This window comes from Thalassolituus sp. UBA675, assembly GCF_002297765.1.
In the GTDB taxonomy this organism is placed as follows: domain Bacteria; phylum Pseudomonadota; class Gammaproteobacteria; order Pseudomonadales; family Oceanobacteraceae; genus Thalassolituus.
Genome location: NZ_DBNJ01000032.1, coordinates 1 through 57671, shown reverse-complemented (window position 1 = coordinate 57671; position 57671 = coordinate 1). Strand labels below are relative to the sequence as shown.

Annotated in this window: 55 protein-coding genes and 1 other RNA gene (1 of these 56 running past the window's edge); 21 read left to right on the top strand and 35 right to left on the bottom strand. The window is 52.0% G+C overall.

What is annotated here, in order from left to right:
• Positions 1–2072 carry the 5' portion of a DNA helicase II gene (gene uvrD / locus B3007_RS14460; RefSeq protein ID WP_297531543.1) on the bottom strand. 118 nt of this gene lie to the left of the window's left edge, so the window shows 2072 of its 2190 coding nt (coding positions 1–2072); its start codon is at positions 2070–2072; its stop codon lies off the left edge, out of view.
• 133 nt (positions 2073–2205) lie between these two features.
• Here uvrD and B3007_RS14455 point away from each other — a divergent pair, with 133 nt between their 5' ends.
• On the top strand, positions 2206–3063 hold the full coding sequence (locus B3007_RS14455; protein WP_301376929.1) for an SIS domain-containing protein: 858 nt from the start codon (positions 2206–2208) through the stop codon (positions 3061–3063).
• A gap of 196 nt (positions 3064–3259) precedes the next feature.
• On the top strand, positions 3260–3436 hold the full coding sequence (locus B3007_RS14450) for a PA3496 family putative envelope integrity protein (protein WP_175607853.1): 177 nt from the start codon (positions 3260–3262) through the stop codon (positions 3434–3436).
• A 393-nt stretch (positions 3437–3829) separates the two neighbouring features.
• Here B3007_RS14450 and B3007_RS14445 read toward each other — a convergent pair whose 3' ends face one another.
• From B3007_RS14445 to B3007_RS14435, 3 genes are all read right to left on the bottom strand, one after another.
• Positions 3830–5107 carry an ammonium transporter gene (locus tag B3007_RS14445; RefSeq protein WP_068442790.1) on the bottom strand — a complete coding sequence of 426 codons (1278 nt, stop codon included), beginning with the start codon at positions 5105–5107 and terminating at the stop codon, positions 3830–3832.
• A gap of 45 nt (positions 5108–5152) precedes the next feature.
• Entirely contained in the window at positions 5153–5491 is a 339-nt protein-coding gene (gene glnK / locus B3007_RS14440; RefSeq protein ID WP_068442786.1) for a P-II family nitrogen regulator, read from the bottom strand.
• 71 nt (positions 5492–5562) lie between these two features.
• Entirely contained in the window at positions 5563–6300 is a 738-nt protein-coding gene (locus tag B3007_RS14435) for a TorF family putative porin (RefSeq protein WP_301376931.1), read from the bottom strand.
• Positions 6301–6620: 320 nt separating this feature from the next.
• Here B3007_RS14435 and B3007_RS14430 point away from each other — a divergent pair, with 320 nt between their 5' ends.
• A complete protein-coding gene (locus B3007_RS14430) occupies positions 6621–6851 on the top strand; it encodes an accessory factor UbiK family protein (RefSeq protein WP_068442784.1) in 231 nt (76 codons plus the stop codon).
• A gap of 791 nt (positions 6852–7642) precedes the next feature.
• Here the strand turns inward: B3007_RS14430 and urtE are convergent.
• The 11 genes from urtE to B3007_RS14375 form a co-directional block, all read right to left on the bottom strand.
• Entirely contained in the window at positions 7643–8341 is a 699-nt protein-coding gene (urtE, locus tag B3007_RS14425; RefSeq protein WP_301376934.1) for an urea ABC transporter ATP-binding subunit UrtE, read from the bottom strand.
• Position 8342: 1 nt separating this feature from the next.
• A complete protein-coding gene (gene urtD / locus B3007_RS14420; protein WP_068442781.1) occupies positions 8343–9110 on the bottom strand; it encodes an urea ABC transporter ATP-binding protein UrtD in 768 nt (255 codons plus the stop codon).
• Positions 9107–10243 (bottom strand): urea ABC transporter permease subunit UrtC, encoded by a 1137-nt coding sequence (urtC, locus tag B3007_RS14415; protein ID WP_414716230.1) that lies wholly within the window; start codon positions 10241–10243, stop codon positions 9107–9109. The genes urtD and urtC overlap by 4 nt, the downstream gene beginning before the upstream one ends.
• Before the next feature lie 82 nt (positions 10244–10325).
• Positions 10326–11951, bottom strand: coding sequence for an urea ABC transporter permease subunit UrtB (urtB, locus tag B3007_RS14410; RefSeq protein ID WP_301376936.1), 1626 nt, complete (start codon positions 11949–11951; stop codon positions 10326–10328).
• A gap of 108 nt (positions 11952–12059) precedes the next feature.
• A complete protein-coding gene (gene urtA, locus B3007_RS14405; protein ID WP_414716229.1) occupies positions 12060–13346 on the bottom strand; it encodes an urea ABC transporter substrate-binding protein in 1287 nt (428 codons plus the stop codon).
• A 268-nt stretch (positions 13347–13614) separates the two neighbouring features.
• Positions 13615–14295: a GntR family transcriptional regulator gene (locus tag B3007_RS14400; protein ID WP_297531527.1), complete on the bottom strand. Its 681-nt coding sequence runs from the start codon at positions 14293–14295 to the stop codon at positions 13615–13617.
• A 9-nt stretch (positions 14296–14304) separates the two neighbouring features.
• Complete coding sequence (gene atzF, locus B3007_RS14395; RefSeq protein ID WP_297531525.1) at positions 14305–16140, bottom strand: allophanate hydrolase; 1836 nt, start codon at positions 16138–16140, stop codon at positions 14305–14307.
• Positions 16141–16377: 237 nt separating this feature from the next.
• Positions 16378–16938, bottom strand: a complete 561-nt coding sequence (locus B3007_RS14390) for a GNAT family N-acetyltransferase (protein WP_297531523.1) — start codon at positions 16936–16938, stop codon at positions 16378–16380.
• Between the two features lie 31 nt (positions 16939–16969).
• Positions 16970–17461 (bottom strand): hypothetical protein, encoded by a 492-nt coding sequence (locus B3007_RS14385; protein WP_068442768.1) that lies wholly within the window; start codon positions 17459–17461, stop codon positions 16970–16972.
• Positions 17462–17558: 97 nt separating this feature from the next.
• Positions 17559–19334 carry a GspE/PulE family protein gene (locus B3007_RS14380; RefSeq protein ID WP_301376937.1) on the bottom strand — a complete coding sequence of 592 codons (1776 nt, stop codon included), beginning with the start codon at positions 19332–19334 and terminating at the stop codon, positions 17559–17561.
• Positions 19335–19337: 3 nt separating this feature from the next.
• Positions 19338–20354 carry an inorganic triphosphatase gene (locus B3007_RS14375; RefSeq protein WP_301376939.1) on the bottom strand — a complete coding sequence of 339 codons (1017 nt, stop codon included), beginning with the start codon at positions 20352–20354 and terminating at the stop codon, positions 19338–19340.
• 60 nt (positions 20355–20414) lie between these two features.
• On the opposite strand from B3007_RS14375, the gene argE reads away from it, so the two are divergent.
• Together argE and argA are read left to right on the top strand one after the other, a co-directional pair.
• Positions 20415–21575, top strand: coding sequence for an acetylornithine deacetylase (gene argE / locus B3007_RS14370; RefSeq protein ID WP_273091371.1), 1161 nt, complete (start codon positions 20415–20417; stop codon positions 21573–21575).
• A gap of 180 nt (positions 21576–21755) precedes the next feature.
• Positions 21756–23057 (top strand): amino-acid N-acetyltransferase, encoded by a 1302-nt coding sequence (argA, locus tag B3007_RS14365; RefSeq protein WP_068442756.1) that lies wholly within the window; start codon positions 21756–21758, stop codon positions 23055–23057.
• A gap of 43 nt (positions 23058–23100) precedes the next feature.
• Here the strand turns inward: argA and B3007_RS14360 are convergent, their stop codons facing one another.
• Positions 23101–23823: a hypothetical protein gene (locus tag B3007_RS14360; protein ID WP_301376941.1), complete on the bottom strand. Its 723-nt coding sequence runs from the start codon at positions 23821–23823 to the stop codon at positions 23101–23103.
• A gap of 127 nt (positions 23824–23950) precedes the next feature.
• Positions 23951–24214, bottom strand: a complete 264-nt coding sequence (locus B3007_RS14355; protein ID WP_301376942.1) for a hypothetical protein — start codon at positions 24212–24214, stop codon at positions 23951–23953.
• A gap of 130 nt (positions 24215–24344) precedes the next feature.
• Between B3007_RS14355 and B3007_RS14350 the strand changes: the two genes are divergently transcribed.
• From B3007_RS14350 to B3007_RS14340, 3 genes are all read left to right on the top strand, one after another.
• The gene (locus tag B3007_RS14350) at positions 24345–25211 is read left to right on the top strand and encodes a bile acid:sodium symporter family protein (RefSeq protein WP_301376944.1); all 867 of its coding nucleotides are present in this window, start codon (positions 24345–24347) and stop codon (positions 25209–25211) included.
• 136 nt (positions 25212–25347) lie between these two features.
• A complete protein-coding gene (locus tag B3007_RS14345; protein WP_068442743.1) occupies positions 25348–25863 on the top strand; it encodes a thioesterase family protein in 516 nt (171 codons plus the stop codon).
• 130 nt (positions 25864–25993) lie between these two features.
• Positions 25994–26440 carry a c-type cytochrome gene (locus B3007_RS14340; RefSeq protein ID WP_068442741.1) on the top strand — a complete coding sequence of 149 codons (447 nt, stop codon included), beginning with the start codon at positions 25994–25996 and terminating at the stop codon, positions 26438–26440.
• On the opposite strand, the gene B3007_RS14335 is transcribed toward B3007_RS14340, so the two are convergent.
• The gene (locus tag B3007_RS14335) at positions 26430–27092 is read right to left on the bottom strand and encodes a cytochrome b/b6 domain-containing protein (protein ID WP_068442738.1); all 663 of its coding nucleotides are present in this window, start codon (positions 27090–27092) and stop codon (positions 26430–26432) included. The genes B3007_RS14340 and B3007_RS14335 overlap by 11 nt on opposite strands.
• A gap of 284 nt (positions 27093–27376) precedes the next feature.
• Here B3007_RS14335 and rfbD point away from each other — a divergent pair, with 284 nt between their 5' ends.
• Complete coding sequence (gene rfbD / locus B3007_RS14330; RefSeq protein WP_068442735.1) at positions 27377–28297, top strand: dTDP-4-dehydrorhamnose reductase; 921 nt, start codon at positions 27377–27379, stop codon at positions 28295–28297.
• Here rfbD and B3007_RS14325 read toward each other — a convergent pair.
• From B3007_RS14325 to B3007_RS14305, 5 genes are all read right to left on the bottom strand, one after another.
• Positions 28279–28773 (bottom strand): dihydrofolate reductase, encoded by a 495-nt coding sequence (locus tag B3007_RS14325; RefSeq protein ID WP_068438257.1) that lies wholly within the window; start codon positions 28771–28773, stop codon positions 28279–28281. The two genes, rfbD and B3007_RS14325, sit on opposite strands and share 19 nt — an antisense overlap.
• Positions 28774–28842: 69 nt before the next feature.
• Positions 28843–30513: a putative bifunctional diguanylate cyclase/phosphodiesterase gene (locus tag B3007_RS14320; RefSeq protein ID WP_068442731.1), complete on the bottom strand. Its 1671-nt coding sequence runs from the start codon at positions 30511–30513 to the stop codon at positions 28843–28845.
• Positions 30514–30648: 135 nt separating this feature from the next.
• A complete protein-coding gene (gene thyA / locus B3007_RS14315; protein WP_068442729.1) occupies positions 30649–31443 on the bottom strand; it encodes a thymidylate synthase in 795 nt (264 codons plus the stop codon).
• Positions 31440–32252: a prolipoprotein diacylglyceryl transferase gene (lgt, locus tag B3007_RS14310; RefSeq protein WP_076514244.1), complete on the bottom strand. Its 813-nt coding sequence runs from the start codon at positions 32250–32252 to the stop codon at positions 31440–31442. Before lgt ends, thyA begins: the two co-directional genes overlap by 4 nt.
• Before the next feature lie 24 nt (positions 32253–32276).
• Positions 32277–33062, bottom strand: coding sequence for a sulfite exporter TauE/SafE family protein (locus B3007_RS14305; protein ID WP_068440980.1), 786 nt, complete (start codon positions 33060–33062; stop codon positions 32277–32279).
• A 65-nt stretch (positions 33063–33127) separates the two neighbouring features.
• Between B3007_RS14305 and B3007_RS14300 the strand changes: the two genes are divergently transcribed.
• The 3 genes from B3007_RS14300 (at position 33128) to B3007_RS14290 (ending at position 36436) form a co-directional block, all read left to right on the top strand.
• A complete protein-coding gene (locus B3007_RS14300) occupies positions 33128–33871 on the top strand; it encodes an NRDE family protein (protein WP_068440978.1) in 744 nt (247 codons plus the stop codon).
• Between the two features lie 195 nt (positions 33872–34066).
• Positions 34067–35725 carry a L,D-transpeptidase family protein gene (locus B3007_RS14295; RefSeq protein ID WP_297531498.1) on the top strand — a complete coding sequence of 553 codons (1659 nt, stop codon included), beginning with the start codon at positions 34067–34069 and terminating at the stop codon, positions 35723–35725.
• 150 nt (positions 35726–35875) lie between these two features.
• Positions 35876–36436: a YcbK family protein gene (locus B3007_RS14290; RefSeq protein WP_301376951.1), complete on the top strand. Its 561-nt coding sequence runs from the start codon at positions 35876–35878 to the stop codon at positions 36434–36436.
• 15 nt (positions 36437–36451) lie between these two features.
• On the opposite strand, the gene ptsP is transcribed toward B3007_RS14290, so the two are convergent.
• A complete protein-coding gene (gene ptsP / locus B3007_RS14285; RefSeq protein ID WP_301376953.1) occupies positions 36452–38737 on the bottom strand; it encodes a phosphoenolpyruvate--protein phosphotransferase in 2286 nt (761 codons plus the stop codon).
• A 63-nt stretch (positions 38738–38800) separates the two neighbouring features.
• Positions 38801–39292, bottom strand: coding sequence for an RNA pyrophosphohydrolase (rppH, locus tag B3007_RS14280; protein ID WP_068440986.1), 492 nt, complete (start codon positions 39290–39292; stop codon positions 38801–38803).
• 160 nt (positions 39293–39452) lie between these two features.
• On the opposite strand from rppH, the gene B3007_RS14275 reads away from it, so the two are divergent.
• Positions 39453–40112, top strand: coding sequence for an HAD family hydrolase (locus tag B3007_RS14275; RefSeq protein ID WP_068440967.1), 660 nt, complete (start codon positions 39453–39455; stop codon positions 40110–40112).
• Between the two features lie 13 nt (positions 40113–40125).
• Positions 40126–41304 (top strand): imelysin family protein, encoded by a 1179-nt coding sequence (locus B3007_RS14270; RefSeq protein WP_301376956.1) that lies wholly within the window; start codon positions 40126–40128, stop codon positions 41302–41304.
• Positions 41305–41310: 6 nt separating this feature from the next.
• Here the strand turns inward: B3007_RS14270 and B3007_RS14265 are convergent, their stop codons facing one another.
• The 3 genes from B3007_RS14265 to B3007_RS14255 form a co-directional block, all read right to left on the bottom strand.
• A complete protein-coding gene (locus tag B3007_RS14265; protein WP_068440957.1) occupies positions 41311–42507 on the bottom strand; it encodes a class I SAM-dependent rRNA methyltransferase in 1197 nt (398 codons plus the stop codon).
• Positions 42508–42707: 200 nt separating this feature from the next.
• Positions 42708–43136: a phosphate ABC transporter substrate-binding protein gene (locus tag B3007_RS14260; protein WP_068440954.1), complete on the bottom strand. Its 429-nt coding sequence runs from the start codon at positions 43134–43136 to the stop codon at positions 42708–42710.
• An 11-nt stretch (positions 43137–43147) separates the two neighbouring features.
• Positions 43148–44266: a hypothetical protein gene (locus B3007_RS14255; RefSeq protein WP_076514253.1), complete on the bottom strand. Its 1119-nt coding sequence runs from the start codon at positions 44264–44266 to the stop codon at positions 43148–43150.
• Between the two features lie 401 nt (positions 44267–44667).
• Between B3007_RS14255 and B3007_RS14250 the strand changes: the two genes are divergently transcribed.
• Positions 44668–46287 carry a methyl-accepting chemotaxis protein gene (locus B3007_RS14250; RefSeq protein WP_301376960.1) on the top strand — a complete coding sequence of 540 codons (1620 nt, stop codon included), beginning with the start codon at positions 44668–44670 and terminating at the stop codon, positions 46285–46287.
• Positions 46288–46490: 203 nt separating this feature from the next.
• Complete coding sequence (locus tag B3007_RS14245) at positions 46491–47363, top strand: HDOD domain-containing protein (protein ID WP_068440946.1); 873 nt, start codon at positions 46491–46493, stop codon at positions 47361–47363.
• 15 nt (positions 47364–47378) lie between these two features.
• On the opposite strand, the gene B3007_RS14240 is transcribed toward B3007_RS14245, so the two are convergent.
• From B3007_RS14240 to B3007_RS14225, 4 genes are all read right to left on the bottom strand, one after another.
• Positions 47379–48578: a UbiH/UbiF/VisC/COQ6 family ubiquinone biosynthesis hydroxylase gene (locus tag B3007_RS14240; protein WP_301376962.1), complete on the bottom strand. Its 1200-nt coding sequence runs from the start codon at positions 48576–48578 to the stop codon at positions 47379–47381.
• A 5-nt stretch (positions 48579–48583) separates the two neighbouring features.
• Entirely contained in the window at positions 48584–49813 is a 1230-nt protein-coding gene (gene ubiH / locus B3007_RS14235) for a 2-octaprenyl-6-methoxyphenyl hydroxylase (RefSeq protein WP_301376964.1), read from the bottom strand.
• A 4-nt stretch (positions 49814–49817) separates the two neighbouring features.
• On the bottom strand, positions 49818–51134 hold the full coding sequence (gene pepP, locus B3007_RS14230) for a Xaa-Pro aminopeptidase (RefSeq protein WP_301376966.1): 1317 nt from the start codon (positions 51132–51134) through the stop codon (positions 49818–49820).
• 69 nt (positions 51135–51203) lie between these two features.
• Entirely contained in the window at positions 51204–51767 is a 564-nt protein-coding gene (locus B3007_RS14225; RefSeq protein ID WP_301376968.1) for a UPF0149 family protein, read from the bottom strand.
• A gap of 168 nt (positions 51768–51935) precedes the next feature.
• On the opposite strand from B3007_RS14225, the gene B3007_RS14220 reads away from it, so the two are divergent.
• The 4 genes from B3007_RS14220 to B3007_RS14205 all read left to right on the top strand — a co-directional run bounded on the left by B3007_RS14220 (position 51936) and on the right by B3007_RS14205 (position 53341).
• Positions 51936–52148 carry a TIGR02449 family protein gene (locus tag B3007_RS14220; RefSeq protein ID WP_273089460.1) on the top strand — a complete coding sequence of 71 codons (213 nt, stop codon included), beginning with the start codon at positions 51936–51938 and terminating at the stop codon, positions 52146–52148.
• Positions 52141–52455, top strand: a complete 315-nt coding sequence (locus B3007_RS14215) for a cell division protein ZapA (RefSeq protein ID WP_217693562.1) — start codon at positions 52141–52143, stop codon at positions 52453–52455. The genes B3007_RS14220 and B3007_RS14215 overlap by 8 nt, the downstream gene beginning before the upstream one ends.
• Before the next feature lie 99 nt (positions 52456–52554).
• Positions 52555–52735: non-coding RNA, 6S RNA (gene ssrS, locus B3007_RS14210), on the top strand.
• A gap of 21 nt (positions 52736–52756) precedes the next feature.
• Positions 52757–53341, top strand: a complete 585-nt coding sequence (locus tag B3007_RS14205) for a 5-formyltetrahydrofolate cyclo-ligase (RefSeq protein WP_301376972.1) — start codon at positions 52757–52759, stop codon at positions 53339–53341.
• Between the two features lie 30 nt (positions 53342–53371).
• Here B3007_RS14205 and B3007_RS14200 read toward each other — a convergent pair whose 3' ends face one another.
• Complete coding sequence (locus B3007_RS14200) at positions 53372–53497, bottom strand: hypothetical protein (protein ID WP_273089454.1); 126 nt, start codon at positions 53495–53497, stop codon at positions 53372–53374.
• A 171-nt stretch (positions 53498–53668) separates the two neighbouring features.
• On the opposite strand from B3007_RS14200, the gene B3007_RS14195 reads away from it, so the two are divergent.
• Positions 53669–54124 (top strand): EVE domain-containing protein, encoded by a 456-nt coding sequence (locus B3007_RS14195; protein WP_301376973.1) that lies wholly within the window; start codon positions 53669–53671, stop codon positions 54122–54124.
• A 148-nt stretch (positions 54125–54272) separates the two neighbouring features.
• On the opposite strand, the gene B3007_RS14190 is transcribed toward B3007_RS14195, so the two are convergent.
• Complete coding sequence (locus tag B3007_RS14190) at positions 54273–55265, bottom strand: alpha/beta hydrolase (RefSeq protein ID WP_301181150.1); 993 nt, start codon at positions 55263–55265, stop codon at positions 54273–54275.
• 104 nt (positions 55266–55369) lie between these two features.
• Positions 55370–57568 carry an OsmC domain/YcaO domain-containing protein gene (locus B3007_RS14185; RefSeq protein ID WP_297531474.1) on the bottom strand — a complete coding sequence of 733 codons (2199 nt, stop codon included), beginning with the start codon at positions 57566–57568 and terminating at the stop codon, positions 55370–55372.
• Between the last annotated feature and the right edge of the window lie 103 nt (positions 57569–57671).

Here is a 57671-nt window from a genome sequence, read left to right as displayed (position 1 = left end):
CCAAACATTTCATGAAAGACCCGCTGCCCAAGGCTGTAGGGGTATTGCTCCTGAACAAAGTCGGGCTGTCCGAACGAGGACGGCTTAGAGGTTCGTGCCGACAACGGGCGACTGACGCTATTTTTCAAGCGTACTTCAGACACCAGCTCAGAAGGTATCTCGCGAATAAAACGTGACGGTGTGCTGAAGTTTTCCTGGCCATGCAGGCGGCGACTTTCGGCGTAGGTAATAATGAGCTTTTCCATCGCGCGGGTAATGCCAACATAAGCAAGACGACGCTCTTCTTCGAGGCCTTCCGCTTCGTCCATGGACATTTTGTGAGGGAAGAGACCTTCTTCGACGCCCGCCAGAACGACCTGCGGAAATTCCAGACCCTTGGCCGAGTGAAGGGTCATCAGTTGCACTGCGTCATCGTATTCATCCGCCTGACCTTCACCGGCTTCGAGTGCAGCGCTGTCGAGGAAGCGCGCTAACGCAGATTCGTCTTCCTCTTCATCGTCAATAAAATCGGGTTCAAACTGGCGCGCAGCGGTCACCAGCTCTTCGAGGTTATCGATCCGGGCCTGCCCCTTCTCACCCTTTTCTTTTCTGTGGTGGTCAATCAACCCAGACTGCTGGATAACATTATCGACCAGCTCGTGGAGGGGCAGATCTTCTGCACCAACCGCGAGCTCTTCAATCAGATCAATAAACCCCTGAACGGCCCCAGAGGCACGTTTAGGAAGACTGTTATGCTCCAGAGCTTTATGCAGCGCCTGCCAGAGAGAGCAGCCTTCATCACGAGCAATGGCGCGCAATGATTCAACGGTTTTTTCGCCAATAGAACGTGCAGGAACATTAATCACACGTTCCACGGCGCCGTCATCTTCACGGGTTAACAGTAGGCGCAGATAAGCGAGGGCATTTTTAATTTCCAGACGTTCATAGAAGCGCTGGCCGCCATAAATACGGTAAGGAATACCTGAACGCAGAAATGCTTCTTCCAGCGTGCGCGACTGTGCATTCGAGCGATACAGCACGGCCATATCCGTACGGGCCCGACCTGCTCGTGCCCATTCATCGACCAGATCAGCAATGTAACGTGCTTCATCCTGTTCATTGAATGCGGCATAGAGCGAGATCTGCTCGCCGTCTTCATCATCCGTACGCAGCTCTTTACCGAGGCGTCCACTGTTGTTCGAGATCACCGCATTCGCCGCGGCCAGAATGTTTGCCGTCGAACGGTAGTTCTGCTCGAGCTTGATCATTTCAGCGCCGGGAAAGTCTTCCTGAAATGCGCGGATATTACCGACATTGGCACCGCGCCAGCCGTAAATCGACTGGTCATCATCGCCGACGACCATGACAGAGACGGTATTGCCCGCAAGCAAGCGAATCCATGCGTACTGGATGTTGTTGGTATCCTGGAATTCGTCGACCAGAATATTACGGAAGCGGCTTTGGTAATGCGCCAGCAGCTCCGGGTTTTCTAACCAGAGTTCGTGGGCTCGCAGAAGGATTTCACCAAAGTCGACCAGCCCGTTGCGCTGACAGTGTTCTTCGTAGATGTAGTAGAACTCATGCAACTGACGCGTAAACGGATCGGCAGAGGGAATTACATGCGCAGCACGACGACCTTCGTCTTTCTGGCCATTGATGTACCACTGTATCTGCTTCGGCGGATAGCGGCTGTCGTCGATATTGTGTTCTTTCATCAGGCGTTTGATCAGACGCACCTGATCATCGCTGTCGAGTATCTGAAAATACTGCGGCAGTTTCGCTTCACGCCAATGCTGTTTCAGCAGACGGTGCGCCAGACCATGAAAGGTCCCTACCCACAAGCCATTCGATGGCTCATTAAGTACCTGCTCGATGCGGGTACGCATCTCACGAGCGGCTTTATTGGTGAAGGTGACCGCCATGACAGAGAAAGGCGAGACGTTCTCTACCTTCAATAACCAGGCGATACGGTGCACCAGTACACGGGTCTTACCCGAACCGGCACCTGCGAGTACAAGCTGATGTGGAGAATTAGCGCATACAGCGTTGCGCTGACCGTCATTCAGCTGATCAATAAGAAGCGATATATCCATGGGCACCAAGTCTACCAGAATGTTTCACGCGCCCTGAACACTTACTGTGGGCTTATACGTCGTCATAAGTCCCATGGCTAAGGAGAGTGAATTTCGTATAATCAGACTCTGACACCTGAGCTCTGGAACGTACGTGAAAAATCAGCCCATTCTGAAAGAAATCGCCAGCGCCCGGTCGTCTCTGCGCAAATCAGAAATCAAAGTCGCAGACTTTGTTCTCGCCGAACCAGAGCAAGTGATGCATATGCGCATTGTCGACTTGGCTCAGGAAGCCCAGGTCAGCGAACCAACCATCGTGCGCTTCTGTCGTGCAATTGGTTGTAACGGTTTCCAGGAGTTCAAGGTACGTATTGCTCAGGAAACCGCGGTGGCCAATAACCTTGGGCAGTTCGCGATTGCCGAAGACGACAGCATTGACGATATCTGCACCAAGATTGCCGACACAACGATCCAGAGGCTGTATCAGGTCAAATCTCAGCTACTGCCCACTCAGGTTGCAGACGCAGCCCAGGCCATGAGCAGTGCGATGCGGGTGGAGTTCTACGGATTTGGCGCATCAGGAGCCGTTGCTACCGACGCCCAGCATAAATTTTTCCGCTTGCAAGTCGCCACCGCAGCATACAGTGACCCTCATATGCAGTCTATGTCAGCCGTCACTCTCGGGGATAAAGACGTTGTCGTTGCTATTTCGCAGAGCGGCCGCACTCTGGATCTTATGCATTCGATTAAACTGGCGCAGAAACATGGCGCCGTAGTCGTTAGTCTGGCTCCTCAGAATACTCCGGTCAGTAACGCCGCAGACCTGCCGATTCATATTAATATCGAAGAAGACACCGACCAATTTACGCCGATGACTTCCCGTATTGCTCACCTCATGGTGATTGATATGTTGGCGGTTGCCGTCACGCAACGTCGTGGCCCCGACTTTGCCAACCATCTTAATGCGATCAAACAAAGCATCCGGTCTTTGCGATCTGAAGGGGATCATTAAGGCCCGCCTGAAACAGAACTATTCAAACCGACACTCAGTAATAAACTACCCAACAGTGGAATTAGGACAATAACGCCCAGTTAGTGAGTTTGGCTGAATAAACCGGTTGGCTTATCAGTCAGTTCCTGTAATCTGTCTGTAAACAAAAATAAGCAGAATCGCAACCGGACTTGTGAATCCCAGAGGGAAAAACACTATGGAAACCGCTAAAGATTATACTTCTGAAGAAACCGTATCGTTCGACGAAAACGGTAATGTTGTTGTTAACAAAGAGGCGCACGCTTCTAAGAAATTAATCTCCCGCCGGGCCATTGAGGCACACTTAGAGCGGAAGCGTCTGGAAAAAGACCTCGAAGCTTATTACTTCGACTGATCAGTCCGCAATAGAGAAAGCAGCCAACCGGCTGCTTTTTTTTGCCTGAATATTTTCATCAGCCAAACTCGGCATTTTTACTAGCCAGAGAGCGAACTCAGATTGATTCGCTCCCTGAGATCCAGAGTTCGTTTGTGGGAGCTATTCAGCCAGCTTGCCTGGCTAATGGCGATGGTTTTTGCGGCTACGGTATTCGCTAAATAGCCTTCGGCTGATTCACTCCCACAGTGGTTTACAGGTTGATTCCAACCGCTCCGTTTAAGCATTCTTCTGTCGTTAATTGATCGCCTTTAAATACTCGCTGATCAACCCTGTGCTAAAAATAACAGACATAAAAAAACCGGCCAGTTGGCCGGTTCTTCGTTTTGGCATCCTTGCCAGCTGAGGTTCAACTTACTTAGAAGTGAACTCTGGGTACGCTTCCATACCACACTCAGCAATATCAACACCTTCGTATTCCTGCTCTTCGCTGACGCGCAGACCCATGATGGCCTTGAGTACGCCCCAAACGATCAGAGAAGTTACGAATACCCAGATGAAGATAGTCAGAGTACCAACCAGCTGTCCCATGAAGGTAGCATCAGCGTCAGACAGCAGTACTGCGAAGATACCCCATACACCAACAACACCGTGTACAGAGATCGCACCTACTGGATCGTCGATCTTCAGCTTGTCGAGGGTCAGGATAGACAGAACTACCAGAACACCACCCGCAGCACCGATCAGAGTTGCCAGGAAAGGTGATGGATCAGCAGGCTCAGCAGTGATCGCAACCAGACCAGCCAGAGCACCGTTCAGAGCCATAGTCAGGTCAGCCTTACGGAACAGGATGTAACCAGTAATCAGGGCAGCAATCAGACCGCCTGATGCAGCAGCGTTAGTGTTCAGGAATACGTTAGCAACTTCGTTTGCAACTGCGATACCACCCAGTTTCAGAGTAGAACCACCGTTGAAGCCGAACCAACCCATCCACAGGATGAACATACCCAGAGTCGCCAGCGGCAGGTTTGCACCAGGAATAGCGCGAACTTCACCGTTAGGACCATATTTGCCCTTACGAGCGCCCAGCAGAAGAACACCAGCCAGAGCGGCAGCAGCACCCGCCATGTGAACGATGCCTGAACCTGCATAGTCAGAGTAGCTCAGTTCGTACAGACCGAATACAGAGTCACCATTCCAGGTCCATGAGCCTTCCATAGGATAGATGAAACCAGTCATTACAACAGCGAATGCCAGGAAAGCCCACAGCTTCATACGCTCAGCAACCGCACCAGAAACGATAGACATTGCAGTCGCTACGAAGACAACCTGGAAGAAGAAGTCAGATGCACCAGCGTACTCGCCCATGTCACCGAAACCAGATTCGTTAGAAGCCGCCAGAACACCTGCGATTGCAGCGTCGTCCATGCCAGCAACAGTAGTCACACCAGACAGGAAGTAACCGCCGCCGTACATCAGTTCGTAACCACAGATCAGGTACATGGTGCACGAGATCGAGAACAGGGCAACGTTTTTGGTCAGAATTTCAGTGGTATTTTTAGAGCGGACCAGACCCGCTTCCAGCATGGCGAAACCTGCCGCCATCCACATTACCAGCGCGCCACACACCAGGAAATAAAAGGTGTCCATGGCGAACTGAAGTTCAAAAATATGATTAAGATTCGATTCCATTATAAGCCCCCCGCATCAGGCTCTGTTATGTAGTGGTCGGACGTCTTACAGCGCGTCTGCGCCAGTTTCGCCAGTACGGATACGAATAACCTGCTCGAGGCTGGTGACGAAAATTTTACCGTCGCCGATCTTGCCGGTGTTCGCAGCTTTGGTGATTGCTTCGATAACTTTTTCAGTCAGATCTTCAGCAACCGCTACTTCAATTTTTACTTTAGGCAGGAAGTCCACCACGTATTCAGCGCCACGGTACAGTTCAGTGTGGCCTTTCTGGCGACCGAAGCCTTTTACTTCAGTCACTGTGATGCCCTGAACACCGATCTCAGACAGTGATTCACGAACATCGTCAAGCTTAAACGGCTTAACAACAGCAGTAATGAGTTTCATAGAAAACCCCTTTCAATTTTTAGATAAGGTTACAGATAGCCCGTGCGGGGGCACGGGCTATTGTATGCTTTTTACATGTCGATAGGCAGGCTGTAAGAAACAACAAACTTCAGATCGTCGTCGTAAGAGTCTTCTTCGTCTTCAGCAACAACCTTGCTCGCAGTGAAAGACAGGTTGTCGTTGTATGCGTAGCTCAGGTCCAGGTGAGTGTAGCCAGCGTCTTCGCCTGCATCATCTTCAACCATAGTGATACCAGCCATTGCACTGAAAGCACCCATGCCGTAACCCAGCGTCAGGTAGCTATAGTCGTTAGGGTTGCTTGATACTGGGTAGTAGTAAGAGAAAGACGCACCTTCGTAACCAAGAGATACGATCAGCTCAGACAGATCAAAAGTGTTTCCGCTAGTGTCTTGCTCAGACTCCAGAACATCTGCAATGCCGTTACCATCTTCATCGGTAGTGTCTACGTAAGAGAAGTTACCCGCGCTTGGGTAAACGTAAGTCACAACAGATACGTCGTAGGAGAAACCTTCCATTTCACCACCGTAACCTACATACAGGTCGTATTCGTTTCCAGCTGCGCTATCACCGCTAGAAGTCCACATACCAGCGTAAGCACCACCAGATGAAAGCGTAATGTCACCAGATACGGCAGCATCACCGTTACCCAGGTCCTGGCCACGCCACAGGTACATGCTCGCAACTGCCGCAGATGCAGACACATCTACTTCAGCTTGAGCCAGTTGAGCACCAGTCAGACCTGTAGTCATTACACCAGCGAGAGCGATTGCTTTAGTCAGTTTTTTCATCGTTCTTTTTCCTATTACGGTTTTTTTAGCTGTTGATCTTTCAATTTGGTCGATATGGGCAATTCGCACCGATATCTTTCTGTCACTCGGTTATAGCAGGGTGTGTGCCAACTTTTGATACACCCTTTTAAATCAATAACTTAGTAAAAGTATGCGGACTTTTACAGTCATTGACGCAACCAAAAGAGGGCACGCAGCCAAAACCAGCACCCATTTATTGCACACCCTTCTGACGGTTTGCACTGTTTGGGTGCAGCATTTGAAATTATCCCCTTTGCCCTTTCTGGTACACTGCGCCAAAACCCTTCCGGAGGTAAATTATGAAACCCGATGCGATTAAGAGCCGGCTCGAAGAAATGCTGGAAAAGAGCCCGTTTGCCAGCCTGTCATCTGACCTGAAGCTGGCACTTCAGTCTCAACTGCAGAGCCTGATCACTAACGCCAACCTGGTGACCCGGGAAGAATTCGACGTGCAGGCAGAAGTTCTGCGTCGTACCAGTGCACGACTGGCGGAGCTTGAAGAGCGTGTTGCTAAGTTAGAAGCAGAGTGATCTTCTGATGCTTTGATTAAGCGGCCTGATGGCCGCTTTTTTGTTTTTGGCCGCTGATTCTGCGGGCCGCTGTGGTAGTAGCCGCTGGCGCGGGGTAACTTCTTTAGCTGCCGCTAAGGTCTGATGGCCAGTTGAGTTGCCGCTAGCGCGGGCTGGCTTTTTTGGCTGCCGCCAGGGCTTTAATGCCCTGTTTGGGGATTGCATCCCCGGGCGGGCAGCCCCTCCCCTGCTTCGCGCTTTCTGGGCCGTGTTTCCTTCACAGAACTTGAGAACCCTCGCAACGGGCCAATGCAGCATCCCTGCTGCCAGCCCCTTGCCCGGCATCCATGCCGGGGCCATGCGGGCTTCTCATCATTCTGCTCGGCGGCCCCAGAGGCGCAATTACCAGCCCGCGAAAGTATCTTTCTTAATTAGATAGGTTTAACTGCAACACAGCCTGGTGAGCAATATCCACCACACACTTTTACGGTAGGGCCAATCAGATTTTGAAATACGATATTGAGGGTAAAATTCTGCGCCTCTGGGGCCGCTGAAATTTACGCCAGCTTTGAAGGCAACGAGAGGCAGGATGCCGAACGAGGCTCCATACGGGCATGGGTGCCCGCCGGAGCCGGTTGCCGGAAAAGCCAGTAAATATCAGAACTAAGGCCCAGAAAGTGCGAAGCAGGGGAGGGGCTGCCCGCCCGGGGATGCAATCCCCAAACAGGGCAATAAAACCCTGGCGACAGCCAAAAAAGTCAGACCGCGCTAGCGGCTACAGAATCGGCGGCCACATAAACTAGCGGCTACTGTTAAATAGCCAGAAGCTCCTTCGCTTCCTCGGAGTGTTCAAGCTCTTCACCCGTCCCCTGACTCACTACTCTCCCCCGCTCAAGAATAATAAATTCATCAGCGAGTTCTTTGGCAAAATCGAGGTACTGTTCAACAAGAACAATCGCCATATCACCGCGATCACGAAGCAGTTTAATGACGCGACCAATGTCTTTAATAATCGATGGCTGAATACCCTCGGTTGGTTCATCAAGAATCAACATTTTCGGGCGTAATAACAGTGCTCGAGCAATCGCTAGCTGCTGTTGCTGACCACCCGAGAGGTCACCACCACGACGTTTGAGCATCTGCTGCAACACAGGAAAAAGCGAAAAGACTTCCGGGTCGATAAAACGCTGGGAGCGCGGCACCGCTGAAAACGCGGTCTGAAGATTTTCTTCTACCGTCAGCTGCGGAAAGATGTCCCGACCCTGGGGTACAAACGCAATCCCCTGTTTCGCGCGGTCATAGGGCGCGAGTTTTATAATGCTTTTTCCGTCCCAGGTGATATCACCCGACCCCGGTGCAAGGTGCCCGGCCAGTGATTTCATCAGGGTGGTTTTACCAACACCATTACGTCCCAGAACACAGGTCACTTTGCCCACGTCTGCGTTAAGGCTGACGTTGTAAAGCGCCTGACTAGCACCGTAAGAAACATTTAAATCCGTTACATTCAACATATCAGCGCCCCAGATACACTTCGATAACCTGCTGGTTATTCTTCACATTCGCCAGACTGCCTTCGGCGAGTACCGAGCCCTCGTGCAGTACCGTCACACGACAATCCAGGGCTTCAATAAAGTCCATGTCGTGCTCGACCACCATTAAAGAGTGTTTCTTTGAAAGCTCTTTAAACAGCTCAGCCGTTTTCATCGTTTCTTCGTCGGTCATTCCGGCAGCAGGTTCATCAATCAAGAGCAGTTCAGGCTCCTGACCTAACAACATGCCGATTTCAAGCCACTGTTTCTGGCCATGCGACAAGCTACCCGCGTCTTCGTAGAGGCGATCTTTCAGGTCAATCATGGATAGAATTTCGTCGATTTTATCCTGCTTTGCGCCCGTCAGTTTATGGGTCAGCGCCTGCCAGACTGAGCGACCACCTTTTAACGACATTTCGAGGTTTTCGAATACTGTCAGGCTCTCAATCACGCTTGGTTTCTGAAACTTACGACCAACGCCCATATTCGCTACCTGCGCTTCATCGTAACGCGTCAGGTCGAGCTCATCATTAAACAGAATCGTCCCTTCGTCGGGGCGGGTCTTGCCTGTGATGACATCCATCATGGTAGTTTTACCGGCACCGTTCGGGCCGATAATTGCGCGCATTTCTCCTGGTTCGATAAAGAGCGACAGGGAGTTTAAAGCCTTGAAGCCATCAAAACTGACGCTCACACCATCCATATACAGAACGGTCGGCTGCTCGATATGTTTCGTTTTTGCGAGGCTCATGCATTACCCTCCGCTTCTTTGCTGGTCTTCTGATCGCTACTTTTTCCAGAGCTCGAACCTGTAGTGATTCCACTGTTACCACCACCGCCAGAAGACATAAATTTGTCTTTCATTTGTGCCCACAAACCAACGACACCTTTTGGCAGATACAGAGTCGTCAATACAAACAAACCACCCAGCATAAACAGCCACAGTTCGGCAAAAGCACCGGTAAAATAGGTCTTGGCGTAGTTCACCAGTACGGCCCCGATGACGGCGCCAAACAAGGTTCCACGACCACCGACGGCTACCCAGATAATCATCTCGATTGAATTAATCGGAGCAAACTCACCCGGATTGATAATGCCAACCTGAGGAACATATAAGGCACCCGCTACGCCTGCCAGCATCGCTGAGACGACAAACACAAACAGCTTGTACCATTCAACGCGATAACCTAAGAATCGCGCCCGTGACTCACTGTCTCTGATTGCGACCAGAACTCGTCCGAGCTTAGAGGTCACGATAAAGCGGCTGATTAAATAACCGAGAATCAAAGCAATACCTGAGGCAAAGAAAAGCGCGGCACGCGTCGAATCAGCCTGTAGATCAAAGCCTAAAATATCCTTAAAGTCAGTCAGGCCGTTATTACCACCGAAGCCCATATCGTTACGGAAGAACGCCAACATCAGGGCATACGTCAGCGCCTGGGTAATAATGGAAAGGTAGACCCCGGTAACCCGCGAACGGAATGCCAATGCACCAAAGACGAACGCCAGAATACCCGGTACGGCGAGAACCATCACCATAGCAAACCAGAACTGATCAAAACCGAACCAGTACCATGGCAGCTCTGTCCAGTTCAGGAACACCATAAAATCTGGCAGATCAGGATTAGCATAGACACCACGGTCGCCGATCTGACGCATCAGATACATGCCCATCGCATAACCGCCAAGCGCAAAAAATGCCCCGTGACCCAGGCTTAAAATTCCGCAATATCCCCAGATTAAATCAACGGATACTGCGAGTAGTGCGTAGCAAAGATACTTACCTAACAGAGTCATTGTGTAGGTAGATACGTGCAGGGCCGATCCTTCCGGGAATACCAGGTTGCAGAAAGGTACGATGATGGCAATCGCAAGAATGATCATCATCATGCGACGGCCAGCGACATCGTTCATAATCAACCGGGTAAGTGGACCGCCTTTAATTTCCTGTTTCATTATGCGCTCCTTAACCCATATCCGCAGCACGACCCTTGAGGGCAAACAACCCACGAGGACGCTTCTGGATAAACAGAATAATAAATATCAGTACGAGAATTTTTGCGACGACGGCACCGGCCCACGGCTCCAGCAGTTTATTCACAACACCCAGAGACATAGCACCGACCAAAGTGCCCCACAGGTTGCCTACACCACCGAACACGACAACCATAAATGAGTCGATAATGTACGCCTGACCCATGTTTGGCCCAACGTTAGTCAACTGTGACAGGGCAACACCTGCAATACCGGCGATACCTGAGCCCAGGCCAAACGTCAGTGCATCAACCCAGCCAGTGCGAATCCCCATAGAGCTCGCCATCGGACGATTCATGGTTACTGCACGCATCTGCAATCCGAACAGGGTTCGCTTAAGTATTAATGCCAACAACGCGAGCACCAGGAGGCTGAAAATAATGATGTATAAACGGTTAAAGGTCAGTTCAAGCGCCGGATTAATCATGAAAGTACCCGCCATCCAGTCGGGCGTAGCTACTTCACGGTTTAACGGGCTGAAGATTGAGCGTACCGCCTGCTGCAGCACCAGACTGATACCGAAGGTGGCGAGCAGAGTTTCCAATGGGCGGCCATAGAGATGGCGGATAACACCACGCTCAATAGCGACGCCCACCAGACCGCTCACCAGAAATGCTGCAGGCACAGCAACGGCCAGTGACATGCCAATATGGTCTGGCATCAACTGTTGAACAACGTAGGTTGTGTAGGCGCCCAGCATGATCATTTCGCCATGAGCCATATTGATCACGCCCATCACACCAAATGTAATCGCCAGACCAATGGCCGCAAGGAGCAGCACAGCACCGAGAGCCAGGCCAAAATAGAGATTTTCAGCAACGCTGTTCAGTGACAGCAGGCTTTCGATTTTCTTGAGTGCTTCGTCTGCCGCCTGAATTTCCTCGGTTCTGGAATCTGCTTCAGCAGCACGGCGATAGTTGGCCAACGCACCGCGAACATCCGGGTAAAGTGACCCTGAAAGAAGCTTCACGCCTGCGATGCGTTCTTTTTCGGTCTCTGCTTCCAGCAGGCGTATGCCCTTCACCAGAAGAAGAACGTCACGAACGTCTGTTTTTTCTTCGTTATCTAACGCTTCATCAAGCGTCGCCTGATCAAGATCTTCCGCAGACTTCAGTAAGTTGACCGCTGCCTGCAAGCGCATGTCCGGATCATCTGAGAAAATCTGCAAGCGTGCGATGCCGTTTCTCAGCAACACACGTAGCTTATTATTTACGCTGATTTTTTTGATATCGCGTTTACTTTCCAGAGTGACCTCTTCACCACTGAAAAATGTCGTCACCGAATCATCGTCATTAATAACGACGACCCGATCGTCTTTACGGTAATACAGGTCGCCTTCGACCATAACCTGCATAAATTCGAGAGTTTTTGGGTCATCGATGGTCGTCAGGCGTTCTGTTAATGCCTGTTTTTCTCGATACCCTGCATCGATTAATTCTTGAGCTATCGCATGCAACGCTGTGTTGGGCTTCATAGGTGATGCTTCAGCCCCTGCCACCACCACAGTATACAAAACAAATGCGAACAGCACGGCCGTCCGTATCAATACAGAAAACATAATTATCACCGGGAATTTTGAGAGAAGCAGGAAAGAATTTCCCTGCCTGTCCTTGTTACGAACTGCGATAGAGCGCGTTTTACCGCACTCTATTCCGCTGCCAGCGAATTACTCGCCTGCAACCGCCGAACCACCACAGGTTTTCGTTGAGGTGTTGTAGTTTCCGCAGTTAATAGGTGCAGTCCAGTCTGAGATCAGGTTTGCACTTTCTGGCAGATAATCCGTCCATGCATCACCTTTCACTTCTTCGTCAGTAGCCCAAACGATTTCGAACTGGCCATCTTCCTGAATCTCGCCAATCAGTACCGGCTTAGACAGGTGATGGTTTTCGTTCATTACGGCCGTACCGCCAGTCAGGTTAGGTACTTCGATGCCGTACATCGCAGAGCGTACTTTATCCACTTCTGCAGAGCCTGCTTTTTCAACCGCTTCTGCCCACATGCTGAAACCGATGTAAGTCGCTTCCATTGGGTCGTTAGTTACACGGTCTTCATCGCCGATGTAGTTATGCCATGCTGCGATAAACTCATCGTTAGCTTCGCTTTCTGCACTCTGGAAGTAGTTCCATGCAGCCAGGTGACCAACCAGTGGCTCAGTATCAAAACCTGACAGCTCTTCTTCACCTACTGAGAAGGCAACAACTGGAATTTCTTCAGACGCTACGCCCTGGTTAGCCAGTTCTTTGTAGAAAGGAACGTTCGCGTCACCGTTAATGGTAGAAACAACGGCCGTTTTCTTACCAGCGGCACCGAATTTCTTAATATCCGATACGATAGTCTGCCAGTCGCTGTGACCAAACGGCGTGTAGTTCACCATAATGTCTTTTTCAGCAACACCTTTAGACTTCAGGTAAGACTCAAGAATCTTGTTAGTCGTACGAGGGTATACATAGTCAGTACCTGCAAGTACAAAACGCTCAACGCCGAGATCGTTGATCAGGTAATCAACCGCAGGAATCGCCTGCTGGTTTGGCGCAGCACCGGTATAGAATACGTTGTAAGAAGATTCTTCACCTTCATACTGAACCGGGTAGAACAGCAGACCATTCAGCTCTTCCACAACTGGCAGAACCGATTTACGGGATACTGAAGTCCAGCAACCGAAGATCACATCAACGTCTTCTTTTTCCAGAAGTTCACGGGTTTTTTCTGCAAACAGAGGCCAGTTAGATGCTGGGTCGACAACCACTGGCTCAAGCTTTTTACCTAGCAGGCCGCCCTTCTTATTCTGTTCTTCGATCATCATAAGAACAGTGTCTTTCAGAGTAGTTTCTGAAATTGCCATAGTACCCGACAGAGAGTGCAGGACACCGACTTTAATGGTGTCATCTGCTGCATTCGCAATGCTTACGCCTGCAGCCATCGCTGTCATACCAACAATCTGTGACGCTTTCATCAGAGTTTTGAGACTTACTTTTTTCATAATTATTTCCTTTTTATGGTCAGGATTATGTCCGGCCTCGACTCTTCTCTTGGGGGTGTGTAAGAGCGGGCAACTATAAAACCGATCTAGTTAGAGCAATCGCCGTACCAGTTTTCATGCCTTATTTTTCGGCAATTTCTGGCAAAGAGTGCCCCCCAGAGGAGCATTTCCGGTCTTGAGGAGATAATTCGCACCAATAGTGCTCAGCGAGTTGTTTTTTTTGCCTTGAAAGCGTGCGTATCTATTTCCTTGATAAGTCGGTGGAGTATCGTTGTCGCGCTTCCTGAATTCTGTGAACTGTTATTTCGCGAACAGTATTGCGACTGACCTCGATGTGTTTAGTAAGATCTCGCGTTGCACGAGAGCTGTCTGCCGAAAGAATCGCACTGAGAATACTACTGTGCTCATCGTATGTTGCCTGTATACGCCTAGGCTCATAAAAGTCGAGGCGCCTTACGATCCTCAGACGCTCACATACGCCTTTATGAATGGCTTCCATTTGCTTGTTCTGGCCACACTCCAATAGTCCGAAGTGAAATTCCTCATCCAGAAACGCTACATCAACAGGATCAACCTGCCTCTGTGAGGGCTTGCAGCACCAGATGGTGACCAGTCCCGCTAAGCGTTCCGCCCGGTCTGATTCCATACACAGGCGGCGAACCACTTCACACTCCAGCAGAATGCGGACATCGTAGAGCTCTTCGAAATACCGAAAGTCAAAAGGCCTGACCTGCCAACCATTACGGAAGTACACCTGCACATACCCATCGCGCTCCAGGCGATACAGCGCTTCCCTGACAGGTGTCCGGGAGGCCTGCATACGCTCTGCAACTTCACTTTCACTGAAGCGATCTCCGGGTAGCATTCTGAAGTCGAAGATATCTTCTTTCAGCTGTCGATATACTTTCTCGGCAAGGTTCACAACATGACCTTATGCGTTCAGTGATGAGATATAGGCCCGCCAGCCGCCGAGATGACTAATGTCCGTTGCGCTCGCCACCGCCTCTGGTTCGCAGATAAAGCCTTTCACCAGACGGCCGTCTTCCAGCTCAAGAGTTCCAATACCAAGCGGCTGCGGAATTTCTTCAACGAAAGAACCAAAGGCCGCCTGATCTAAACGCCACAGCTCGACGATTAATTGATTCCCTGTAACCTCGCCGCTCTTCAGATCCTCTTCGTTAAGGCGCACCAGACCTGGCTTCGGAGGCACTGTATTTGCGAGAGCATAGAGCTGATACTTGTTGGCGGTGAGTGTCTGTTCCAACAAGGTCGCGTGACGACTAGTCAGCTGATGGTTCAGAGGCATCCCGGTCAGATGGGCACCCACAACGGCAACGACTACAGAAGTATCTTCTTTTTTGCCCAGCATCACAGGCGCTTCGGCTAAGCAAAGGTGTGACTGCCACTGGCCAGCAAAGTTGGTCAGAGCCAGCTCGTGCCATCCAGGTGCAATAACAGTAACTCCAAACGGTAAACCATCGGTACGCATATGCGCAGGCAACGACAAGGCACATAAGTCGGCCAGATTGACGAAGTTTGTGTAAGTGCCTAACTGACTGTTGACCTCAACCGGGGCGGCATCAACGTCTGCCATCGTCGGAAATCGAGGAGCAGTGGGAACAAATAACGCATCCACTGTTTTAAAAATACTCTGTATCTGGCGCACCAGATCTTTGCGGCGATACTCTGCTTTGAATGCATCCACTGCCGTACCGTTAACGCCACCAGCAATGATGTTTTTTACGACCGGATTAATACCCGGTAAATCCCGTTTCAGAAACTCGCCGACAGCCGCATAGCGTTCGGCCACCCATGGGCCCTGATATAAAAGGCTGGCCAGCTCAAACAAGGGCGTAAAGTCGATTGTTTTTAAATCGAAGCCTGCATCAACAGCCTGCTCACAGGCTTTTTCATACGCCGCTTTTTGTATGTCATCTCCAAACCATGGTGCATCTGCAGGGATACCCAATGTCTGGATACGTTCATTACGCACCATAGTACGTGAGCGGGCGTAGCCATCTGCTGGATCGAATTGCGCAGCAATTTCATAAATGCGCTCGGCATCGCGGCTATTGAGCGCAAAGACAGAAACGCAATCAAGACTTCGGCATGCTGGAACAACGCCCGAAGCACTGATAGCGCCTACAGTCGCCTTTAAACCGACGATATGATTAAAGCCCGCAGGCACCCGGCCAGAGCCAGCGGTATCGGTACCGAGCGAAAAGGCCACCTGGCCCTTTGCAACCGCAGTCGCAGAACCAGAACTTGAGCCGCCAGAAATATACTCAGGATTAAACACGTTGTTCACTGCACCGTATGGCGAGCGAGTACCAACCAGTCCGGTTGCGAACTGATCGAGATTGGTTTTCCCCATAACGATGGCACCTGCCTTACGCAGAAGCTGAACAACAAAAGCATCATCATCCGGCTCGTAGGCATATTCAGGGCACGCCGCCGTGGTGAGAAAGTCCGCAGCATCAATATTATCTTTCACGGCAAACGGCACACCGAAAAGGGGAAGGTTTCTGCCCTCATCGTCCGCTGCAGCTTTCAGGTTTTCGAGGTAACTTATTTGTTTAGTAAGCTGTTCCTCGCTGGCTAGCGCAATCCAGGCGCTACCATTGCGGGGCAATCCATTCGTATCCAGCTCGTCTGCAGCAATCGCTTTCCGGGTGGCCAGTAAAAGCTCACCTACATCAGCGCCATTCCTATATGCCCGGGCCCAATCGTTCAGATTCCAGCCAATTCCTGTCGTTACTTCTGTCATGCCAACCGCCATTGAATTCATACTTGTATACAAGATTCGTAGCGACACTTGTGCCAGATTCGTCAGGCAAGACAGGGGAATCTATAACATTATGATTTTTAACGGGTTTATCGAGATAAGAGCATCTAACTCACAAACAGAAAGTCAGACAAAGTACGGATGGCGCTTTAGAAGAAAGCTCGATGTAGCTGCATTGCACCAATTTGCACCAACTCGTACTAAAGAGCAACACAGATTTCAGAAGAGGTTTTTCAGATAGAACTGCATAGGTTTGGTCGACTCGCCCGATGCATCGACGTCTTTCCAGGCAAAAGACGTGCGAATACCCGCCATAGGCTGATAGCCCATATGCTTCCAGATCGGATCAAGTGACTGGTAGTTCTCTGGGCGTAAAGGATGATCATCGGGCCGTACCACGGAGCAAAAGACACAGGCGGATAACCCAAGGGCACGTGCATGCTTCTCCCGAGCATCAAAAAACTGTCGATACACTCCCTTACCCCGATACTCAGGCAGGAGTACAGACTCAGCACAGTAGAATAACGCCTTGTCATTGATTCCCGCTTTCAGGAACGGAGCTCTGAACTCATCGACTTCCGCCGCTAAGGGTAGACCGGTCGATGCTCCAACCAGATGGTCGCCTTCCCAGCAAAGCACCACAATACTGTCAGGGCACTTGGTGTAGGTGGCGAGGTAAGCACGCTCGTAATCTTCCGAGCCGTCGTAGAGGTATGGAAAATCGCGGAATATCCGAATCCGCAGGTCGGCAAGTTCCTCAAGAACCGGGCTTATTTCCACGCCGTAAAGGCACTCGACTCTCAGGCCCACCTTAGTTGCCCGTTACCCGCTTGAAGGTTTCCTGAAGGACTTTCACATCATTGGCAGCACGGTGCCGGTCGACATCTAACTCATTCCAGAGTGTGCTTTTAGTGTCTGCCCAGCGCTCCATTTCTTCCATGGTCAGTAGCTTGTTGATGGTTTCGATGCGAAAGCGTTGGACCAGCTCAGCTTCTTCGAACAGGCGGCCAATCCATGAGCTGTCAAAGCTCCATGCATCAGAGTAGAGAGTTTTATTGAACAGGTGCTCATTGAGCAGCAGGGCGACATCACGAATGCTCAGACCTTCCTGCTCAAGTTTGTCGCGGCTGATGCCGTGGATCGCTTCGGCCTCTTCTGACCAGTGCGTCCAGTGGCTGACAGGCTTGATGAGATAGCTGTGCACTTCCCGGTCTTCGAGAGCAAAGCCGATTTCGATGGGGAAACTCCCCCGGCCAAATCCAGAGGCTTCGACGTCAATGATGGGTGGAAGGGAACTACTCACAAATAACTGCCATATTCTCGTTAATTTCAGGCCGGCATTCTGGACGCTCAGGCCGGATTATTCAATGTGACTATTTTACTGCCTTTACGGCTGTCACCTACTGAGACAGCGCTCTGCTCGCTGGGGCGACCCGCATGACCTCTGCAATGGTTGTCATACCTGCGGCGACCTTATGAGCACCACTCAGGCGCAGACTGTGCATCCCTTCTTTCATCGCTGCCTGGCGTAGCTTCTGGTAATCCGTTGTTTCATTAATATGCGGCTCCAGCGACTCAGACAAGGGCATCACTTCGTAAATCCCCATTCGCCCGAGGTAACCTGTCCCGCGGCATTCCAGACAGCCTTTTGCAGTATAGATGTGTTCTGGCGTTTTCATCAGCCAAGGGGCAGTCAGCTGTTTCCAGACCTTTTCGTCGACAGGCTGCTTCTCTTTGCAGTGTGGGCACAAAGTACGCACCAGACGCTGGGCCATAACACCGATCACACTGGAGCGAATCAGGTAAGCAGGCAGTCCCAGTTCCTGTAAGCGGGTAAAGGCCGAAGGCGCATCATTGGTGTGAAGTGTCGACAGAACAAGGTGTCCGGTAAGCGCAGCCTGCACAGCGATCTCGGCCGTCTCAAGGTCGCGCACCTCACCCACCATAATAATGTCCGGGTCCTGACGCAGCAGAGCGCGAACCCCTGACGCAAAGGTCAGGTCAATCGTTGGGTTGACCTGCATCTGGTTAAACGCGGGCTCAACCATTTCAATCGGGTCTTCAATGGTCGATACATTCACTTCACTGGTCGCCAGCTGGCGCAGTGTCGAATACAAGGTGGTCGTTTTACCTGAGCCTGTCGGCCCGGTAACGAAGATAATGCCGTGATTATTGTCAGTCATTTCAGACCAGCGACGGCGATCTTCACGCGAGAATCCCATTTCAGAGAAACTGCGCATCAGCACCTGTGGGTCAAAGACACGCATCACCATTTTTTCGCCGAAAGCAGTGGGCAAGGTCGACAGACGCAGCTCGACTTCATCACCCTCGGGCGTTTTAGTCTTCAGGCGGCTGTCCTGAGGTTTACGCTTCTCAGCAATATTCATACGCCCCAGTGACTTAACCCGCGCAATCACGGCCATACCTACTGCGGCTGGTAACTCGTAGACATTATGAAGAACACCATCAATACGGAAACGCACGTGCGTTGTTTCGCGACGCGGTTCAAGGTGAATATCACTGGCGCGCTGGTCAAAGGCGTACTGCAGCAACCAGTCCACGATATTGACGATATGTTCATCGTTGGCGTCAGGCGCTTTCGCTTTGCCCAGCTCCAGCATCGACTCCAGGTTCTGCACCGAGCTGATACCAGAATGATCTTTGCGCGCCTTAGAGACCGAATTTGCTAACTGATAAAACTCAACCCGGTAGCGACTGATATCAGATGGCGAAGCTAACACCCGTTTCACATTGCGACGGGTCACGTGTTCCAGGTCACCGACCCAGCTTGATGAATCCGGATCGGTACAGGCCACCACCACCTCATCAGTACTGACTTTCACCGCGAGGATTTTGTGCCGCTCTGAAAAGGCGTATGACATCACCTCAGTTACCGCAGATACGTTAATCTCAAGTGGATCAATATTGATCACATCCATCGACTCACGCTCACCCAACCATTCAATCAATGCGTGCTCAGTCAGCACTTTGCCGTCTACGCGGGCGTCTTTGTAACGCTGGCGGGCGATCAGGGTCAGAGGATGCAGAGTAGCGTCATCCGCCCCTCTGCGAATCGTCAGGGCCAATTGGTGATCATCTTCGGTGAGCAGGCCATCGCGGTGTAGATCACTCACCAGTGTCGACAGATTGAGTACCCGGTCTGGCGTCGCCTGCATGCATTAATCCTTTAGTAACTGTTTCAAAGAAGCTGATAACGAAGATGTCTCACTGCATTCAATCACATCACCTACCTGGCTGCGAGCCTCGTCCCAGCGATCACGGATACTTTCTCGGCCTAGCTGCGACTCAGTGCACATTCCAGCCACTTGCTGAACCGCACACGTTAATGCCTTCGCTGCTGCTTTATCCTTCAGCAGATGCTCTGACTTCATAGAGAGACTCTTGTCGAGCAATTGCCAAAGTACACTCTCTTTGCTCATAAGCCGCGCAATGGGGTAGCCTGACTGCCAGATGGCCTGTAAGTCGCCATCACTCCAAAGGTAATACTCAAGCGCCCGCTGCAGATCAAACGCCTGCTCAGGCAAACCGGCGCCCTCTGCATCAATTGTTGCGCCGTGAAACGATGCAGACCCGACTCCAGCCAGGCGGTAGCCACGCTCGGCTTTGGAAATATCACTCAACCACATGGGCGCCACGTCATGCAGCGCTTCTGATAAAGGCCACATTGCAGCGGCATCACCTGAAACCAACTCAAGCTCCAACTCACACAGAGGTTCCGACTGACCGTTGGCAAGAATACTGCCCTGATCGATTACCACTTCAATCTCCGAGCCATCCGCAGCTGTGTATAGCCAGCTGCGACGTTCAAAGTCAGTACTGAACACCGTCGTAAGACGATCCCTCGCTGCCGATTCTGGCCAGCACGCCTGTACCTCTGGTAACGCCAGCAACGATGGATCAAGCTGCCTTTCAGGCAAAGGCCAATTCCATTCGTGACGAACCTGAACACCACTGCTGGACTGACTGCGGGCCTTGAAAGTCTGTTCAAATCCCGAGTTCGTCGAGCGTATTCTTAATGCTGAATGCGCGGCAGACAGCGCCAGCTCAGGCGTATCGAAATAATCGTTATTCAGAGTTTTCTGGCCCGTTGCTGTCGCTTCGTTATCAAGCCAGCTGACCAGCGCCGGGATATCTTCAGGCTGGAGCCTGAGTTTCAGTTCAATTTCTTTTGCCATCGCGCTATTGTTTTATGTCGCTGTATTTTGCAGTTTAAGATCATCAAGGATAAGGCCATCATGCCGCTGCCCTCCACGCTCGAAAAGCTCTCGGCCCTGATCGCTGAGAACAGTATCAGCTCTGTATTACCCGAATACGATCAAAGTAATGAAGGTGTGATTAACCTGCTGGCAGGTTGGTGCCGGGATCTCGGTTTCGAAGTTTCTATTATGCCGATTGAAGGCCATCCGGGGAAATTCAACCTGCTGGCCACCTACGGCCGCGGGCCGGGCGGCCTGGTACTGAGTGGCCATACCGATACTGTGCCCTGCAACCCGGAAAAGTGGACATCAGACCCATTCACCCTGACCGAGCGCGACGGCAAACTCTACGGGTTGGGCACCTGCGATATGAAAGGCTTCTTTGCCCTTGCGCTGGAAGCGTTAGAACAGGTTCGCGATAAAACATTCCACCAGCCGCTGATGATACTCGCGACCGCCGATGAAGAATGCTCAATGAGCGGCGCCCGCGCGCTGAGTCAGAGTACGGGCCCCGGTGGTCGTTATGCCGTCATAGGCGAGCCCTCAAGCCTGCGACCGGTGCGCATGCACAAAGGCATCATTATGGATAGCATCCGGGTAACAGGCCGGGCCGGACATTCTTCCAATCCGGCGCTGGGCATTAATGCCATGGACGCCGTGCATGAAGTTATGGGCGAACTTAAAAACCTGCGCGCTGAGCTGGCCGAGAATTATCGCGATGCGCACTTTGCCGTGCAAACACCGACACTCAACCTTGGCTGTATTCACGGTGGCGACAACCCAAACCGTATTTGCGGCAGCTGCGAACTGGCTTTCGATTTACGCGCTCTGCCGGGCATGAGTAATGACGACCTGCGCGAAGAAATTCGTCGACGCATGAATCCGATTGCCGCGCAGAACAATGTAGAAATGTCATTCGAGCAATTATTCCCTGGCGTCGAACCCTTTGCAGAAAGCGAAAACAGCGCGCTAATTAAAGAAGCCGAACGCCTCACCGGATACACCAGCGTGGCCGTTAACTACGCCACTGAGGCGCCGTTTCTGCAGAACCTGGGCATGGAAACCGTGGTGCTAGGCCCGGGCAGTATTGATCAGGCGCATCAGGTCGATGAATTTATGGCACTGGATCAGATAGAGCCGTGCGTGAATATTCTGCGCAATCTGATCGAGCGCTTTTGTCTCACTCCCGCCCGTGATTAAATCATGAGAAGAAGTGATACCGAATAACTCTACGGGACGCCGTAAATACATCCATGTAGGCTCGGCCGCGCCATCCATGGCGTAGACGCCCGAATCCTTTATTCAGTATCACTACACCGTACCCACTGCCGAACGTTGCTGCCCCTTTGGACCAACTAACGCAGAACAGGAAGTCCCGTTTTGACCGACAACACCGAATACGTACAGTGGTTTCGCCAGTCGTCACCGTACATCAATGCGCACAGAGGCAAGACCTTTGTCATCATGTTTGATGGCGACGCTTTGCTGCATCCTAATTTTGATACCTTGGTTCAGGACATTGCCCTGCTGAACAGCCTTGGCGTGCGACTCGTGTTGGTACATGGTGCTCGACCACAGATTGATGCCGTTCTGGAGCGTCTGGATATTACCAGCCAGTTCCATAACGACCTGCGCATTACCGACGGTGAGGCCCTGCGCGCGGTAAAAGCGGCCGTGGGGATGGTTAAGGCAGACATTGAATCCCGGCTGTCGATCGGTATTCCTGGCTCTCCGATGCATGGTGCGCGTATCCGCGTCGTCAGTGGTAATTTCGTCACGGCTAAGCCCCTCGGCGTCATCAATGGTGTCGATTATCAGCACACGGGGGAAGTCCGTCGTATTGAACATCAGGCGGTGAGTCATCTGTTAGATCAACAAAATGTCGTGCTCTTATCCTGCTCCGGTTACTCGCCCTCGGGTGAGATGTTCAACCTCAGCGTCGAAGATGTTGCGCGTCACGCTGCCGTTGCATTACGCGCCGATAAACTGATCGCGTTTGGTGAAAACGACGGTTTAACCGGTGAAGATGGCACTGCGCTGGAAGATTTAACCTGCCGTGAGCTTGAAGATATTCTCAGCTCCTTGTCGGGAAGCCCACGCTGGCAGGCCGATATGGCACTGCGGTGTGTACGTCAGGGCGTGCCGCGCGTGCATATGTTGAGTTATCAGACTGACGGTGCATTACTGCAAGAGCTGTTTACCCGTGAAGGTAGCGGCACCCTGATCAGTCAGGATGCATATGACCAGTTGCGCGCTGCTAACATCGATGACGTGGCAGGCATTCTTGATTTGCTGAAACCATTAGAAGACGACGGCATTCTGGTACGGCGTTCGCGTGAATTACTGGAAACCGAAATTCACCGTTTTTATGTCATCGAGCGCGACGGTTTAATTACGGCCTGCGCAGCGCTTTATCCCTACTCAGACGACGAAGCCGAGCTGGCCTGCGTTGCTGTTCATGGAGACTATCGCGGTAGTAATCGTGGTCAAAGGCTGCTTGAGCAGATTGAACAGGAAGCCAAAAGACGTCATTACAACCGCCTTTTTGTTCTGACGACGCGAACAGCGCACTGGTTTGTTGAGCACGGTTTTAAAGCCGGGCAGGTCAGTGAATTACCGCAGGAAAAGCAGAAGTTATATAACTTCCAGAGAAACTCTAAGGTCTTCTTTAAAACGCTCTGACACCCGGGTGTCAGAGCTTGATTCGCTTAAACGTTTCGTCGGTTTAAAAATCGTCGAAACGGAACAGCCATGAATAAGAAAAGCCAACATACTCATATTTGCCGACTTCTTCGCTGCCGTATTCCGGATTCCAGGTAACCGACAACCGGTGCGTATCATCAATCAGGATGCCGCCTTCCAGCGAGTACATCAGATCAATGGAGGTTTCTGACACATCGTCCGGGAGCTGCAGATCAATAGCGCCTTCACCAAGGAAAAAATCCAGGTAATTCTGTATCTGCTGAATATCTGCTGCCGCAAATTCCTGAAAGGCTTCCGTCGAACTGACACCGACGCTATCGACTGTAAAAGTATAACTGGTACGAACAGCACCAACACCCAAACCGGCGAAGAGGTCAAAATTCGCAAAAGGCTGCGACAGAACAAAATTCACGGTCACCGCCTGACGACTGACACTATCGAGATAAGCACAACCAACAGAAACATCGTTAGTAATGCGGTCAACTGCCGTCTGATCCAGACAGCCTCCTTCAAACTCCCGGTCGTCTTTACCCAAAACGGCACCTTCGACTTCCAGCGAAAAGCGATCACTGAAGTCCATACCAAAGCGGGTTTCAAAGTTCAGAATGGGATAGTCAGCGCCTGAGTACTGCTCATTGAGCTCACCATATTCTGCACCTACGCCCAGATACTGACTGGCCGAGACATTCGCTGAGCAAAGAGCAGCCGCGCCCACGAGCGCGCCAATTGCATACTGTATTTTCATTGTTGTTATTAGAATCTGATTCGTGAGAAGAACAAAACAATGGCGCGGAAAGCCCAACAGGTCAAGCCTGGACTAAGTAAAGAGCCTTCTGCTACCACGCTCCACTCTCAATCGCGGCGCTTCACTTTTAACCGCGACGCCGTACGAAGAAGAAATCGACGATAAAGCCAGCAATGACCATCCCCAACAGATACTTACCTGAGATTTCTGCGGACGTCACCGGTGAACCCAGCGCCGTATGCAGCATCGGCACCATCATAAAGCCGATAAAGATACCGCCAATACGGAATACCGAAGCCGACCCTTTACTGTCTACCTTACGGGCCATAATGATGCCCGCATACATAATGGCAAAGCCGAGAAATGATACTGCGAAAGCTGCCAGATCCATCTTAAAACCCTGTTATTGTGTCGAATAATCGCATGGTACCTATAATCAACTCACGAGTCATTCCACCTTGCTATCCCCCCTTTGCTGCGATAGTTTTCGTCGCTAAATAACAACTTATTCAGGAACTCCCATGTTCGAGATTCTCACCCAGGTTGCTCTTCCTATATCCCTGATTCTGATCATGGCAGGCGTCGGCATGGGGCTGACTCCAGCTGATTTTGGCCGAGTGATTGCCCAGCCAAAAGCGTTCGTGATTGGTGCTGTCTGCCAGATGGTATTGCTGCCTTTAATCGCTATCGGCATCATTGAATTGACGGGCCTGACCGGCCCCTTGGCGATCGGCCTCTTTATACTCGCACTCTGCCCAGGAGGCACCACCTCAAACCTCTATACGCTTCTTGCCCGTGGCGACGTCGGTTTGTCAGTATCGCTGACCGCCGTCATCGGTTTTATCACACCATTTACTATCCCGATTCTCGGCGCCTGGGCGATTCACCAGTATGGCGATGCCGACCAGACGTTTGAGCTGCCACTGGCCAAGACCTGGATTACGCTGATGGTTGTGACGGTTATTCCTGTAATTGTCGGCATGCTGATCCGCCGCTTTGCCAGCAACTTTGCTGTAAAGATGGAACCCTGGGTATCGCGCTTTTCGGTCGCCGTACTGGCTCTCGTTATCATCTCCATCTGTATTAATCTGGGCCCTCAGCTTATCGACTTTGTAGTCGCATCTGGCCCGGCCACTCTGCTGCTGAACCTGATTACTATGGGTCTTGGCTACCTGCTGGGCAATGCCCTGCTTCACCACGAGGACCAGGCCCGAACGATCTGCCTCGAAGTTGGCCTCCAGAACGGTACGCTGGCTCTCATGGTCGTCACCGGTATTCTGGCCAGCCCCGAAATGGCTGTTGCACCATCGGTGTACAGCCTGCTGATGTTCGCCACAGCGACCCTGTTTACACTGTGGGTACGAAACCGCCCACTGACCTCCGCCTGATATACCCGGCTATTCAGATGGCCTGCCTGCTGGCAGGCCGAACTCAAGACAATCAACGTCATCCTTGCCAATGCACCGGCAACCGTCTGGTGTAATATGCCTGCCTCTAATGAATCACTCATGAGGCTGTATCTCCATGCTCGGTCAGATCATCAAGTCGATTATCAAACGCAATGAGCCTGCAATCATTCCTGCGCAGGGAACCTCGGTCGTTCGCCAGCGCGTCTGGCCACACCAGATCGACTACAACCTTCACATGAATAACGCCAAGTACCTGAATGTTCTCGAAGGTGCCCGCTGGACCCTTTTCCGTGACAACGGTTGGTTCAAACACCTCTTTGAGAAGCGCATCAACCTGGTAGTGGCATCGCTGGAAATTACCTTTATCCGTGAGCTTAACCTGTTCAGCAGCTACGAAATTCACACCAAGCTGCTGACCTGGGACGAAAAGTACATCTACTTCGAACACCGCTTAATGGTGAAAGGTAAGCTATATGGCCACGCGCTGGTAAAAATGGCCGGAGTACGCAAAGGCAAGCGCGCACTGACGCCAGAGATCTGCGAGGCCGTGGGCGCAGACTTCAACCAGGCGGATGTAAAAGAAGCCATCACCCACTGGAGCGACATGACTCAGGCCAAACGCGAGCTCTGATAACGTCATGAAACGTCAGAGAGTCTCACCCGGCCGGGACATGGGTAAAGGAAAGTAAGTGCTCAGTCCGTCGCAGGATGGTTCATATACACTGAGTTCTAACAACCGACTACCGAGATGGAGAACTCTGATGAAGCCACTTTTTAAAGTTGCCGCGACCCTCGTACTTGCGGGTGTCGCCGGCCACGCTGCCGCCGACATTAAACCTTTTGAGGCTGTGGAATACCGAAAGGGTATTTTTAAAGCCGTTAAATGGCATTTCGGCGCTATGGGTGACATGGTCAAAGGTAAAGCTGAATTCGACAGCGAAGACTTCGCGCGCCGCGCAGATCTGCTCGCGGCATTAAGTCAGATGCCATGGGAAGGTTTCCGCCCTGGCACCTACGCCAGTGCCACATCAGCCTTGCCTGTGATTGAAGACGAATGGGAAGACTTCACCGCAGCTGGTGATGCCTTCAGCGAAAAAGCAGCCGCCTTAGCGGTCGCCGCAAAAGGCGACGATATGAAAGCGATCAAATCAGCATTCGTAGCCACTGCCCGCACCTGTAAAGGCTGCCACGATGACTTCAAAGACTGATTAAAAGCGCCACCGCTCCGGCGGCCAACGCCACAGAACAAAGCCCGGTCCACACAGGCGCCCGGGCTTTTTTATTCACCGGCCCGTCAGCATACCGGCCCGGTTTTTTATTGCCTGTCACCATCCCCTGCAGCAAGCTTTCATTTTTCGCGAACTGATGAAACAGTACTGCCAGAATATGCAGGCCAACGATGCCCAGAAGCACATTAAAGGAAATTTCGTGGAGTTCAGTAAGAAGCAGACTGGTGTCATAACTCACCATCGGGAATAAGGGCCCCTCGAACAAAACATCATCCGTAGCGAATAATCCCGAGACAACCTGAAATCCGACAAGACCTAACAAACCAAGCACCGCCAACGCACCCAGGGGGTTATGGCTGAGATAATGCAACTCTCTTCCGCTGAGCAAATCCCGGGCATACACCAGAGTCGATTTCGGAGAACGGATAAAGTGACTAAATCTGGCATACGCAGGCCCAGCCACGCCCCACAGTACCCGGAAAATGATCAATCCCAGAGCCGTCAGTCCAAAGGCCTGGTGCCAATCCATCCAGCCCTGCTCGACAGTCAGCCAGGCACCCGCCAGACAAACAGTCAGCCCCCAGTGGAAAATACGGATAAATATATCCCAGACGTAGGTTTTCTCAGACACAAGGGGCTCCCGCTGGATGGTCTTCAGAAATTTTACGAAAATGCTGACGACATCAAATTTTAAGAGGAATTAATCAGATAGTTTACGGAAGTGTGTGAAGAACGAACGTACACGACTATAAATAATTGTCAGGGCCAGATAGGCACACCTCTCCAAGTCAGGAAAGAGTGACAATATCAGCAATTCTCAGAATGCTTCTGATGTCTCCGATGGTCACTGTCAGTAGATTCATGGTCTGGTAGTGTGACGAGACCAATACGCATCAAATACCGAAGGAGAATGGTATGACATGGATGATCACAGGTGCGGGAGGCCAGGTAGGCCAGTGCTTGCAGCAACAACTCAAACAATCGCGGCGCCGCATCATCGCGCTCAGTCATAGCGCATTAGACATCACTAACGACAAACTACTGACTCGTGTACTCGAGGCCAGCAGACCCAGAGTGATCTTCAACTGCGCTGCCTATACCCACATGAATAAAGCAGAGCAACAGGGAGAACTCGCCTGGAAAGTCAATGCGAGGGCACCCTCAACACTGGCCCGATGGTGTAACGACAATGGCGCCTGGTTGATTCCTCTGTCTTCAGACTACGTTTTCTCTGGCTGGATGGCTGATGCCTACTCTGAAAGTGCCTTACCCTGCCCTTTATCAGAATATGGGCGAAGTAAACTGGCCGGAGAGCAGTCAGTAATGGAAAGCTGCGATAGAGCCGTCGTCATCCGTACGGGTTGGCTGTTCAGTCAGTATGGTAAAAATCCACTTTGTTACATGTTGAACAGTGCTCAGAAGTCCCTCAAGATCAATGTGGCAAGCGACGCCTATGTTTCTCCGACACCCGCTGTCTCGTTAGCCGAAACCATGGTAGAAATTGCCAGTCTGGCTGAACAGGGGCGTATTGCCAGAGGGCGATACCATTTCGCCGGTACGCCAACTGCGAGCACTTATATTTTTGCAGGTGAGATGCTACGTCAGGCCAACGAGTTAGGGTTAATCGACCGTCGCTGCCGTCTGTTACCAGAAACGATTAACCCGCCGGGTTCGGGCGCAATGAGACCACACAATTCTGCCCTGGTATCGCAGAAGCTACCCGATTTAGGTATTTATCCACCCGACTGGCGCACAGAACTGTCAGCGACTCTGGAAGCGATCAAAGAGCGTCAGAGTCTGGGCGAGCCCGGTCTCTGTCAGGCCTTTGCCTCGTAAACAACAAAGCTGTAGTTGTATGGATTAGGGCCTTCGGCGGCGAAATCTTCGCGAGCAACTTCCTGCCACAGGCTTTTGTCGTACTCAGGAAAGAAAGCATCCCCCTCAACGTCTGCATGAACCTCGGTCAGATACAGGCGGTCGGTATGAGGCAGTGCCAAGGTGTAGATTTCTGCGCCCCCCATAATCATGGCTTCTTCCTGGCCATCAATCAGGCAAACGCTCTCCGCCAGTTCTCTTGCGGCTTCGACGCTGTTCACGACCTTAACACCTTCGGGCTGGTAGTCGGCCTGTCGGGTAATCACGATATTGGTACGACCGGGAAGCGGCTTACCGATGCTCTCGTAAGTTTTCCTCCCCATGATGACAGGCTTACCCATCGTGGTTTGCTTGAAGTACTTCAGGTCATTCGGCAGATACCAGGGCAATGCGTTATTGCGTCCGATGACACCATTTTCGGCAACCGCCACTATCATGGAGAGCTTCACAGAGAAATCCCGTCGCTAAAAAATCAGCGCCTATGATAGCGATGCAGGTCAGCATTGTCAGGCGCACCGGGCCACAAATTCCGGCATGCGATCAGCAGCAATTGGTTTCGAAAACAGATACCCCTGACATTCGTCGCATCCCAGCCCCGCCAGTCGTGATTGCGTCGATGCCTGCTCGACCCCTTCTGCGATCACCTTAAGTTTCAGGCTGTGAGCAAGATGAATGATTGAGCCCGCAATCGCATCATCGTCATTATTTATCCCCACAGACTTAACAAAGTCACGGTCAATTTTCAGGTAATCAACGGGCAGCGTACGCAGACTGGCGAACGATGAATATCCAGTGCCAAAGTCATCGATCGCAATGGCGATATTTTCAAACCGTAGACGCGCAAGCGTGTCTGCCGTGCGGTCGTTTCCTTCCATGATCATGGCTTCTGTAATTTCGAGCGTAAGGTGCTTACCCGCAAGACCTACCTCATCAAGAATACCAAGCACCTGATCCGCGAGATCTGGCTGGAAGAATTGTCGCGACGTCAGGTTCACCGACACTCTGGCATCTTCGGGCATAAGTCCGTCGTCCAGCCACTGGCGAAACTGTTGGCAGGCACTTTCGATAGCCCACATTCCGAACTTTTCGATCAGGCCGGTCGTTTCCAGCACCGGAATAAACTGCTCCGGCGGCACATGACCAAACACGGGGTGATTCCAGCGCATCAGCGCCTCGACGCCATAGAGACGCTGCCCATCCATACTCATTTGTGGCTGGTATTCCATGGATATCTGGCGGTTATCCAACGCATGATAGATCGCCATCTCCAGACCTCCGCGAATCCGGTCCTCGGCAGAGTGGGCGCTGTAGATAACATAGCTGTTCTGACCGATCTGTTTGGCACCCGACAATACCTGCTCGGCATGCAGAATCAGATTGCCAGCATCGTGGTCCGCTTCGCCAGCCAGTGCTGCGCCAATGCTGCCCGAGAGTTTTATTTTTTCTCCCTGAAAGGTCACCGGCGCATCCAATTGGGCGCTGATTTTTTCGCAGACCTGAATCAGGTTACGCGTCTGTCGGAGGTTTTCGGCAATCAACGCAAATGTGTTGCCGCCAATCCGGGCCAGGGTGTCGGATTTCCGGGTGACAGAGCGCAGTCGCTCCGTCAGTTCAATCAGCACCGCATCTCCCGCAGAGTGGCCGAATGATTCACTCAGCCGGTGAAAATGATCAAGATCCAGGATCACCAACCCCATCGGTTGCTTGCTTCGTTTATGGGCTTCCAGTGAGTGTTCAAGGCGATCCTGAAACAAGTAGCGGTTAGGCAGCCCAGTAAGAGGGTCCAGATAGCGGTTCGAACGCAACGCGCATTCCCGGGCTTTTCTTGTCGCAGCGGTACGGATAGCAGGAATCAGCTCAGCGGAATTGGTCACTACCTCCTGCGCGCCTAGCTCCAGTAGCCGCTCCATACGCATGTCCGGGAAGTTCAGCATCACCACCAGAGGCGCCTCGGGCAAAGCCTGTGTGGTGTAATCGAGAATCTGCGCCAGCCTCTCACTGTATGTCGAGGCATGAAGCACAATCACGCCTTCTGATTCCATCCAGCTTTCGGCGAGTGATTTGCCATCCTCACAGAGGCAAACGCGGACGGCTCTCGGCAAAGCTGGCTCAGCTTCATCGATGGAATGCCAGAAAACGATGGGTGTTTCAAACTTAACGGGTTTAATGAAAGACACTACAGAACCTCCCTGTGACGTATACAGAGAGTGTAGAAGGCCTCCCGATATTAGCCCGGGAGACACACAAAAGTCAGGCGTCAGTTCTCAGACGGAAAATAACGCCGGAAAACAGGCACCCCAAAAAACAACCGATCAGACAGCGACCGGCGCCTTAATGTGCGGGTGCGACTCATAACCTTCAATCACAAAATCTTCGAACTTATAGTCGAAAATGCTTTCAGGCTTACGTGCAATCACCAGCTTAGGTAACGCCAGCGGCTCACGACTCAACTGCAGATCAGTCTGCTCAAGGTGGTTGGCGTAAAGATGAACGTCACCGCCCGTCCAGACGAAATCCCCCACTTCAAGGTCGCATTGCTGAGCCATCATATGCAGCAGCAAAGCGTAGCTGGCGATATTGAATGGAACACCCAGGAAAATATCTGCGCTGCGCTGATAAAGCTGGCAGGAAAGCTTGCCGTCAGCGACGTAGAACTGGAAGAAAGCATGGCACGGTGGCAGAGCCATATTTTCGATTTCGCCCACATTCCAGGCACTGACAATCAGGCGGCGGGAATCAGGGTTATTCTTAATCTGCTCGACAATCTGAGATATCTGATCAACATGGCGGCCGTCAGCTGTTGGCCAGCTACGCCACTGTGACCCGTACACAGGCCCGAGGTTTCCCTCTTCGTCTGCCCACTCATCCCAGATGGATACGCCGTTTTCTTTCAGGTAGCTGATATTGGTATCACCACTCAGAAACCAGAGCAGCTCATGAATGATTGAGCGCAGGTGCAGCTTTTTGGTGGTAACGAGCGGGAAGCCTTCGCTCAGATCAAAGCGCATCTGGTAGCCGAAACAACTGTAGGTACCCGTTCCGGTGCGGTCTTCTTTAAATACACCGTGTTCGCGTACATGACGCATCAGATCGAGGTATTGTTTCATGCTTTTTTAGCTCCGCTATTTGTGCCGTTACGGTAGGCCCAGATCAATAGAATCAGACCAAATACGATCATTGGCAGGCTCAACATCTGCCCGCGGGTCATCCAGCCAAACATATCGAAGCCGATGTGTGCATCCGGCTCACGGAAGAATTCAGCGATGGTACGGAAAACCCCATAACCAATCAGGAACATCGCACTGACCGCTTTCTGCGGACGAGGGCGAGACGAATAAAACCAGAGAATAACAAACAGGAGAAAGCCTTCCAAACCCGCCTGATAAAGCTGCGAAGGATGACGCGCAAACTCATCCGCGCGCGGAAAAACCATCGCCCAGGGCACATGCTCAGGGTCAGCGACGCGGCCCCATAATTCACCGCCGATAAAGTTGCCGATGCGCCCGAACATCAAACCCAGTGGGACAAATGGCGCACCGAAATCACCGACGTCAAAGAAACTCTTCTTGTGAATTTTGCAGAAGATCAGAATGGCAGTCAGAACGCCAAGCAAACCGCCATGAAAGGACATGCCCCCCTCCCAGACACGGAACAGCCACAATGGATCTTCGAGAAACTGCGGGAAGTTATAAAACAGGACGTAGCCCATGCGGCCGCCAATCACGACCCCCATCGCGCCGTAGAAAATCAGGTCAGAGACCTGCTGCGTGGTCCAACCACTGCCAGGCTGCTTCGCACGCCATGTCGCCAGCAGATAGGCCGAAGCAAACGCTGCGAGGTACATCAGGCCGTACCAATGCACTTTTATAAAGCCGAGTTCAAACGCGACAGGATTAATATCCGGATAGGTCAGCATGGTACTTCCCTGACAGTAAAACAGTTAAAAGAAAATAAAGCGGATTCCGACAACGCAGAGTAACACAGCAAACAACTTTTTCAGCAGCGCCGCATCAAGCTTGTGCGCCAGGCGCGCACCCACCTGAGCACAGGGTACGCTGGTCAAAGCAATCCCCAGAACAGCAGGCCAGTATACGAATCCGGTAGACCACTCTGGCAGAAGATCATTCCCTTGCCCGGCAATGATATTGGTGACTGCTCCGGTCAGAGCGATCGGAATCCCACATGCAGCAGACGTCGCTACTGCCTGACGCATACTGAAGCGCATCCATGACAAATAAGGGACAGTAAACGTCCCACCGCCGATACCGAACCATGAAGAACCGAAGCCAACAATACTACCCGCACTCATCAAGCCAAGAGCAGAAGGTCGATCTCCCTTGCCTGGCGGCTCCCAGCCGGTGAACATTTTCAACGCCAACAGCAGCGCAAAGACACCAATGATGTTCTGCAATACCGGACCAGGAACTTCACTGATAAGGACCACACCCGCCGCCGTACCAATAACAATCCCGGCGGCCATACTGCGCACCAATGACCAGTCGATCGCGCCATTGCGGTGATGCTCACGCACGGAACTCAGTGAAGTAAATACGATAGTGGCGAGAGAGGTAGCCACGGCCATATGGGTAAGCACCTCGGCGGAAACGCCCTGTGCTGCGAAACTGAAAATCAGTACAGGAACAATCACCATGCCCCCGCCGATTCCAAACAGTCCGGCAAGCACGCCAGCAAATGCCCCCACCAATAAATAGAGTAAAAAGGTCATACAGATCGGTTCTTCTTCATGGTCGCGGCATTATGAAGCATTCGTGCTTGGTGTACACTGCCGCTATGTGCTTAATCGTTTTCGACTGGCAACCCGGTCAATCTCAGTGGCTGCGCCTGAGCGCAAACCGCGATGAATTTTATCAACGCCCTGCGGCGCCGATGCACCCATGGGAAAATATTCCCGGGCTGTACGCTGGCAAAGATCTGGAGCAGGGCGGTACCTGGCTTGGATTCAGAGACACTGGTCGCTGGGCCGCACTGACCAATGTTCGCGCCCCGGGAGCAGGCCCTCAGAATCCCAGATCACGCGGTGAGCTGGTCACAGACTTTGTTGAATCAGACCTGCCAGTAGAAGACTGGCTGCAGAGAATTAACTGCGACGACTATGCGCCGTTCAATCTGCTCGCCGGTACAACCACAGAACTCTGGTATCTGAGCAACCATCCTGACCGCCAGCTGAGGCGACTACAAGCCGGCCGCTACAGCCTGAGTAACGCCCAACTTGATAGCCCGTGGCCAAAGGCCGAGTTAGCAAAAGAGCAACTCGCTCAGGCTGACAGCGGATTCGCAACGCTGCTGAACCGTCGTGATCCCTGGCCCGACGAAGTTCTGCCTGCGACTGGCGTCCCCATCCTCTGGGAGCGGCTTCTTTCGGCTCAGTTTATCATCGCACCAGGATACGGTACCCGTTGCAGTACCGGCATTCTCGCTTCAGGAAACGATGTCCAATTACAGGAAATCACCTGGAATGAGCAAGGCGAAAACGTCGGCGAGAGAAGCTACAGATTAGCCATTAAAGACAGGTAGTCTGTCCCCGTTTGTTACAAACGAATACGCAAGAGTGAGAGCGAGTTCGAAAAGCACGTCCATACTAAAGCTATGACGTGTATAAATCGCAGAACACCGAACAGCCACACACACCGCGTGCCTCTGATTGTTGGCGGGGTATGCGCGTTGCTGCTGTTTGCGGCGCTGGCAGCGAGCCTCCATACACGACCTTTTATGCCACCCAGTGTTGCGCAGGAACACATGGAGCATTGGCTGATTGAGGGTGCCCGCAAGGTCGCCGGTGAAGTCAGGCTCCGGCACATCCGCAACATGGAACCCTTTTACCTGAAACGTAACTACCAACCTATCTGGCTGGACAGTTACCAACTGCGCCCGGAAGCACATGAACTCATCGAGCTTCTGCGAGAAACTTCCGTCGATGACTGGCGCAATTACGGTTATTCATTGGATACGCTTGAACGCGAGATGCGCAAGCTTACTAATCTGCCGGAGCAGGCCACCGCCATGGAGGTACTGCTCACCGATGCCTTCGTGACATACGCAGAGCAGGCTCTCAATAACGAACTGATCCCCAACGCTGACGAGAATGACCATCCAACCATGCGTAAGGTCGTTCTGTCTGGCGAGGACCGGATCACAGAAGAACAGATCATCACCCTGCTGCATGAGTCCGTACGCCAGAATAAACTGGATGAACTACTGGCTGGCATGGCCCCCCAGCACGACGGCTACCGACGCCTTCGCGCCGAGCTGAAACGCTATCGTGATATCGACCGAAGCGGCGGATGGCGCCCTATTTCTCACGAGCTGACCCTGAATGCTGGCGACCGCCATGTCGAGGTCCCGTATCTGCGTTGGCTGCTCGACCAGTATGGCGATCTGCCCAAAGGCACTCTGGCCTGGTTCCTCGGGGATAAGAGCGAAAAGACTTTACGCGCCCCAGCGCGGGAGAAAAATCCCGATCTGAGCAAGCCAGAGTATCTGTTCGATGGACCAATGCGGGCCGCCATTAGTAGCTTCCAGCAGCGACACAAGTTAGAAAGCACGGGCAAGCTCAATAAAGAAACCATTGATCGCCTGAACATTCCGCCCTACCAGACAGCTCAGCGCATCGCTCTGAACATGAAGCGTTGGCGCCAGTTACCAAACGACCTTGGCCATCGTCACATCATGGTCAATATGGCGGATTACTCGATGCGCCTGATGAATGGCGGATCTCCCGAGCTGGAGATGAAGGTGATCATTGGCCGACTCGACCGGCGTACGCCCGTCATGACAGACCTGATGCGCATTATTGAAATCGCCCCGACCTGGACGGTGCCTCCACGCATCGCCAGTTCCTACCTGCTTCCCAAGCTTAAGCGTAACCCTGACTACCTGAAGCAAAAAGGCTTTGACGTATTACAGTGGCGAAACGGCTCAGCCGTGCATGTGTCAGCGGATGAGATTAACTGGAAGAATTATAGCGCTCGCAATCTTCCTTATACCTTTGTACAGCGTCCGGGAAAACTGAACGCACTGGGCACGGTGAAGTTTCTGTTCCCGAATGATCAGAGCATCTATCTGCACGATACTTCTAGCCCGGAGCTGTTCGCGAAAGATCAACGTGCTCTCAGCTCAGGCTGTGTCCGGGTAGAGAAGCCCCGACTGTTGGCTGAAAAACTGCTTCAGTCACAGGATGGCTGGCATCGCGGACGTATCGACGAAGCGATTGATCACAACCGTACCAGCCGTATCCGCATCAAAGATCCTGTACCCGTACATCTGATGTACTGGACTACCTGGGTCGATGACAATGGCAGCCTTCAGATACGCGATGATGTCTATCAGCGCGACCTCATTGGCGGTACCGCCACCCACGCCAGCCTGTAACAACTACTTACACGCTGGCGCGTATTTACGAAATACGGACATGACACACCTGTCGTGACGAACTTACTGATGAACTACGTCTGATTTTTTCCGTTGGACTTTTGGCATACTGACTTCTCACTGTAATCCCAATGTAACAGGAGTCAGAACATGCTGGACCGTCGCCGTTTTCTGCAACAGTTTGCCGCTGTTTCTGCTGCAGGTATGACAGGCCTCAGTACTAATGCTTACGCCGCCTCAGAATCGATTATTGATTCGGGCCCTGATCGTACTTTGAGTCTGTACAACATTCACACGGGTGAAACGGTCAAAAGTACCTTCTGGTCTCAAGGGCAGTTTATCGACAGTGAAATTGAAATGATCGATATGCTGGTACGTGATTTTCGCGCCAACGATGTAATGGCAATGGACAGAAATCTGTATCAGGATCTGTACGAACTACAGACCCGCCTCTCACCCAACAAGCCGATGTACATCATTTCGGGTTACCGCTCGCCGAAAACCAATGCCGCTTTGCGTAACGGTTCTTCAGGCGTCGCGAAGAAAAGTCTGCATATGCAGGGTCGCGCAATCGACCTGCGCATCCCTGGCGTATCTCATAAAGAACTGCATCGTGCGGCGCTGGAATTAAGAAGCGGTGGCGTTGGTTACTATCCAGACAGCGGGTTCGTTCACCTTGACACCGGACGGGTTCGCCGCTGGCAGGGTTAATCCCCTGAGAAGGTTTTAATTCAGGCCGACATTCGGGCCGATAATACGTCCGAAACCAGCCTTCTCCAGCATCAGCTGCAAGGTTGATGCGATGACTTCACCACTCTCCATGGTGATGACTTCTTCGAGTAGTTTCTCTGCCCATTCACGGCTGATGCCACGCAGGACCGACTTCACTTTCGGCAAGTTCGTCGCGTTCATCGACAGGCAGTCATAACCCATTGCCATAAGCAGGACGGCACCCATGGGGTTACCCGCCAGCTCACCACAGACACTGACCGGCTTACCTTCCGATTTTGCATCATCAACAATGCGTTTCAGTGCCTGCAGAACCCCAGGATGAAACGCCTGATAGAGATCAGCAACACGAGGGTTGTTGCGGTCAACGGCAAGCAGATACTGCGTCAGGTCATTACTGCCGACCGACAGGAAGTCGACGCGCTGAGCCAGATCCTTGATCTGATAAACAGCCGCAGGAACTTCCACCATAACGCCAACTTCAGGCATCTCGACCTTAAAACCTTCTTCGAGTGTTTCTACATGCGCACGGTAAATGAGGTGCAATGCCGTATCCACTTCAGCAACGTTGCTGATCATCGGCAGCATGATACGAAGATTATTGAGGCCTTCACTGGCCTTCATCATGGCGCGTACCTGCACCAGGAAAATTTCAGGATGATCGAGGGTAACGCGAATACCGCGCCAGCCGAGAAACGGGTTTGCCTCATTGATAGGGAAGTACGTGAGCGCCTTATCCCCACCAATATCCAGCGTACGCATAGTCACCGGGTCTGGACTGAACGTCTCGAGCTGCTCCCGGTAAATCTCCTGCTGCTCACTCTCCGACGGGAAGCGATCCTTCATCATGAACGGCACTTCGGTACGGTACAGGCCCACCCCTTCGGCACCCCGATCACGACTGCGCAACGCATCTGTAATCAGGCCAGTATTCACCCAAAGGGGAATGCGATGTCCATCGAGAGTTTCGGCCGGTTGATGCAGCAGGCCCTCAAGATCTTCGGCAAGCGCCTGCTCTTCTTCGTAGATGGCATAGTACTGCTCACGCAATTCATCATTTGGATTCGAGAACAGAAGGCCACGGTAGCCATCAACGATCAGGTCTTTGCCATCAAGTTGAGCATGCGGCAAGTCTACGGCACCCATCACAGTCGGGATACCCATAGCACGCGCCAGAATCGCCACGTGAGAGTTGGAAGAGCCTTTCACCGACACCATAGCGCGCAACTTTTCAGTCGGCACTTCACCCAACATGGCGGGCGTCAGTTCTTCGCTGACCAGAATAGTATCATGAGGGTAATCGTCCGGGCGCGAGGTCGCTTCGTTGCCCTGTAAATGCGCAAGAATACGTGTACCAAGGTCGAGAATATCGGTAGCTCGTTCGCGCAGGTAAGCATCTTCCATCATCTGGAAGTGACCGACGTACTCCATGACTACCTGACGCAGTGCCCCCTGAGCCCAGTTGCCCTTGTTGATCGCAACTTTGACCTCAGCACCCAGAGCGTTGTCGTCCAACATGTTCAGATACACGTCGAACAGAGCCATTTCTTCGGGGCGCAGTTCGCCTTTAAGCTTGCCACCTAACGAGCGTATCTCTTCTCGCGCGGCTTCCAGCGCAAGATCAAAGCGCTCCAGTTCGATCTCGACCGACTCGGGTTCACGATCAACCACTCCCGATAGGTCTGCCGCGGGTGAAATAACCACACCCGTACCAAGACCGACGCCGGGCGCACCCGGAGCACCGGTGAAGCGGGTACTCTTTTTCGGTTCGGTGGCTGTCTGTGGAATATGAAGGATATTGCCGGTCGCTTCGGCATGAGCAATCACGCCCGCCAGCTGCGCCGACATAGTGACCAGAAACGCCTCTTCACCAGCATCAAACTGACGGCTGTCGCGCTGCTGTACCACCATCACGCCCAACAGGCGTTTGTGGTGGATAATCGGTACGCCAAGGAAGGACATAAAAGGATCTTCCCCGGTCTCAGACAGGTACTGAAAACGGGGATGCTCAGGAGCATTATCGATATTCAGGGGTTCTTCGCGGGTACCGACCAGGCCGACAAGGCCCTGTGATCCGGCAAGGCTGACTTTACCCACAGCGTCCTGACGCAGACCTTCGGTCGCCATCAGCACGTAGCGTTTGTCATCGGGCTCATACAGATATACTGAGCATACCTCGGTCTGCATCGCCTCGCGGATACGGGCAACCACTACCTTGAGGGCCTCACTCAGTTCGGTGACTGAGCTGACCTCCTGTACGATACGTCTCAGTATATCGAGCATGTTTTCTGTTCTGGCCTCGCTATTAGGCTCAGTTTATCTCGTTCGTTGTTATTATCTCCGGACTCAGCCGGACTTACGTTGCAACCTTGCAATACGCGGTGCCAGTTCCGCCAGTGCGCGACGGTAGACATCGCGCTTAAAGGCAACGACTTCACCAAGAGGGAACCAATAACTCACCCAGTTCCACCCATCAAATTCGGGGTTGCCCGTCGCTGAGAGGTTAATCTCTGATTCCTCTGCCAACAACTTCAGCAAGTACCATTTTTGCTTCTGCCCAACACACACAGGGCGCTTGTCGCGTCTGACCATCCGCTTTGGCAGGCGGTAGCGCAGCCAACCGCGGGTCGAACCGATGATCTGTACGTGCTCGGGTAAAAGACCCACTTCTTCCTGAAGCTCACGATACAGTGCTTTCTCCGGCGACTCTCCGCGTTTTATTCCCCCCTGTGGGAATTGCCAGGCATTCTGACCAATCCGACGGGCCCACAGCACCTGCCCCATTGCATTGCAGATGATGATGCCGACGTTCGGACGATACCCATGCTCGTCTATCACAATGCCATCCAACTCTATCTATTCACTCAACCTTGCCGATTTTATCGCAAAGATCAAGGGCGCACGTCGGGTGCGTAAAACATAATAAGGAAAGTATGGCTTGTTCCCGCTAGAATAGCGATCTGTTTCTGATTCATCTGCCAATACAGGGCCAGTTACCGTGGCATTAGCAATTTTCGATCTCGACCATACCCTTCTCTCTGGCGACAGCGACCATGCCTGGGGGCAATTCCTCGTTGACCGTGGTCTGGTCGACCCGGAAGTCCACCAGCGCCGCAACGATCATTTCTATGAACAATACAAAGCGGGCAGTCTGGATATCCACGAATATCTGGAATTTGCCATGCGCCCTTTGACGGAATACGACGCTGACCATATGCATGCGGAGCGCGACATCTTCCTCAACGATCGTATTGAGCCTCTGGTCAGTCAGAAAGCAAGAGACCTGATCCGCCATCACGAAGAGCGCGGGGATACCCTGTTAATCATTACAGCCACCAACGGGTTTGTAACCTACCCGATTGCCGAGCGACTGGGCATTACACACATTATTGCGCCGCATCCAGAAGTCATTGATGGCCGCTACACCGGTAAGACCGTCGGCATCCCGAGCTTTCAGGATGGCAAAGTGACTCGCCTTAAAAGCTGGATGGAAGAGCATAGCCACGACATGGAAGGCAGCTATTTTTACAGTGACTCGCACAACGATCTGCCGCTTCTGCGTCTGGTCGATCATCCGGTCGCCGTCGACCCCGACCCAACACTTCAGGCAGAAGCGGAAGCCAATGGCTGGCCAGTCATCAGCCTGCGGGTAGATTAAGAAGACTGAATCGATGAAGCGCCTGGCCTCCGCACTACTGGGATCAATGCTACTACTCTCCGCCTGCACTGACGGAGAGCACAACAAGCCCATGAGCACCGAGGTATCGGGCCTGCCTGAGCCGGAAAGCCTGGCTGTTGATGAAGCCTACCCCGAGCGATTGATTAATATTGCCTATGCCCAGCTTTCAAAGTCAGTAGAGGCTGCACAGGCACTTCAGTCGAGTGCTGAAGCACTGCGTAAGAACGCAACACCAGAACGCCTTGCAGAAGCCCGGAACCACTGGCGTGCCAGTTACTCCGCATACCTGTCGTCGCTTGCTGCTTCTGACATACCGGTACGCGAACCCAGCGAGTGGTTTGCCGCCAAACTGACACGAAGACATCTGGCAGAACAGATAAACAGTTGGCCCGTCGAACCCGGCTATATCGATTACCTCGAGGGTTACCCCTTCACTGGTATCGTTAATGACACGACTCTGGTTATCGACAGAGAATCTCTGCTGGCACAACATCAGTTTTCCGATGTGACCTACGTGAGTGTGGGCTACCACGCAATTGAGTTCGTCCTCTGGGGAGATAATGGTCAGCGCCCGGCGTCTGATTTCGATATGAATGCTGCGAAACCCGAAGAAGGTGACAGCAGCCCGGTCGCTCATCACGAGCGCCGCGGAGACTACCTGACGACATTGGTCGGCATCCTGATTGCTGACCTGCAACGACTGCAGATGCGCTGGACACCGTCCCCGGAAGCTCAGGGGTATTATGCGCAACTGCTCTCTACAGCGACCCCTACAGAAACATTACAGGCCAGCTTGCTGACCGTGAACCGGATTATTGAACAAGACCTGCTGCAGAACTACCTGACAGACATCGGCAGCAGTCCATTCAGTGGAGGGACACAGGCCGACGTGGAAGCGATACTCCGTGGAATTCGTCAGGTACTGATTTCAGAAGATGGGACAAGCGGCCTTCAGCCACTGCTGACAGCGCGCAAACAGGAAAAGGACTTGGCGCTTCTGGCAGAGGTAATTGCTCAGACCAGTGCAGACACCGCCTGCATTGCAGGTTGGCAAACGGCAGTGTCTTATCTGGAAGGTCAGTCAGCATGCCGCCAACAAATGCTGGAACTGCTGATTACCCTGAAGCAGATCAATGATCAGCTGGGCCTTAAGATCCCAGCGAGTGGCTGATCAGGCTCAGCGCGTTGGCAATACGCGAGCAAACACCGCTTTGAGATAGCGTGTCTCAGGAATAGCTGGCAGCACTGGGTGGTCTGCCCCTTGAGAGCCCACATGCTGAATCAATACTTCACGATCAAGCTCACGCCCCAGAACCCGCAGAATATCCGGCAAGCGGTCATCGGCCAGATGCATAGAGCATGAGCCCGCAACGATCATGCCGTCTTTGTTAAGAAGTCTCATCGCAATCTGATTGATGCGCTTATACGCCTGCTCACCCGCTTTAACATCTTTACGACGTGGGATAAACGCAGGTGGATCGACAACAACGATATCAAACCGCTCACCGTTATCGCGTAGTTGTTTCAGGGCAGCGAAAGCATCCCCTTCCCAGCAGTGCAATTTATCTTCGACACCATTAAGTGCCGCATTCTCTTCAACCCAATCCAGCGCCTGTGCAGAAGCATCAACACAATGTACTTCACTTGCACCATGGTTAGCCGCCTGAACGCCCCAGCCACCGACATAACTGAAGACATCCAGCACACGCTTACCCTTCACCAGGCGATTGAGCTGCGCGCGGTTTTCACGGTGATCATAAAACCACCCGGTTTTCTGACCATGAATGACCGGCGCCATAAAGCGTGTGTCATTCTCGATTAACGGAGCGCAATCGTCTTCCAACTGACCATGAACAATATCAACGTACTCGTCGAGGCCTTCGACCGCACGCAGTTTACCGTCATTTTTCAGCACAATCGTCGCAGGTGACGCCACTTTATGAACCGCATCGATGATGTCGTCGCGCAGCATCTCCATCGCAACGCTGGAGATCTGAATCACAGCAACATCGCCAAAACGATCAATTACCAGACCCGGCAGGCCATCACTGTCACCATATACCCAGCGATAGCACTGATGTGGATACCAGAGCTCACGACTGCTAAGCGCAACCTGAAGTCGGTGAACAATCAGCGAGGCATCCAGCAACTGCGAAGGACTACGACTGATAAGACGACCGCAAATTAATTGATCGGGATTCATCACCGCAACGCCAAGTGGCTTTCCACTCGCGGCCTCAATCACTACCTGCTCCCCAGCGGTGATGTTTTTCAGCGGGGTCTGCGCCGTGTCGACTTCATTACTGTAGACCCACAGGTGGCCAGACTTCAGACGACGTTCCGTCTTTGGCTTCAGGCGCAGAGAAGTAAGCATGAAACAGGCTCCGGTAAAAATAGAGAGTTAAAAACAATGGCGAGCAAAGCGCGGAAGTATACGCGAAAAGCCCCGGCGCATCATAAGATTCACCAGGGCATTAGAGAGTAGTGTTAAGTTAAAGGAACCGGACAACATTTAGTAAATAAAGCGCAGTACCCCTCAATCATGTCCATACTTACGAGCCATAATTCAGCATACTAAAAACGAAATACCACATTCACTGCCTCATCAACCGCACTCTCGTCGATATAACCAATCATATTCGGATTATCAGCTATCAACTTCTTGACCTCAGAGCTATCACCGACTGCCTTAGGTGGAGTTCCCTTACCTGTAAAAATAAGCTTGGACCAATAGGCCTTGAGCTGACTTTCACTCTTCCCTAAGACCTTCTCTGCAAATTCGTTTCGCGGTGCTGACCCCTCGGTTTGATCAATAGGCACCGCGGAACTTCCATTCGGAAAACTTGAGGACTTGCCCAAATATATGCGAGAGATGACACTTGCGTCCAACTCGGTAATTCCATTGCCACTACTTACTACTACAACCGTGCCAGCGCTAGCAGGAAGAGCTATCAGTAGTAACGTAGAGCCTACTAAGCTAAATAAGATTTTAGTCAAATTCATATAATCTCTCCTTAAAATACCAAATCTAGTGCGACAGAATAAAGCATGCCGTCTTCACCCGAAGTAGAACCGGCTTGAATCTTTTCTTCGATTTTCTGAACTTCGAATTTAAATGCAGCGCTGGAGTCGTAGTCATAACGAGCACCGAGAATCCAGCTGCTATCATGTCGCTCGAACATAGACTGTATGTTTCTTACTGTAGCATCTGATTCCTTCAAACTTCGCACCGATGCGTAACTCAAATGTACCGTTGTTGAGTCAAAGCGCTTCGCTACACTAAAGAGAGAGGACATTTCGTCAAGAAGCATTGCGGTTTCATGCTCTAAAGCAGTTACTTCAGCTATTGCGCTGACATCACCATTATCCCAAGTTGCAGCCAATTCATAAAAATGACTTGTTTTGCCATCCAAAGCAAATTTCTCACCAACTCCACTTGCGGTTGCTAGCCCATATACTTGATCAAGGTCCCTGGTTCCTCCAAGCTCCAAATCTGTGTAACCGTCGCCAGTGTGTACTGAAGCACGATACCCGAAATCACCAAGCGTCAGTCCAAATACGACACCTGCGAGATTTTGCAAAGAAAATTCATAGGCCGTACCATTTACTGAAAAATCCTCAAGTAGACGCCCCACATAGACTTGTGTAAACAATTCAGCGGTTCCAATCAGAAATTGCCGCGAAGCATCTATCCCATTAAAAGATGAGAACGTGTCAAGACTGTATACCTCTTCTGGCGGCCTTATCCAGTTATAAGCGTAGCCAACCTCGAGAAAATCTGAATAATAGAAGAAGGGGGTACGTAAACGACCGATTCGAAGGGTCGTCACATCATCAGGTGAGTACGCCACATAGGCCCAAGCCGCCTCGGTATCATAATCTTCGCCCCCCCTGGAAACCAACTGGGTCGTAGCAGATGTTGAATCGTTCACTTGTTTCGATAGCTGAACGCCTACAACAGTGTCTGCCGAAAAGGATATATCATCGTCATACCCCTTAACAGATACCTCAGAATTGGACAGTACGCCTGCTCCAACACTCATGAAGCCATTGACTACCAGTTCTTCGGCGAATAGTCCCGGACTTGCACTCATCAAGGCCAGCGATACTAAAGGAAGTTTGATTTTAAGCATAGAGTTAGTTCCATATTAATTATACTCATAAGAACCATAGATCATAAAATCATAGTTGTTTGCAGTATTTTACTTTTACTGACCTGTCAGATATGCCACATCCCCTCCTGAGGCGCTCTCGCATTAACATGCCAAGGAAATTTTTAATTGAGTATTAACTATCTTTACAACGTCGCGAAAGCTAGTAATTGCCACCGATCCCGACCCCTCCAGCATTGATAAGAGATAACTGACGACGATCAATGATCGAAATAGTCGCTAATGAAAATTTCGCCGATTCAAGGTAGGACTAGAGGCCTAATAGTGGTTGGAGCAACTTCACGATTTTTTTATCTAATCACTGGCCGACTAATATATCCTTGTCTATTGTTTATAGACAGATTTACATAAGGGTAATAGTCATGACTTGGTTCAGCCGTCTTAGCGTGTTCCACAAAATCATGCTCATACTTGGGGTTTACGCGGTTTCCAGCGCAATCAATTTTACGATTGGCATCAAGGGCGTTAACGATACCAAAGAGTATATTGTTAACCTCGAAGAACGGATTTACGAATCCGTGCAGCTGGCAACCCAGAACAGCTTTCTGTTGCAGCGTGCCGATGAAATGTTCACACAGTCGGTCACCGCCGGTGATCCTGAGATGCAAACATTAGGCGAGGAAACGGTTGGGAATCTTCTCAGCAATATCGACCGCTTACTCACCATCGACGCAGCCGATAAAGACATACTCAGCCAGATTAAAGTCAGTGCTGCAGAGTATCTCAGCGTATCCAGCAAACTGCTGAATAACCTGCTCAGCGACAACCCGGATTTCTCGCAGCTGCAGAGCCTGGGCGCTAAGAAATCTGACCTCCTCAGCGAGACCAATGCGCTGTTGAAGCAGCACAAAGCGAACGTTGATACGCAATTCTCCTCGGCGATCGACGGAGCCCTGTCGAGCAGCTCTCGCACCCTGAACATGGTGACAGTGACCAATGTCGCTTTTCTGATTTTGCTCAGCATGCTGATTTTCTATATTGGCCGCCTGTTCAGTAACACGGTTAATTCAATGAAGAACTCTCTGGCCGATCTGGCCGATGGGAGCGGTGACCTGAATACACGCCTGAAGGTTCAGACGGAAGACGAGCTGGGCGTCATGACCCGCAACTTCAATGCTTTCATGGATCGCCTCAATGAGATTATCCGCAAGGTAAAAGAGGTGGCTCCAGAGGTGGGGGACGCCGCGAACGCCATGAGCGGTAGTACAAATCACGTTCGCTCGGTGACTGAGAATATGAGCCATAAAGCCTCAGAAGCGACCTACGCGATGAATGAAATGGCCAAATCAATCGATGAGGTCAGCCAGTCAGCCAGTGAAGCCAGCGGTGTCATGCAGGAGACTCGCGATGAATCTGCCGAGAGTCTGAAGATTGTTGAATCGACCATCAACAACTCTCGAGAGCTGAACTCGCAGATCCTTGAAGCCTCCGAGAGAGTGGAGCGACTGGTACGCGACACCGGCGATGTGTCGACCATTCTTGATGTAATCTCAGCCATTGCTGAACAAACAAACCTGCTGGCTCTGAATGCTGCAATCGAAGCTGCACGTGCAGGCGAACAAGGTCGGGGCTTTGCGGTGGTGGCTGACGAAGTCCGTGCCCTCGCTTCCAGAACCGCGTCTGCGACGACCGAGATCCGCGATGTCCTGGACCGCCTGGAGTCCGCCGCCAACGAGACAGTACAGTCGATGACATTAGCGAAAACCCAGTCTGAACAGAATGAGCAAAATGCAGAGCAGACGGGCAAACATATTTCGCAGATCAAGAGCCGCGTAGAAAGTGTGAGTTCGATGGGGCTGACCATTGCTGCGGCGACTGAAGAGCAAACGGCGGTTGTGAGGGATACGCACTCAAGCATCAGTGCAATGAACGACACGGTCAGCGAGATCCAACAATCATTTGCTGAACTCGCACGCCTTGCAGACAACCTGCAAGGTGCGGCCGGGCATTTGCAGGACTCAACCTCTAAGTTCCGGATCTGAGGTTACTGTTCCACTTAGCGCGACAACCTGCCGGGCATGGAGTAAATGCTGCTGACACCCCGGCAGGGAGCACCAGCAGCGCCCGGACACCTTGTGCAGCAGATACGCACAGGTGCACATTGATTACAAAATAACAAACACCTCTGCTGAGTTCTGACTAAACTTAGTTCACTACTCTTCGGTCCCGATTTCGGCAGGCAGCCATGGCGCAACCTCTTACAGATCAGCAGATAAGCGACATCATGCAGGGCATCCGCGTGCCACCGCAGCCGCAGGTGTTGGTTGATCTGCAAATGGAGCAGATGTGTCCCGATCCTGACCCACGCAGTATCGCAAAACTGATCAGCCAGGATGTCGGCCTGACGGGAGCCATCCTCAAGGTCGTTAATTCAGCGGCTTATAACCTCAGCTCACCCAGCACGTCAGTCGAACATGCAGTCAACCTGATCGGCATCGATAGCGTAATCAATGTCATCAATGGTCTGGCCATCCGTAGCGAGCTCAGTGACGCCAACATAGTTCAGCTCAATCGATTCTGGGATACCGCCACCGACATTGCCAATATCTCCGTGGATATCGCTCGCACCATCAACTTTGAGCCAACAGACTGGGCCTACATGCTCGGCTTATTTCACAATTGTGGCATTCCACTGATGATGATGCGGTTCGATAACTATTTTGATGTTATGGAGGAATCTTATGCGCACCCTGACAGGCGCGTAGTGGATACTGAAAATGCCATACTCAATACCAACCATGCTGTGATTGGCTATTACACGGCGAAATCCTGGCGGGTACCGAAACCCATTTGCGACGTCATTGCAGAACACCACAATGCCACTCACTACTTCCGCCCGGAAAATACGAGCGACGATGAGCGTAAAACACTACTGGGCATTCTCAAGCTCGCGGAACATATCTGCGGAAATTACCGAATTCTCGGCCAGCAGGACGAAGACCTTGAATGGCAAGCATCAGGAAGTGAGATTCTGGCTCACCTCGGTCTCGGCGAGTACGACGTAGAACAGCTGACGCTCTCATATGATGAAAGCGGCGTGGGCGCCCAGAACTACTGAAGCGCCACGAAAAGCTTACTGCAAGCCCATCGCTTTCATAACGACATGCTGCTTTACCGGCATCATTTTATCGAACAGGCGCATTCCCTCGTTACGTATTAAGCGCACCAGAGGCTGGTCTGACGCAAACAAACGCTTAAAGCCCTCCATTGCTGCCATGGTCGCCAGATTATCGGCCTGTCGCCGGCGTTGATATCGAGCCAGTACCGCATCAGATCCAGGGGACAGCCCCTTATCCATTGCCCGCACTATTTCTTCAGATAGAACCTGAGCGTCTTTAAAACCGAGATTCACGCCCTGACCAGCCAGCGGGTGAATCGTATGGGCAGCATCTCCTGCGACAACAACCCCGGCTTCGTAGTACTGTGACGCATGGCGCTGGCGTAACGGGAATCGCTGTCGGCGTGATACTTCAGTGACATTACCCAGCTTCCCCTCAAAGGCGTCGGTAAGTGCAGCGCAGAAGTCTTCGTCCGACATGGCCAGCACTTTGTCTGCTTCCTCTGGCAATGTCGACCAGACGATTGAAGCAAGATGATCGTCAGAATGCAAAGGAAGGAATGCGAGTGGCCCTTCCGGGCGAAAGCGCTGCCAGGCGGTCTGCGCGACGCTCTGCTCAGTACGTACAGTCGCTACGATCGCGTGATGGCCATAATCCCATTCACGGGTTGCCATTCCAGCCATCTGACGGACGTTAGATAACGCCCCATCAGCACCTATGAGGAGGCCGGTTTTGAGTGTATTTCCGTCCGCCAGAGTCACAGGTACCCAGCCGTCTGCATCTGGGTTATCGAAACTCTGTACCGCGGTTTGAAGACGCTCGATTGAACGGGCGGACTCAGTGATTTTATTCAATGCTGTCAGCGTCTGGCGATTTTCAACGATATGCCCCAGCGCCGGAACGTGCAGGTCGGTCGCATTAAAGGTGACCGAGCCTGTCCCCTCTGCGTCCCAGACGTGCATCCGGGTATAACCACTCAGCACCTGGTGCGGAATCAAATCCCAGGCACCGATGTCTGTCAGAAACGCCTGAGACTGAGCCGTGAGTGCACTGACCCGCAGGTCATAATCACTCACACCACTGCATTCGCCCGCGGGCACAGCTTCAGAGGGGTCAATCAAAGCAACGCGTATATCGTTCCCCCCCTGACTCAGGGCCGCAGCAATGGCCTGCCCAACCAGCCCTGCACCTACAATAGCAACATCAAACTGCATAATATTTATCCCAGTTTCGCGGCTGTGTGACCCAGCCCCATAGCGTGACGAGCAAACAGACGGCGAGCGACCGGCGCAGCTGCCATGCTCAACAAACCTGCATCGCGCAGAAATGCGACCGCCGGTGCTTTACTGCCGAATATTCGCGGCAGCAGGTCGCTGGCAGCAATGGTGTTGCGCTGATCTGCCGACTGCTGCTGAAGGTAGGCTTCCAAAACCTCCAGACTGCCCACATCCTGTCCCTGCATCGCCGCCCGGTTCAGATGTTCAGCAAGTACCGCAGCGTCTCTCAGTGTGAGGTTAAACCCCTGACCTGCTACAGGATGAAGGCTGTGCGCGGCGTTCCCCAGCAAAACCAGCGAACGTCTGACCTGTTCGGACGACTTCACCAACGCCAGAGGATAAGTCAGTCGCTCGCCCATGGCGGATATCTTACCGACCCGGTATCCGATACGTGCCTGCAACCGTTCGATCAGTACGTCATCCGCCAACGCCAGAACGTCATCGACCTCATCATCGCTAAGAGTCCAGACAACGGCGTATTCATCTTTATTCAATGGTAAAAAAGCGATCGGTCCATCACTACTGAAGCGCTCATACGCCCAATGGTCATGAGGCTTCTCACATTTAACCTGAGTCACCAGTGCCTGCGCTCCGTAGTCTTTGCGGCTTTGCTCTATGCCCAGCTGGCGCGGCAGTGGCGAGCGGCCGCCGTCCGCCATAATCAGGAGCGTTGTAGTCAGCGTACGTCCATCATCCAGTATCAGTTCGGCACCTTCCGCAGTCATCCGCACAGTTTCAACACTGTTCGGCGCCATCACATGCAGGCTGTCAGAGGCACTCAGCCCCGACAGCAGGCCGTGCCCGAGACGATGGTTCTCAATGATATAACCGAGCGCTTCGGTGTTCTGTTCATTCGCATGTAGTTGAGCCTGACCAAAGCGGCCTTCGTCACTGACCTGAATATGATCGATACTGCAGGCGTAGGGAGCAATGCTGTTCCAGATGCCCAGCTCTTCGAGTATCTGTCTCGTTCCCCAAGAGAGGGCAGTTGCTCTGCCATCGAACGATGGAGGTCGATCACTGTCATCTTTATCCCAGCTCAGGGGCTGACGATCAATCAGAGCAATGCTAAGTCCAGCTGCACGTGCAGGTGCCAAAAAATGAACCAGACTGGCGCCGGCCATACCGGCACCAAGAATGGTAATGTCTACCTTGCTGTTATCTGTACTCATAGCTTCACGCACTCATCAGAGCTTCAATATCTGCGATCTCTTTAACAACGTCTTTGGTCAGGACATCGCATCCATCTTGAGTTACTACGACATCATCTTCGATCCGGATGCCGATACCACGCCACTTCTCATCCACGGACTCATCATCCGGTGCGACATAAATACCTGGTTCAATGGTCAGTACCATGCCGGGAGCAAGCGTGCGCCACTCGCCCTCTACCCGATATTCACCGACATCGTGCACATCCATACCCAACCAATGTCCGGTTTTATGCATGTAGAACTGGCGGTACGCGAGCGACTCTATCAGCTCATCGACCTCACCACTCAGAAGACCGAGCTCAACGAGACCAGTTGTCAGTACTCTCACTGCAGCCTCGTGAGGCTGATTCCAGTGATTACCTGGTTTAGTCGCCTCAATCGCTGCGTACTGCGCATCGAGCGTCAGTTGATAAAGTGCCCGCTGCGGCTCACTGAAACGCCCGTTAGATGGGAACGTACGGGTAATATCAGAAGCGTAGTAATCCAGCTCACAACCAGCATCGATGAGTACCAACTCGCCATCATTAATGACGTCATCGTTGCGCGTATAGTGGAGTATGCAACCGTTGTCACCCGAACCGACAATCGACGGATAGGCAGGCCAGCGACTGCCCGCCGCCATGAAGATCTGCATAATTTCAGCTTCCAGCTGATATTCACGCATCCCCGGACGCACAGTCTGCATAGCACGGGTGTGGGCCTCGGCACTGATCTCGGCCGCATGACGCATCACCGCCACCTCAGCATCCGATTTAATCACACGCTGCTCATGCAGCAGATGATCCAGCGCACTGAATTCGTGAGGAGGTGTTGCACCACTGCGCACCTGAGCCCGGATGTGATTCACCCATTGCATCAGTTGGCGGTCAAACTCCGGGCTCGTGCCCAGATTCGCATAAATACGATCACAGCCTTCGATCAGCCCCGGAAGAATGTCGTCGATATCCGTCACCGGGAACGCATCGTCGCAGCCTAAAACCTCAGGCGCCGCTTCCGGACCGACACGACGTCCAGTCCAGATTTCCTGCTCTTTGATTTTTTCCTGACAGAACATCACGTATTCGCCATGTTCACGCCCGGGAATAAGCACCAGCACCGAATGCTCTTCATCAAAGCCACTCAGATAATAGAAATCGCTGTCCTGGCGGAAAGGATGTTCAACATCACGGTTGCGCACGGTGACGGGCGCAGAAGCCAGAATCGCGATGCTGTTCGGGCTCATTTTCTCCATTAACGCCTTACGACGTTTTGCGTACTCGGCAGAATCCAGCTTGATCATAGTGATCTCTCTCAGCATCTTGTGTGCGTTGCTATCGTGAATATCCAGATTGATTTTCTGTCTCGCGAATCAGTGCAGTGTTTTCTGGGTGGCGCCTGCAGGCGGCTGCGCTGGCTTGTTGTATGCGTAAAAGACCGTGAGCGCCGCAACACGAGCGTGCTCTGCCAGCTCGTTCAGCAGCTGCACATTTTCAGGGTCGTTCACATCATCAACCTGCGCCTGTGAGAAAGCGTCCAGGTCCTGCAGTACTTCCATCACGTCTTTATCAGGGCGCCCGGTAATTTTGCCCGAAGCCCCCAGGCCATCAAGGAAACCCTTGCTCCACTGTGCCAGGCATTCAACCTGCTCATCGACGTCCGCTTCTTCATCGTCGGGCAGCAGAACCTGATACGCCATATCTTCAGCGCCGAGGGTGTCGACAACGTCTGCGTAGAACCCAACAAGTAGGGGGCGCAGCCCTTCCGAAACCTCTTCAATCTCAAGGTAATCGGCAGCTTCCTGAAGCCAGTTGTCAGTCGTAAGGCGAGCACCTGCAGAGAGAAAACCCGTTAACCAGCCATGCAATGCCGACGGCGATTGAAAGCATTTATCGTCTTCCCACTGGTCGGCGAGTTCGGGATAATTCAGTGCCATAAGAACCTCAGAAACAGTTTATGGTCAGATTGTACCACTTGGGGCGACCTGAGTAAGAAGATGCGTCCCAAAACCGGGGCCGCACGTTGACCATTTGCCCGACTGCCTCTTATAGTACCCACTATCTGGCAGCCCTGTGCCCGACAATAAATAAGGTGACGGACCGCGATGCAAGAGGCCGAGATTCAAGCACTACTACAGAAGATCGAGAAACTGCTCGATATTCATGAAGATCTGCGCGAGCAGAATAAGGCCATGCGCAATGCCGAAGCCGCCTGGCAGGCAGAGCGTGCGAAGCTGATTCAGCAGAATGAAATCGCGCGCCGCAAAGTCTCTGAAATGATCACCCGCCTGCAGACTCTGGAGCGTAACAGTGGCTAAGACCCCAAATACCGTATCCCTGACTATCATGGAGCGCGAATATCGCATCAACTGCCCAGAAGGGGCTGAGAGCGAACTGCGCGAAGCTGCGAATTATCTGAACGACAAGATGCACGAAATCCGTGAAGCCAGTTCGAAAGCCGGCAAGGTTTTAGGCGCTGACCGTATCGCTGTCATTGCAGCCTTGAACATCACCCACCAGCTGCGCGAAGCAGAGAACGGCCAGGTGCAGGTTAACAGCGACATCGAGCGCCTGAACAAGCGTGTCGATGCCCTTCTCGAAGAAGACTCACAACTCGAGCTGTAAGCCTTTCGCTGCAGAAAAATAGTGTTTTTCTGCAGCACTTCACAAATTCTCACCTGGTTTTCCGTGACATTCGCCCCCCGCTCTTTGCTATACTTCATTTGCTCCCTGGAGTGCCTGGTCGGTAAAGACCTCGAGCCGATGCTTATTACCCAGGAGGGTTTCTCTCGTTGTTGTGAGCATGTCCGGCATGACCGGAAAGCCTGATTCGATGACCGAACCCCCCACCTTGAACCATAGGGTTCAAGGGCTTTATCCGACATAAGGGCGCACCAGGGAGCTTTTCTTTTCTGGAAGCCTCTCCGTGAACAAGCAAGAACTCCGTAAACTGATCCGCAAAAAGCGCCGTGCCCTGACACCTGCGCAACGTCATAAAGCTGGCCGTAGCCTGACCCGTAGCCTACACCACAGCACTCAGTACCTGAGCGCTAACCGGGTGGCTCTTTACCTGAGCAATGATGGTGAAATTGATCCACACTGGGCCATCGAAGATTTGTGGAACCGGGGAAAAGAAGTTTACCTGCCAGTACTGCACCCTCTGCGCAAAGGCTACCTGACATTTATACGGTACCAACCTGAGACGCCCATGCGTCGCAACCGGTTCGGTATATCAGAACCAGACTTCCGCCGGGGTACCCATGTACCAGCGCGCTTTCTCAGCATGGTTGGTCTGCCACTGGTTGCGTTTGATGAACGCGGCAATCGTCTGGGGATGGGCGGTGGCTTTTACGACCGCACGCTGGCATTTAGCCGTCGGCCAGGCCAGAAACCCGTCCTGATTGGTTGTGCGTACGCTTTTCAGGAGATCAGAATGCTGCCTGCCGAGTCATGGGACATCCCACTGCAGTTTATAGCAACAGAGAAAGGGATAACGTCCCTTTCGAATTAACCGAAACCCACAGATATCAGCCGCCGTTATTCAGCGGATACTCGCCTCTGAGGCAAGCACTGTCGGGTCGCGGCGCTCTTCAGCGGCGATACTGGTGACGGCAGAACCAATAATGGCGAGGAGTGAGAGAAATATAAGTACATCTGGCTTTCTCATTACTCAGTGTTCCCAATTTTAAGCTGTTATTCTTACTTGAGGAGTCATCGGCTATAACCCGTGCTCCCCATTATTTTTTATCATTGCGACCGAAAGTAGACGTTTATCGTCTTTAGCAACCAAAGGCGCATTTAGCCCTAAGCAATCAGCGAGCCAAGATAAGGCGCTATTATGAAATTCTGGTTACTCAAATCCGAGCCGGACGCATTCTCTTACAATGACCTGGAGAATGCCCTAAACAAGGGCACAGTATGGGATGGTGTGCGTAATTATCAAGCCCGCAATATCCTCAGAGACGACATAAACGTGGGCGATAAGGCTTTTTTTTACCATTCCAGCTGCAAAGAACCCGGAATTGTCGGAATCTGCGCCATCACTGAGACGGGTATCATTGACCCGAGTTCCCTTGACCCGGCATCAAAGTATTATGATCCAAAGTCGTCACCGGACAATCCACGCTGGATAACAATTAATGTCGTGGCTGATCGTGCCCTGAAGAGGGTCATCACGTTGAAAGAGCTGCGCCAGCATGAAGCACTGAGTGAAATGGTGTTACTGAATCGCGGACGGCTATCCGTGCAGCCCGTATCAGAAAGTGAGTGGGAATATATTCTGGGGTTGGAGTAACCGTTCGGGCTTACAACAACCTGGCTGAGAGTATTTTCTGGCCGTGTGCAGCATGGATGCTGCACCCGAGCCTACAGGGATGTATTTACGGCGAGGCAGAAAATACTCTCAGCCAGGTTGCTGTAACTGCGTCAGCGCCCCCTCGATACTAAGCCGCAGAAACCGGTGTATTCAGGGTCTGTTTTAAGCGCTCAGTTATCCGCTGATACATATCCGCCCGCTTATCCCGTGACTCGTTCACCAAGTGATGGCGGCCGTCTTCAAGAATAAACAACTCGCGAGCAGTAAACTTAGCTTCCAGCACCTTCATATTGTGGCGCCAGTCGACGGTGCCGTCGTTATCCCCTTGCACAACAAACAAATTCACATCGGTTGCAGGCTGAGCCTCGATAAAGCGCATCCAACGGATCAATGCACCTACCCACTGCACACTCAGATAGAGCGACTGGAGCGGATCTTGTGAGCGGACGAAATCGAGAAACTCTTCATCAGACGATGAATCGCCATGCTTACGCTTCATCTGTTTCATAAACAGACTTACTACAGGGTGAAAGATAATACCCTTGCGCCAGCCGACAGGACGCACCAGAGGTGCAAGCAGAATCACATCCTTGAACGGACAGTCGTTGACTGTGAAACCGCGTTTAAGCAGATAATTAATCAGGATGGCTCCGCCGGTGCTCTGGCCAAATGCCACCAGATTAGAAGCTGGCCCTTCATCCATGTTCTCAGTGACCTGATCCATCAACCCACTGAATACCGCATCGTATTCCTGAAAATCCCGAATCGTCGCCTGCTCACCGCTCGACAGTCCGTGCCCCGGCAAATCAAAGGCAATCACGTTTAACTGCTGACGCAGACAGTAATCAATCAGCGAACCGTACAGCCCAAGATGGTCATAGTAACCATGAATGATTACCGCCGTGCCACGTGCATTCGGGCACATCCAGCGTTGAACAACAATCTGAAATTCCGCGATATTGAGGTAACCCGCCTGATGAGAAAGGGCCTCGGCCGAATCTTCAAAATTTAGGTGGTAATGTGCGCTGTAGGCACTCAGCTCCGGGCCGGGATCGGCATCAGGCAGTAACCAGTCAAATTCTTTCAGCTCAGCGACAACTGATTCACGGCTCCAGCTCATAAGTGGCCTGATGATCCTGTTGAGTAGTTTAACTTTGAGATCAAGTATAGAGGGGGATTGCGGGGTTTAAAACGATGTTTTCATACCCCGCAGGTCGCGTGTTCTCAGCCCGTATGTACCGCACCACGTGCGGCGTGCAGTTTCCTGTAGCTTTCGACTAAGCGCAGGTGCTTATCCAGACCATCGAGGCGATTATTGGTTGGCGTCAGGCCATAGAAGCGAACAGTACCTGCGATAGAGCCCAACACTGCATCCATGCGCGCATTGCCAAACATGCGACGGAAGTTGTGTTCGTATTCACTGATGTCCATATCGTCAGCGAGTGTCACCTCAAGGGCGACATCCATTGCCTGATAGAAAAGGCCTCGCTCGACGGTATTGTCGTTATATTGGAGGAATGTTTCCGTAAACTCTTTCGCTTCTTCTAAACGTCCAAGTGCAAGACACAGCAGAAGCTTTAACTCCAGAATCGTCAGTTGGCCCCACACCGTATTTTCATCAAACTCAACGCCAATCAGGGTAATAATATCGGTGTAATTATCCAGCTCACTTTCTTCGAGACGTTCGAGTAAGGCATCAAGTTCGTCGTCAGAGCGCGAATGGATATTCAGAATATCGTCTCTGAAAAATAATGATTTATTGGTGTTATCCCAGATTAAATCTTCAACTGGATAGACCTCAGAAAAGTCGGGCACCAGAATACGAACAGCGGGCACGCCCAGTTCGGTATAGGTTGCCATATACGCCTCTTTTCCAAGATCTTTAAGCAGATCAAACAGTGCGCTCGACTCTTCTTTAGTTGAGAGAGTGCCGCCCGCGGTGAAATCCCAATCTACAAAATCAAAGTCAGCCTTATTGCTGAAAAAGCGCCAGGAAACGACACCCGTCGAATCAATAAAATGTTCGACGAAGTTATTTGGTTCGGTTACTGCCAGAGACTCGAATGTCGGCTTAGGTACATCGTTCATGCCTTCAAAGCTGCGGCCCTGCATCAGCTCAGTCACACAACGCTCCAGTGCCACTTCAAAATCCGGGTGAGCACCAAACGAGGCGAAGACACCGCCGGTTCTCGGGTTCATCAGGGTCACACACATCACCGGAAACTGACCACCCAGCGAAGCGTCTTTCACCAGAATAGGAAAGCCCTGCTCTTCGAGGCCCTTAACACCTTCTACGATATTCGGATAACGACTCAGAACCTCTTCAGGCACATCAGGCAGGGCCAGTTCGCCCTCCAGGATTTCGCGTTTTACAGCGCGCTCAAATATTTCAGACAAGCACTGAACCTGCGCCTCTTCGATGGTATTGCCTGCGCTCATACCATTACTGAGAAACAGGTTCTCAATCAGGTTAGATGGGAAATACACCGTCTCACCATCAGACTGACGAACATAGGGCAAAGAACACACTCCCCGTTCGATGTTGCCCGAGTTCGTATCGATTAAGTGAGAGCCACAAAGCTCACCATCCGGGTTATAAATTTCGAGACAGTATTCATCAAGAATACCTTCGGGCAACTCATCTGCCGGGCCGGGCTGGAACCATTTTTCGTTCGGATAATGCACGAACTCTGCATTAGCAATCTCCTCACCGAAGTACTGATCGTTGTAAAAGAAATTGCAGTTAAGACGCTCCATAAACTCGCCCAATGCGGATGCCAGCGCTGCATCTTTGGTCGCACCTTTACCATTGGTAAAGCACATCTGAGAATCCGCATCACGGATATTCAGCGACCACACATTCGGCACGATATTGCGCCATGATGTGACCTCAATTCGCATACCAAGATCCGCCAGCAGGCCCGTCATCTTCGCAATAGTCTGCTCCAGCGGAAGGTCCTTACCGGTAATGTGGGTACCTTCACCCGCCAGTTCAGGGACATCAAGCAGCGCCTGCGCATCATCATCGAGGTTCTCAACCACGTCGATCTGGAACTCAGGCCCCGTCTGAACCACCTTCTTTACCGTGCAACGATCGATCGAACGGATAATGCCGGTTCGGTCCTTGTCAGAAATATCTTCTGGCAGCTCAACGTCGATTTTGAAGATCTGGTTATAGCGGTTTTCTGGGTCAACGATATTGTTCTGGGAAAGGCGGATATTCTCAGTGGGGATATCGCGGGCGTTGCAGTACACCTTTACAAAGTAGGCCGCACAGAGCGCCGACGATGCCAGAAAGTAATCAAATGGTCCGGGCGCTGAGCCATCGCCTTTATAACGGATCGGCTGATCAGCGATTACGCTGAAGTCATCGAACTTGGCTTCGAGTCGGAGGTTGTCGAGGAAGTTGACCTTGATCTGCATGGTGGCGCACCGGAAAAGAGTATCTGTGCGCCATTATCCAGTTTTGGGAAGCGATGTCGCCTTAGTCTCTTCTCGGGGATAAGATCCCCTTATATGGACCCGT

Coding starts and splice junctions, on each gene's coding strand:
- B3007_RS14450 (WP_175607853.1), top strand. CDS start 3,260: ATGGAAACCGCTAAAGATTATACTTCTGAAGAAACCGTATCGTTCGAC.
- B3007_RS14445 (WP_068442790.1), bottom strand. CDS start 5,107: ATGGAATCGAATCTTAATCATATTTTTGAACTTCAGTTCGCCATGGAC.
- glnK (WP_068442786.1), bottom strand. CDS start 5,491: ATGAAACTCATTACTGCTGTTGTTAAGCCGTTTAAGCTTGACGATGTT.
- B3007_RS14435 (WP_301376931.1), bottom strand. CDS start 6,300: ATGAAAAAACTGACTAAAGCAATCGCTCTCGCTGGTGTAATGACTACA.
- B3007_RS14430 (WP_068442784.1), top strand. CDS start 6,621: ATGAAACCCGATGCGATTAAGAGCCGGCTCGAAGAAATGCTGGAAAAG.
- urtE (WP_301376934.1), bottom strand. CDS start 8,341: ATGTTGAATGTAACGGATTTAAATGTTTCTTACGGTGCTAGTCAGGCG.
- urtD (WP_068442781.1), bottom strand. CDS start 9,110: ATGAGCCTCGCAAAAACGAAACATATCGAGCAGCCGACCGTTCTGTAT.
- urtC (WP_414716230.1), bottom strand. CDS start 10,243: ATGATCATTCTTGCGATTGCCATCATCGTACCTTTCTGCAACCTGGTA.
- urtB (WP_301376936.1), bottom strand. CDS start 11,951: ATGTTTTCTGTATTGATACGGACGGCCGTGCTGTTCGCATTTGTTTTG.
- urtA (WP_414716229.1), bottom strand. CDS start 13,346: ATGAAAGCGTCACAGATTGTTGGTATGACAGCGATGGCTGCAGGCGTA.
- atzF (WP_297531525.1), bottom strand. CDS start 16,140: ATGACAGAAGTAACGACAGGAATTGGCTGGAATCTGAACGATTGGGCC.
- B3007_RS14380 (WP_301376937.1), bottom strand. CDS start 19,334: ATGCAGGCGACGCCAGACCGGGTACTCAATCTGTCGACACTGGTGAGT.
- B3007_RS14375 (WP_301376939.1), bottom strand. CDS start 20,354: ATGGCAAAAGAAATTGAACTGAAACTCAGGCTCCAGCCTGAAGATATC.
- argE (WP_273091371.1), top strand. CDS start 20,415: ATGCCGCTGCCCTCCACGCTCGAAAAGCTCTCGGCCCTGATCGCTGAG.
- B3007_RS14360 (WP_301376941.1), bottom strand. CDS start 23,823: ATGAAAATACAGTATGCAATTGGCGCGCTCGTGGGCGCGGCTGCTCTT.
- B3007_RS14355 (WP_301376942.1), bottom strand. CDS start 24,214: ATGGATCTGGCAGCTTTCGCAGTATCATTTCTCGGCTTTGCCATTATG.
- B3007_RS14350 (WP_301376944.1), top strand. CDS start 24,345: ATGTTCGAGATTCTCACCCAGGTTGCTCTTCCTATATCCCTGATTCTG.
- B3007_RS14345 (WP_068442743.1), top strand. CDS start 25,348: ATGCTCGGTCAGATCATCAAGTCGATTATCAAACGCAATGAGCCTGCA.
- B3007_RS14340 (WP_068442741.1), top strand. CDS start 25,994: ATGAAGCCACTTTTTAAAGTTGCCGCGACCCTCGTACTTGCGGGTGTC.
- rfbD (WP_068442735.1), top strand. CDS start 27,377: ATGACATGGATGATCACAGGTGCGGGAGGCCAGGTAGGCCAGTGCTTG.
- B3007_RS14325 (WP_068438257.1), bottom strand. CDS start 28,773: ATGATAGTGGCGGTTGCCGAAAATGGTGTCATCGGACGCAATAACGCA.
- thyA (WP_068442729.1), bottom strand. CDS start 31,443: ATGAAACAATACCTCGATCTGATGCGTCATGTACGCGAACACGGTGTA.
- lgt (WP_076514244.1), bottom strand. CDS start 32,252: ATGCTGACCTATCCGGATATTAATCCTGTCGCGTTTGAACTCGGCTTT.
- B3007_RS14305 (WP_068440980.1), bottom strand. CDS start 33,062: ATGACCTTTTTACTCTATTTATTGGTGGGGGCATTTGCTGGCGTGCTT.
- B3007_RS14300 (WP_068440978.1), top strand. CDS start 33,128: ATGTGCTTAATCGTTTTCGACTGGCAACCCGGTCAATCTCAGTGGCTG.
- B3007_RS14295 (WP_297531498.1), top strand. CDS start 34,067: ATGCCACCCAGTGTTGCGCAGGAACACATGGAGCATTGGCTGATTGAG.
- B3007_RS14290 (WP_301376951.1), top strand. CDS start 35,876: ATGCTGGACCGTCGCCGTTTTCTGCAACAGTTTGCCGCTGTTTCTGCT.
- ptsP (WP_301376953.1), bottom strand. CDS start 38,737: ATGCTCGATATACTGAGACGTATCGTACAGGAGGTCAGCTCAGTCACC.
- B3007_RS14270 (WP_301376956.1), top strand. CDS start 40,126: ATGAAGCGCCTGGCCTCCGCACTACTGGGATCAATGCTACTACTCTCC.
- B3007_RS14265 (WP_068440957.1), bottom strand. CDS start 42,507: ATGCTTACTTCTCTGCGCCTGAAGCCAAAGACGGAACGTCGTCTGAAG.
- B3007_RS14260 (WP_068440954.1), bottom strand. CDS start 43,136: ATGAATTTGACTAAAATCTTATTTAGCTTAGTAGGCTCTACGTTACTA.
- B3007_RS14255 (WP_076514253.1), bottom strand. CDS start 44,266: ATGCTTAAAATCAAACTTCCTTTAGTATCGCTGGCCTTGATGAGTGCA.
- B3007_RS14250 (WP_301376960.1), top strand. CDS start 44,668: ATGACTTGGTTCAGCCGTCTTAGCGTGTTCCACAAAATCATGCTCATA.
- B3007_RS14245 (WP_068440946.1), top strand. CDS start 46,491: ATGGCGCAACCTCTTACAGATCAGCAGATAAGCGACATCATGCAGGGC.
- B3007_RS14240 (WP_301376962.1), bottom strand. CDS start 48,578: ATGCAGTTTGATGTTGCTATTGTAGGTGCAGGGCTGGTTGGGCAGGCC.
- ubiH (WP_301376964.1), bottom strand. CDS start 49,813: ATGAGTACAGATAACAGCAAGGTAGACATTACCATTCTTGGTGCCGGT.
- pepP (WP_301376966.1), bottom strand. CDS start 51,134: ATGATCAAGCTGGATTCTGCCGAGTACGCAAAACGTCGTAAGGCGTTA.
- B3007_RS14225 (WP_301376968.1), bottom strand. CDS start 51,767: ATGGCACTGAATTATCCCGAACTCGCCGACCAGTGGGAAGACGATAAA.
- B3007_RS14220 (WP_273089460.1), top strand. CDS start 51,936: ATGCAAGAGGCCGAGATTCAAGCACTACTACAGAAGATCGAGAAACTG.
- B3007_RS14200 (WP_273089454.1), bottom strand. CDS start 53,497: ATGAGAAAGCCAGATGTACTTATATTTCTCTCACTCCTCGCCATTATT.
- B3007_RS14195 (WP_301376973.1), top strand. CDS start 53,669: ATGAAATTCTGGTTACTCAAATCCGAGCCGGACGCATTCTCTTACAAT.
- B3007_RS14190 (WP_301181150.1), bottom strand. CDS start 55,265: ATGAGCTGGAGCCGTGAATCAGTTGTCGCTGAGCTGAAAGAATTTGAC.
- B3007_RS14185 (WP_297531474.1), bottom strand. CDS start 57,568: ATGCAGATCAAGGTCAACTTCCTCGACAACCTCCGACTCGAAGCCAAG.